Genomic DNA, 57,671 nt, shown 5'->3' on the forward strand with positions numbered 1-57,671 from the left:
TCATTCCTCGTTATGTGTCATGGTGTAGCGAAATCTGGGACAGGTGTTTTTTTGCATTTTGCAAAAATGAATTGTTTGCTGATTTTTGTCCCTATTTTCTTCACGCTGTTCCGATGTTTTGTGGCATGGAAAGGACGCGATGAAAAAAACGGGTTTACTGTTCCTGATGGGATGGATGGTGTCTCTGTCCTCGGGGGGCCAAAACGGTAGTGTACACTGACCGCCAGTACCCGCCGGTGAATCTGACACCGGACAGCCATGTGGTCTGGCTGGATGCGGCTGAACAGCATCAGAAAAAAACCTTCCCTCAACTTTCCGCTGATCCCCAGCAGGCAACCCTTCAGGCACAGGCCGTGCTGCAATCGCCCCAATGGCGTCAGCAGGAACAGCTGCTTATCAACGCCTACCGTGATGTTGTTGAAGCCTGGCAACGGGGTGTGCGTCAGTACCCGGCGGTGGTCTTTGATGATCGTGATGTGGTGTATGGCACCGCAGATGTGGCTAAAGCGGCGGCGCTCAGGGAGCAACACCGGCCATGAATCCGTCACATATTGCTTTTCCTGTGCTCATCACGCTGGTTGCGGCGTTTGCGCCGGCCACACAAGCCGCCATCAATACGGCCCAAATTGTGGCCGGCAGCCTCTCACCTGCCTGTATTCAGTGGCGGGTCAGCGGCATTTGTTACTGGCTGTTCTGTTCATGGCATGGCTGCACGGTAAAAACCTCGGTCAAAGTGACTCATTTCCTGCCGCAGACGGTGGTCTCCACCTATCATGCACCCGGCGGCAATCCGTGGTCTGAAATGGCGCAAATCAGCGCCTTATCCGGCGGGCTGGAAAATACGGTGACCAGCGCCTTATCTAACTTCACTACCGGCGGGGGCAATCATAATACTCAGGTTGCCGGAAAGCGCAGTACCCATCTGCGTTTCAAATACGCTGATGCTATCGGGCATCCCGCCACCACGCTGATAGGCGGGCAAATTCCGGGTTACTCCTGTAAAAGTGCAGCGACGCCACTGATGCCTTATTTCCTCAGCACGCTGGATACGGTGGCGTGGCGCAGCGGGTTGCCGGAGTCATTTTATCCAGAAGCTCTTATCCCTGGTCAGCGGGAACTGGGTAGCCAGATGCGTGGCAATATGTGGGGAAATCTCTACCCGCGTTCCGGTTTTGTTACGCAGGCGGATGAAGATAAAGCCTCGGCGGTGGTGGCGCAGCGGGTGGCCGACATCATGACCCGTACCGGGCAACCCCATGTCTATCAGCCGCTGACCAGGCAACGCCGTGACGGCTACTGGCCACCGCCGCCGGTGACGGAAAATACCGGCACGAAAAATCATCAGTGGCAGCGGTTATCGCCACAGTTAAGTCAGTCTTGTGCCGTGTTTCCTGACGGAACACATTCCGCTGCCATGAATGGCAATCAGGCCTATGCCTTGTGGCAACCCTACAGCTGTTGCAAACGGCGCGGGCAGCGTTTTCTCAGCAGTACGGATATTTGAATCAGGAGGTCGGATGACGACAAGAAACGCCTTATGGCTGGTCGTGGGTGCAATGATGCTGGGCCCGGTACAATCCCATGCCACCGGACTGTCCCTCACCTTACCGCAGGTGAATCGAAGTGCCCTGGGCTATGGTGCAGAGGCCAGCGGGGCGGTTTCTGATACGTTGTTTTACACGTTGGGGGGCGGCTCGGTGATTTCGGAGCCGGCGAGTCGCGGGGGTTCAATCACCCTGGCCGGTCTGGAGCTGGGCTGGCGTTCGGATTTGATGTGCGGCAATTTCGACCTGAAAACCACGATCAGCAATCAGCTTAATGGCATTACGGCGGGATTCAAGAACCTGATGAGTGATGTGGTTCAGGGGGCCACCGGAGCGGTTGCCAGCCTCCCCGCCATGATAATTCAGCGGGCCAATCCGGGGCTGTATGACATGCTGACCAACGGGGTATTGCAGGCCAATGTGGCGTTTGATAAAGCCCAGTTCAATTGTCAGAACATGGCGAAGAGAATGATGGATTTTGCGCAGAACAACAAATGGAGTCAATCAGCGGCTTTGCAGGAGTACAAAAATCAGGTCAACGGCGGGGATGGTGATGCTGTGCGTGTCAATAATGCCGGCACCAAAGCGACCGGAGCCAGCGGGCACCCGTGGATTGGCGGGCAACGACAGGGCGGAAAGGGGCAGAATGCCATTCGTCCGACCCGTGATTTAGCCAGCGCCGGGTTTAATATGATGAATCAGCTGCCGGTACTGAGCCAGTCATCGGTCAGCACCTTCAATTGCGAGGGCAGTGCCTGCCGTAAATTCAGCTCGGCGCGGGAAGCGGCCGAGGCGGTGGTTAGTGTACTGGGCGATCGGGCCATCCGGACCTGCGCGCAAGCCACAGAGTGCACCAGTGGGGGCGAGCAACACCAGCCGGGGACGACGGTCGCAGGAACGGGGTTTGCCCCGATGCTGGAAGCCCATACCAAAACGAACGCCGAACAACTGGTGAAACTGGTCAGCGGCACGGAGAAACCCACGCGGGTGAATCTCACCAAACTGAAAACCGGCAGTCTGGCCGTGACGCAAGGTGTCATTCAGGCGTTGCAGCGTGACCCCGATAAGGCCGCCCTGACTGCGCGTCTGGCGGGAGAACTGGCGATGAGTGAGACCATTGAAACCGCGTTACTGATGCGCCGAATGCTGATCACTGGCATGTCCGAACCCAATGCGGCAGCACAATCGGAAGCGCTGGCAGAAGGCGACCGCCGGATTGCCGCCCTGGATAGAGAAATCAATGCGCTGAAAAATGAAATGGAGCTGAAGCAGGCCCTCTCGCGTAACTCCATTCTGACCATTATTGAGCGAGATACGCAGCGTATTCACGCTCATCCGCAAAAACAGGTCGCGGACAGTCAGGATGCCCGTTTTTATCAGTTGGAAGCCCCCAACCGTGAGGTCAGGTAAGTTCGACGATGGCAAAAAAACGTGCAAGATTAAAACGAGGCATCGGATTATCACTGATTATCGCTTTGGCGATGGTGGTGACGTTAGCTACCGGCTGGGCAGGGATGAATTATCCCGAAACCCTGTCTGCCTTGAATCGCGGGATGAAAAGGCATCAATCGTTTTGGCTGTTATGGCGGTTAAGTCTTTACGGCGGGCTGCTCTGGGGCGGTTGGAAAATCTGGCAAAGAGTGAAATATCAGGCGGAATATCGAACAACGCTGAGGCGGATGATGGGGGGCAGCCTGTTGTTTATCCTGCTGGGTGAATACGCCCTGTCAGCCAGTCAGGGAAGTGTGTCATGACCACGAACAGTTATCTGGAATATTTCCTGACCCTGCTCGGCTGGGTGGTGAATAATGGCCTGTGGCATATTCTGATTGCCACGGGGTTGTTTACCCTGCCGTTAGTGGTCAAAGTGATTGCCATTTGGCTGAAAGTGCGGGAGTGCGGGGAGGAAGAAGGCCCTAATGGATTGCAGTCACTGGCCCGGATTGAAAATACGTTCTACAGTGCGTTTTTTGTCATGGTGTTTTGCTGCGTGCCGCTGGTCAATGTCAGCTTCAGCACCCTCCAGTATGATACCGCCCGAACCAAAAGCTGTGGCACCTGGACACCCGGTGCGCCGGAGAACAGCGGTTATGCGCCGGTGATATCCAGCCTGAACAATCAAACGGCGGCAGTGCCGATTTGGTGGGCCGTGGTGCATCGGTTATCCAAAGGGCTGACGCAGGCGGCGGTGGCCGCCATTCCCTGTCGGCCGGATTTACGGCAACTGCGTTTTGACGTGCAGCATACCCGTATCAAGAGCCCGGCACTGGCGGCCGAGTTGCAGGATTTTACCCACGATTGTTATGCGTTGGCATTGTACCAGTGGCAACAACGCGATCCGGAACACACCAGCGACCCGATTATCCTGCATGATATCGGCTGGCTGGGCAGCCGTACATTTTTAGCCGGCGATTACCGGACGCTGCAATCGCGCACGCCCCGGGCTGATTTCCCATGGCAGGAGAGTCGAGACAACGGCCGGCCGTATACCGGGCAGGGCGGCTATCCGAGCTGTCAGGTCTGGTGGTCAGCCGCCAACATCGGCCTGAAAGATCGGGTACTGGCGCAGGCCGACCCGGGGTTGTGGCTGCGTCTGTCTGCGACACTGAAAATGTTGGGTAAAAACACGCCCGCATATCAGGAAGCGGTGATCCGCCGTCTGGTCAGCCCGGTAAACCTGACAGTGTCTCAAGCCGGTCAGGTGTATGCCGGCTATGGGGGGAATGCCGATCCCACGCTGTGGGATGGCTCGACCCGGATAGGGGCCTCTGCCGGTGCGCTGTTGGGGGGCTTACTGGCTTATCCTATGTTCGATGCGGTACGGCAGGCCCTGCCAATGATGCAGGCGGTGATTTTGATGGCGTTGTATATCTTAATCCCGTTGCTGCTGTTGGTGGCCGTGTATGAGTTTAAGACCGTGTTTACCCTGACCTGTGTGATTTTTGCGTTGAATTTCCTGACCTTCTGGTGGGAACTGGCGCGCTGGCTGGACAGCCATTTGCTGGACGCCCTGTACGGCTCAGACACCCACAGCCTGTTTAATCTGGCGGGCATGCAGAACACCTCGGATGATTTAATCATGGGGCTGGTGATGGGGACGTTGTTTATTGTGCTGCCGATGATCTGGCTGGGGGCGCTGGCCTGGGCCGGCGTGCGGATGGGCGACGTCGGTGGCCTGATGAGTCAGGGCGTGGGACAGGTCAGGCAATCCGCCGGCATGTTTGGGCAGATGGTGATGCAAAAGATGATGTCGAAAGGAAAGTAGACAAACCCGTGTTTACAACGTCAGGGATACGCAGTTATCCCTGAATTGTCGTTTGGGTTTTAGGTCAATTTTCTATTTTTTTGCCTGTTTGATTTATTTATTATTGCCTCGTTCATGAAAAATAAAATAAAGATGTTTAACAAGATAGATAAATGAATCATTTAACGCCAATGCGTTATTGATTTAATTTATTCTATTTTATGATGCAGGTCGGTTTTATATTGGTTTTTGTGTCGTTATATTTCATATTGGGATTTTAATACGCAATATTCATGAGGTGACTCACAAAAAAGAGAATAAACCCATGCCATTTTATTTCATGTGAATTACACTGTAAACGCTATAATACTTAACATGTTCTATATCAATAATGCCATTTCATTGATAGTAGACGATTTATAGAAACCTCAATGGTTGAAGCCATTGAGGTTTCGCCGTTTAGTGTCATGAAATAAATCTGAATGCATTCGACTTACCGATTCAGTTTAATTTTTTCGCTATTGAATTCATGATAAAAAGGATTAAATTGGAACGCCTTGAATATCGTCTGAAAAGGCTCAGGGAAAGTCATGCGTGATATTGATAAAAATCACAAAAATAAAAAAGTCAAAAAACAATCCGATCATTTTATTCCTTACAAAACGACATATGATCTGCGGTTAACAAAAAGAGAGCCCAATTTAATTAACATACTGATGCAAGTTCAGGGGTATGAATATGGCTTTTTGACGGTGTTAGGTGTCCGCCCTTTATCACAACGGGGTAACCCGAAAAGTACCTCCATTTATGTCGTGCGGTGTCGGTGTGGTAAATATGCCGTCAGGTCACTCAGGGCCATCAGAAATCCGGCGAATATGAATGACATGTGTGAGCATTGTCGTCACCTGTACAACCTGAGACGCAGAGCCCGCTTTCTTACTGAAGGGAAGGATGTTGATTTGTCAGAATTAACCGGCATTACCGATAAAAAGTCCCTGGATATTAAAGAATAAAGGAAGGGTATTGCGCTTGAATCTGAACTACCTGAGCGCGTAAAAACCGTGGGGCAGAGATCATCGCACTGACATTGACCCGGTTTGATGCACACGCTACCATCGAAATGTAATTATCAGTGATCTGTTCGCCTGTGAGGATCACCCATGCGATGGCGAAACAAAGCTCCCGTAGCCTGCAAGGGAGCGCATTACCCTGTGGTACATCTGCGCACTTTTGGAAGCAGATATCGTCAGACAATAACCCGTCGTCCGACGATGAAAGTTATCCGGTGTGATTCACGACCGGCTTATCATGCAATACGAACAGCGCAGGCTTTGCGTTGTCCCGAATACCGACGATAAACGTCCTGAATGTTGTGCGGCGTCACTTGCGTAAAAGCAGCGCGATTACCAAGTGACGCCGCTAAGCGGCCAACGCCCAGAGCATATCCGGCCTGCCTTTACGACCCATTTGATCCCCGTATTACTCAAAGTCACCCGCTGTTACGGGCCTTTTTCTGTCTGAATCGACTTGCTTCGTTTGTTTTTTTAATCCACTGCCTGACAACAGGCTGATACCGAAAAAAGGAGAAATTACCCACGTCACGATAATGAGGCGTTCACCCTGATTGCATCAGGCACTGAACGGGGAGCATGTCATCGCTGTGCTGAGCACGTTGCGAGCTCCTGCAAAAACTCAACACAACCTCGCCCTTGCTACACATTGTCTGACGCACCACGGAACGGTGAACCTGAACCGACACGCAGGGATTTGTTTAAAAATGAATAAAATAAAAGCAAATGCTCAGGAGATGCGAGGATGGCGCAGAAATCGACACGTTCTAAAATCGAACGGTTCAGAAAAGAATTTATGACCCATGCCCGGCAAGCGGGCGGGAGTTTTGCGACGGTGGCGGATCGTGAGCGGATTGCCCGGCAGTTTCTTCACTTTCTGAAAGACAAGGGCATTAAGCTCCGGCAGATGGACAACCTCAAAACAAAATATATCGAGCACTACATTGCCCAGCGAAAGGCTGACCCTATCAGCCCCCGGACACTGCAAAATGAGATGGCGGCGCTAAGAACCATTTTAACGCAGGCCGGGAAACACAAGCTGGCAGCAGCCGATAATCCGCGTCTGAGCAACCGGGCACTGGGTATTGCTAATACGGATCGCCGGGGAACAAAAATGGCGTTAACCCCGGCAGAATTTCAGGCGGCTTTTCAGCAAGTCGAACAAAAAGATCGGGGCGTGGCCGCGGTAATGCAGCTGGCGTATGCATTGGGGCTGCGTACCAAAGAAGCGGTGGAAGCAGGTAAATCCTTAGCCACCTGGAAAAAAGCGCTGGAAAACGGTCATACCTCCGTGCGAATAGTGTTCGGCACCAAAGGCGGGCGGCCAAGGCAGACGGTCATACTGGATCGGCAAGCCTTGCAACAGGCTATTGCCTATGCTGAGCGCGAACAGGCAAGGCGCAGGGGCAGATTAATAGATAAACCCACGATCCATCAGGCGATAGATCGTTACCGTTACGTGGTCAGACGCGCCGGACTGGTGGGTAAGCTAGCGCCGCACAGCATGCGCTACCATTTTGCGCAGCAATCCGGGGCATATTACAAAGCACAGGGGTTCAGTGAGCAGGAAGTGCTGGCATTGGTATCAATGGATTTAGGGCATGGTGATGGGCGGGGGCGTTATATCCGGCAGGTGTATTACCAGAATGTTGAGGGTGAATACACGGAATTATTTACAGGGTCTGGAACATGTGACTCACAATATTTTAATTGACCTCAAAAATACCCGCTTCTCGCTCAAACCAGATCCCTGAGGCTTGCCTATGAGTATTTTCGTATCAAATCGGACGTTACATGTTCTGCCAGTATCCTTCCTGTTATAGACAATCTGGCATGTTCTCCATCACAATGGTTAAGTATATTAAAATTATTTATCCCTACACCGATTTTGTCTAATAAACTGTTGAACACATATTTAATGTGACATTTTTGCACTGATAAGTAGTATGTAGATAACATGCACTGAATTTGGCGCATATTTACTTTGTGCGAAGATAAACGCTATAAATTTTGTCAAGGGAGTGAATTCATGTTATTGGAGAATAGTCTTCAACAAGACGTTATTGCATCTGTGAAAAAATCATTAACTTTTGATCATTTTTACCAAAGAATCAAACCCGATATATCATCATTTATTAGTGTAACCTCAAAACTATCGCTAAAAAACCTCGATGATTGGGAGCGCTTAATTCGCTGGGAAATCTACTCATCGCTCCAGCAATATAACTCCCAAGCTACAGAAATTAAGAGTCAGTTAATTGGTTCTCTTAGATGGCTGGATTTATGCAATGCTGATGGCTTCAAGCGAGAGAGAGCACTCAAGATATTAGCAGGTGGAGCACCAAACAGCTTTCTACTTACTTTGGTATTCCGAAAACTGAATGACTGGGTACCACAGGTAAGAATTGCTGCACGTGATGTATTGCCATTAATTGTGGAACAATCAGATCCAGAGATTATCGTTGATGTCTTATTTATAATACTTCCCTATTGGAATTCATGGGGAAGAATGGGGGATGAAGAAAAACAAATCCTACTGAATATTATTGCAATGAATCAAGTTGCCGAGTCCCTTAAGAAGCGACTTATCTTATCTACTTCTGGGCCTGCCGCTACTATATTTTCACAGGCTGGTCGTATCGATGCACTGGATACCTTTCTGGCTGAAATTGCAGAGTTATCAGTTCAGCCTGCCTTGCGAGCCAAAGCATATCGCTGCCTGTTAGAAAGCAAATTTGTTTGGGCTGAAGGAAATACATGGCAGTGGGCAGACAAAGTATATGGCATACGGCGACGTATTCCTGTTTTAAATGAAAGGATAGTAAGCACAACAACCTCATTTATTGAGTACTTAAACATGGCAACAACTGACCGTTCCCCTATGGTTCGTCGTATTGCTGGAGAAATGCTAATTAAACAGTTAGAAAATATTGGAGAAGAAGCGTTTAAATTGGCACAATTGCTAGCATCAGACAAATCAACAGCAGTGGCAGAACGAGGAAGGTATGTATTAACTGTTTTAGCAAAGTTAGTTTGAGAAGATAGATAATGACAGCCACAAAATATAAGGTTAATTAATTTGTTTAAAGCACTCATCCAATATCATGTTTTTCCTGACTTTTCTTTGTGGTGTCTTGAAGGCATTTTGGGATAAGTATTCTTTCGCTTCTTCCAGACAAAAAATGATTTCTGACCAGGCCTTTTGAAGAACGCTGCTTAATATGGGGCGTAGCCAAATACAAGTATTATTAGCGGCTTTCAATAAGGATACTGTCGGCAGTAAACGTCTTGCTAGACTACGCCTGAACAGTAATCCTAATAAACTCAGCCAGATAAGATTTTCAACGATGGATTTGTGGCGGGTGGCATAGCTCCGCCAATTCGTATGTGATTTCAGTTCATTAAACAGTAATTCAACCTGCCAACGACAACGGTAAACGACCATAATATCATCAGCGGTAAATTCAGTTGCAGATAAATTCGTCAGCCACAGACAGTAACGACGCTCTTCGGCCACCCAGCGCCGAATAATACGAAACTCAAAACCGTCACGGCGGCAGGTCAAATCCAACACTTCCGAACGATTTTTTCGCCGTGTAATGTCTTTTAGCTTGAGAGCTCTCAGTTTAGGCAGCGATTTTCCCTGCCCATTTTTTGCGTCAATAATGAGTGGATTAAGTGACTTACCTCCCCGAACGATAAACGAACCACCGTACTGCGAGACCTGTTGGAAATAGGCGAAATCGGCATAACCTGCATCCGCCAAGAGCAACTGGTCTCGCAACATTTCCGGTGCAGGCAGGTAAGCGCGCTCAGAAGCGGTATCAGCGGTAATGGTCATTTCAGTCGGTACTTGTGTAAACAAATACAGGGTCATATGGCATTCAACAGCGGCCAGAGAAGGGCTGAACCGATAAGCAAATGTGCCTGATAATGCAGAATGCACTTTGAATGAACTGCCATCCTGCAAGAGCACATTTTTAATCCGTTGAAATTTTTTGGGCGGCGGTATGACGTGTTTTTCAACAAATTGAGCAATGGCAAATCTGACTAATATTTTGACAAAGTCAGTCAGGGCGGATTTTTTAAGATGATTGTAGAAAGGTCTGTATTGGATACGGTGTTTTTTCTCTGGCATCAACCCATTGATTTGTTGGTGTAAATGAGAAATTGAGGTGATATTTCCCGTACTGATTACTTGTATCAGGGCAAGAATAAACAGGCGGGGTTCAAGGCATCGGAGCCGTCGTGTAAAGCCACATCGGCGAGCCATTTTTTCTAAAAGAGCATCATTGAAGAATTGCATTAACTGGTGTTTTATAGCGATAATTGTCATAGGCTTCATGCGTATTTGGGTGGTTTGTTTGGCAACAATTATCCAATCACAAATGAGGCCTTTTTTCTATCTTAAATAAAGGGTTATCTCTTAAGATCCTGTATATGTGACAGGATTAAAGTTTTTAATTCTTGTTGAATGAAATGTGATGTAAGGTGATTTACAATCTTTTTTGTAGATTGCTCAGTGCTATTCTTCTGTAATAATTTTGGGGAGATATGTTTATATGAATTCTAATCTTCCTTGAATCAGTATTCATATAGCTACTGAATATTTAGTGAGACCTCATTTAATATCAGATGAATTTACCATCACATCAATTTATAATCACTTAACTTTCGAAGAATTAATTAAAGCTATTATGCGATCCATATCAAGGAAATTATAAAGATAAAGTATATTATGATGTTATCAAAAAATTAACACATTGTTAATGTGTTTACCTGAAGTAAATTGTTAATGTGTTTACCTGAAGTAACCTTAGCGAAAATAATTAATTATTGATAAATGGGCTGCTTATGAGTATTGCGTTTACATCTAGACTAAATATTGAAGTAGTGGTTAACGGTTTACCAACAGCTCCGGCTGATAGTAAGTTTCGTTTTTTATATCATAATGCACAGAGTAGTAATTGGAATCCAGATCTAGATATAGATTGGATTGAAGATATTGAGTATGGTTCAGCTATATCCAACATTAATCATACCGCTTTATTGGAATTCGCAAAATTCCAGAAAAAAGATACCAATATATTATTTTCCCAATTCCAATGGGAGTTACAATTTTGGTTAGTATGTCAATTTTTGTATGGAGAACAAGCAGCGCTAGTCGGAGCTTCAGCTCTGGCAATGATTTTATCAGATAGTGACCAAAAATTAGTCTGCTCAACACAAGTTGCTGATGAAGCAAGACATGTCTTAACTTTTAGCAGATATGTAGACCGCTATATTAAGGAACCATATGGGATGTCAGCTCCACTCAAGAGCTTGCTTAGCGATGCATTGAATGCGTTTAGCTGGGATATGAAAGTACTTGGAATGCAAATTATCGTTGAAGGATTGGCTGAAGCAACTTTTCGACTTGGTGCTGCGATGTTCCATGATCCGGTTATCAGGCGCATTGTTGATTTAGTTTCTATAGATGAAAGTCGGCACGTTACATTCGGTATTCTCTTATTGCGGAAACATTATCAAAATATTTCTTCTAGTGAAAAACGTATTAGAGAAGAGTTTGTACTTGATTGTGCGGAGGCAATTAAAAAAAGGTTTTTATTAACCGATATTTGGGAACGTTTAGATATTCCAAAATATCGAGGGATTGACTTTGTGAAGCAATCTTCAGTTATGATTGATTTTCGTCGCACTATATTTAGCAGAATCGGATTAGTATTGAGAAACTTAGATTTAATGAGTGACAAGATGAGAATGAAGTTACAAAAAATGCAGCTTTTACGGTGATAGGTATTTCATACATGAGCTTAGTTCAGAAAATAACAATAATAGCAACATATTATTTTTGAATGAAAAGGGATAACTGGTAGAAATATTATGGAAAAGAGTTCTTGATGTGTACCGTGATTTAGGCATGTTACATACAAAATAAAAGGGCTTGTAAACTGTGATTAATGTTGAAAAACTAACAAAATCTTTTGCAAAAAAGAAAGTGCTAGATGAAATCTCTTTTAATGTTACAGAAGGGGAGTTTTTCGCTATCCTCGCTCCTAATGGAGCTGGTAAAAGCACAGTTGTGAAAATACTTACGACCTGTCTTATACCTGATTCGGGAACTGTTAGAATTAATCGTTACGATTTGCGAACTCAAGCATCAAAAATTCGTAAATGCATTTCAGTAGTGAGTCAAAATACAGCTCTTGATGAACAGCTTACTGCTGAGGAGAACTTAACTTTCTTTGGTAGATTATTTGGTATAAAAAGTAAGAATCTCAAACAGATTGTTCATCAACAGTTAGTAAAATTTAACCTTGTTGATGAAGGTCATAAACGAGTAAGTAATTTTTCAGGTGGAATGAAACGTCGTTTAGATCTTGCTGTCGGACTAATTAATCAGCCTAAAATATTATTCTTAGATGAACCAACGACAGGGTTAGATCCAATCAGTCGTCATGATTTATGGGAAACGGTCAAGGCATTAAAATCGAATAATACTACCATCATATTAACTACCCAATACTTGGAAGAAGCAGATCAATTAGCTGACAATTTAATTTTGATCAATAATGGTAAAATTTGTGCAAGTGGTAATCCAGAAAAATTAAAACATCAGTATGGTAAGTTTTCCGTGTCTGTTTACTTTTATCGCTATGAGAGTTTACTGGTTGCTCAACAAATTATGACTAAATTTGGTATTTCCTCTATAGATGCTCAACAGTTTTGTATTAATATCGTTTTAACTCATGGAGTGGCTTCATTCATTGAGTTAATGAAAAATCTTGATAAAGCAGCTATTGAACTTTCTGATGTGAAATTTTTTCGCCCTTCTCTTGATGATCTTTTCTGTAAAATAACGAGCAATTATTAAGAAGAACTTCGATTAGTAGGTTATTCTATTATCGACAATTTTAAAGAAGTACGAGGAGCTTATGATGTTATTAAGAAAGGTTCCTAAGATTTTACATCAGTCAGGATTTATTTGTTTAGGTGCATTAACTGGTCGTATATTTAAACACTTACAAATAAATATCGGGCAATGGGTTAGCTCAATTATTTTTCCATTAGTCTTTTGGGGGTTATTTTCTTTAATTATGAGTAAGATCATGTTTCATGATGGATTTGATTATACTCAAATGTTACCTGCTTCTATTATTATTCAGGCTATCATATTCAGTGCCATGGCAAATGCTTCTTCGATAGCAAAAGATCACCAATCTGGCTTATATCAAAGATTTAAATCGATGCCAGTTAGCCCTATTTCTATAATATTTTCTCGGGTGTTTGGTGATATGATTAAAGGTATTGTTGCTATTATCGTGTTCACTTTTATTGGATGGGTAAGTGGTATGCATTTTTACTCAGGGTGGTGTTCAATATTGCTTTTTACTCTGATACCTCTTCTATTCCTGATCACAGTGAATCTTGGAATGGGAATTATTGGTCACTGGTTAAAGATACAGGAGCATACATCAGCTATCGTCTCTATGATATATGCTCCACTGATGATGATTTCAACTGCATTTGCCCCTCTTAAGTCTTTTCCTGAGTGGATACAACCGATAGTTTACTACTCTCCAGTAACATCTGTTTTATCTGTAATGCGGTCAGCATTAAATGGGGAATTCAGTGCAGAGTTATATCTAATACCATTGATAAATTTATTAGTGTTAGTTATTATTTTTTCTGCTTTTCAATATCATATATTGAGAAGGAATTTACAATGAATATATTATCTCTGTTATTCAATAACACATTAACTCAGGTATTACGTTATATACTGCGATTCCTACGCATACCACCTTTGTTTGTTTCCTCTATTATTTTCCCAGGTTTACTACTTGTATTTTTCTATATGATGTTTAGCGGAGCGGTTTTGCGATATGAACAACAAGAATATATCCAAAGGTTGTTACCTGGAATTTTGGTTTCCAGTGCTCTGCTTGGTTCAATACCTACTGCGGTGAGTTTACAAATTGAAATTAATACAGTGATGTTTCAGCGGATTAGGTCCATGCCTATTTTATGGATGAGTATACCCCTCGGGATTGTTTTTTACGAAGCTATTAGGGTGCTTATTTCATCAGTCTTTTTGATTCTTATAGGTTTAACATTAGGCTTCTCATTTAAGATAGCACCTTTGCCGCTCACTAGTTTTATGATTACGCTGATATTTGTTCCATTAACGTTAAGTTGGTTCAGTTTAATCATTGCAATGATTAATAATAGCACAGAGCTTCTTACTATCTTATTGAATATACTTTTTTTGTTGGTGATATTTGGATCTCAAAGTATGGCACCATTAAACGCATTTCCAGAATGGATACAACCACTGATATTCCATAATCCAGTATCTGTGTTTTCTGAAACAATGCGGCTTGCTGCATTAGGAAAAGAATATTCAGAGTCATTACTCACTGTAATTATTTATTCAGTCATACTTTTGAGCATTGTAGTACCAGTTACTTGTTATGTTTTTAGTCGCAAGTGCAAAGCTGCCTAGTTCATTTGGAATTTCAACAAATCATATTAAGTGGTAGAAAGTGATGAATAAATCGACACCTTGGTTTTTAGATGCTCAACTAGCAAGAGTTGCAAATATGATGCCGATCACAGATCTTGCTGATTATCAAAAAGCAAGAGCTATGATTGAAAAATTTAAACATTTCATCGGTAAAGCTGAAAAAGATGAGCGCGTTGTTATTTCAGAATATTTTATTGATAGGTTAAAAGAGGATTCCGCGTTACGTGTTAGAGTCTATTCACCAGCCGGAAAACCAAATGATAAAAAGCCATGTTTGGTCTATATGCATGGTGGAGGATTTGTACTTGGTGATCTGGAAGTGGAACATATGCGATGCCAGCGGATGTCGATAGAATGTGAATGCGTCGTCGTTTCAGTAGACTTTAGATTACCCCCTGAATATCCTTTTCCTCATGGGCTAAACGATTGTTACCTTGCGTTGACATGGGTAGCTAATTCTGCGCACAAAATTAATATCGACTCAACTCGTATCGCTGTAGGTGGATGTAGCACTGGTGCAACCTTAGCAGCGTCACTCGCTTTAATGGCACGGGATAATGATGGCCCCAACCTAATATTTCAATTCCTGCTTTATCCGGCCTTAGATGACCGTCTAAACACAGAATCTATGTCTGAATTTGAGAATATACCTGGAGGTGATCGAATTGCAGCAGAGAGAATGTGGAAATACTACCTAACTGATGTAGAAGGTGAGCCCTCTTACTTGGCCGTACCTAATCGAGCCGATGATTTAACTCGTCTGCCTCATACTTATTTAATGACGAATGATGTAGAAGTCTATCGTGATGAAGTCTTTTCCTATGCAAGCCGCTTACTAAAAGCTGGAGTACCTACTGAATTTCATTGTTATTCAGGTACATTTCATGCGTTTGAATATATGGTGCGTACCGCAGATATTTCAATAAAAGCTTTGGAACAGCAAATGTATGTTTTACGTCGAGCATTGCATTCACCACCTATGGCTAACATTAGAGAAAAGTAGCATGAATACTGTCGATATATCTTCTCTACCATTATCTGTAATTGTTATTGGTGCAGGCCCTGTGGGGTTGGTATCAGCATTGGCACTTAAATCCTATGGTTTGAGTGTTCTGGTAATTGAAGCTGATGCTGAAGAGAAAATAAGACCAGGAAGTAGGGCTTTATTTTTACACCACGATTCGCTGAAATTGTTGGAACGTTTTTACCAACCATTGGCACAACGTTTTTTTGAAAAAGGATTTGTATGGCAAGAACGGCAAACTTATTTTTCAGGAAAGCTTGTGTATTCACAAAAGATTTCAACTGAAAGATTAGGGACAGAAATTTTTCCTCCGTTTGTTAGTTTGCGCCAAAGCGAAACAGAAAAGTTGCTGCGTGAAGCGTGTAATGAAACTGGAATTAATATTCTTTGGGAAGAGCCTGTACAGTCAGTCAATGCTGATAAACAAGGTGTTCGAATCGTTACTAATAAAGCAACATATTATTCAAAATATGCTCTTGGTGCTGATGGTGCATCTTCAGAGACACGTAATTCATTAAATATTAAACTGGTTGGGGATTCATCACCAGGAACTCATATCGTTATTGATTTTATTTCGGAAAATTCTCCCTATCAGCAAAAACGAACATTTCACTATAAACACCCTCAATTAGAGGGGAGAAATGTATTAATTATCCCTTTTGCTGGAGGTTGGCAAGTAGATTTGCAATGTAAACCAGATGACGATGTTGATTGGATGATAAGCCAGAAGGGGCTAAGATCTTGGTTATCAAATTTGATTGAAGAACGTTTTTTATCGAATATAGATTGGGTATCCACTTATCGCTTTAATCAAGTCGTCGCTGAATGTTTTGTTGATGAATATAGACGTGTTTTGTTGGTTGGTGAGGCAGCGCACTTATTTCCACCTTATGGTGCCAGAGGGCTTAATAGCGGTATCGCAGATGCGGATGTGGCTGCTCAAGCTATTACATTAGCCACAGTCTCAACTTCTGAATCTCGGCGTAAAGGGTGTATTAACGATTTTGATCTATCTCGCAGGACGGCAGCTATAGAAAATTGTCGCGCAGCAAAACAAGCATTGAATGCAATTCGAACCCCTCGGTTAATTGATAAAGCAAAACTTATTGCTGCCTTACTCCTGAGTAATGTTTATAAACCATCAGCTCGTTGGCTTGATGCTGCACCATACGGACCCGCACTCACTCAAAAAAGATTTCCAACTCGTTATTGATGAAAGGTCAAATAAACATGAGTAAATATCGAGAGGCAGTTGTAGAAGAGTTATTAGAACGTCATGAAAGTGTGCTGCAAAACATCACCTTTTCATTGAACGGAATGACTTGGGATTTAATGCCTGGTGTGTATGCGCCACACTTAACGAGAGGTGCATTACTTTATCCGAATTGGCTGCAATTCAATCAAGAAACAAGATTTTGTGAGATAGGTTGTGGAATGGGATATCTTTCCGTTTTAGTAGCACTTACTGGTTGTAAGCATGTCCTAGCTACAGATATATCATCCGTTGCAGTTGAAAACACATTAAGCAATGTTAAGAGACACGGTGTTCAGGAACAAGTTGAGGTGATACAAAGCAATCTATTTAATGAAATTGAAACTGGTAGACAATTTGACATCATTTTTTGGAATTCCAGTTTTGTAGATGGGTTACCACAGCGACCAGAATCAGAATTAAATTCGGCTATTTACGATTATGGATATGAAACGCACAAACGTTTTTTAACTGAAGCGTTTAATTATTTATCTCCTATGGGAAAGGTTTTATTAGGATTTACTGATCTAGGGGACTTCAATAAATTATGTCGTGAAGCAGAACGTTTGAATCGGCATATTTCTATTTTACGTGCAGCTTATGTAGATACTAAACTAGGTGGCTTAACTTATCAATTACTTGAAATAACAAAAAAGTTGAAAGCAAAATAATAAATAAACAAGATCCCACCTATTTTTCAGTTAAATAGAATTTCATGTTTATAAGGAATTACTCTTAATTATTATTTTAATCAATTGTTTTTCTGAATCACAAGTCGTAAGCATTGTTTAAATAATTAACTTAATATTAGCTTAAAATGGAGATTTATATGGAAATCAATAGCATTGAACTTACAGAATCAATCAAAACATTGATTATTGAACTTAGCCCAATCGAAATTCATGATTTAAAGGGAGATGAACATTTAGTTGATCAACTAGGATACCAATCTTTATCCATGGCAGAGCTAGCGTTTGCATTAGAAGACAAGTTTAAATTAGCCCCCATTGATAGAGCGACTGCTCACAGAATTCAAACAGTAGACAACATCATTGCCTACATTGAAGAGCAAATAAAACGAGAAGGGAATATTTATTATGATTGATTTAACAGAAAAAAAAGCTATCAGTAAAATAGAAGCAATTAGTCGGTTTACTGAGCTTGCTGATTACATTATTCCTTTTACTATCAGGTCTATTTCTGAACTAAAAGTTGCTGACTGTCTTGTAGATGGAGCTAAATCAGTCGCAGAGATTGCTAAAGAAGTTGGTGCTAACGAATTTGCTCTTTATAGAGCAATGCTGGCATTAGCAAGCAAAGGAATTTTTGCAGAGACAGATGAACCTGGGATATTTGAACAAACGGCGATGTCTGAATTATTAAGCACCCGCTCTACGCTTTCGCTTCGAGATGGATACCGTATGCTTCATGCAGACATTAAAGCTTGGTCTCGTTTTGATTATAGTTTGCGTACAGGAAAAGCTTGCTTCGATATAGTCCACGATCAAGATTACTGGGACTTTTGTGCTTCTCATAAAGATTATAGTCTGATGTTTGACAACGCTATGGCGACGTTTACTCCACTGGAATATCGTGCAATTTTAGCCGCATATGATTTCTCTGGTATTGAAACTATTGTGGATATTGGTGGTGGAAATGGTAGATTATTATCTCTCCTCCTTAAATCTTTACCGCATGTAAAGGGTAAACTGTTTGATCAACCCCATGTTGTTGATAAAGCTCATTTGACTCTGGAAAATGCAGGTGTCCTTTCTCGATGCGAAATCCACGGCGGCAGCTTTTTTGATACAGTACCAGAAGATGGCGACCTCTATATTATTAAACGCGTGATTTACGATTGGGACGACGAACACGCTGGCAAAATCCTCTCAAATGTTGCTCAGGCTATGAACCCTAGCGGCAAAGTTGTTGTTATTGATCCTGTACTTATCCCTGGTAATAGTGCCGATCTAGGTACCACTTATTCTCGTATCTACGATTTATTAATGATGGCTATGGTTTCAGGCCATGCTCGTAGCGAAGAGCAGTCTGCAATGTTGTTTGATAAGGCTGGTCTGAAATTGACACGTGTAATCCCCACAATGTTATTCCCCATCGTGGAGGGGATTAAGAAGTAAAAATTTCCTTTTAATTACTTAACAATGCAATTACACCATTAGAAACTATTACTTGGTGGTTAAATAATGAACTATCTTGATGAAGTACATTTTAAGGATCAGGCAACGAGTCCATCAGGAGAAACAGCTATATTGCACAAATATAGTCAAGAATGGATATTAATGCGTAGAGCAATGAGTGATTTTGCTTTACGACTGCGACGTCAATTTTATTCACTTGAAGAACTAATAAGTGATCTAGCGAATATCTTAGGGATTGATACTGAAGATATAGATCCAAGTGATAGTCTTATTGAATGGGGGCTTGATTCAATCAGAACAATGGAATTGGCCAATATTTGGCAAACTAAAGGAATTACTGTCAAGTTTGCTGAACTTATGTCAAAACCATATCTTGATGCTTGGCTTTCTATACTGAATAACGCTCCAATCGCCCAGTTACCGAGTGAATTGCCCTCTTCAGGAACAGGGCCTTTTGCTTTGACACCTGTGCAACATGCATATTGGATTGGTCGAGAAAACCATTTCGCCTTGGGGGGTGTGAGCGCACATTTTTATGTGGAATTTCATATTCGTGATTTAGATATTACTAGGCTGAATATCGCCATTGCACATATGGTTGAACGGCATCCGATGCTATGTTGTCGTTTCTTAGAAGATGGCACACAACAGGTGATACAAAACTGGCAATGGAAAGGAATCTCTGTATGCGATTATGGTGATGTGTCAAGTCAGTCTGAAGAGGGAAAATATTTCCTTCAACAGCTCAGGAAAAAATGGTCACATCGTAAGCTTGCAATAGAAGAAGGGATTGTATTCGATTTTAATATTAGTCGTTTCTCTGAAGAAATGATTATCCATTTTGAAGTGGATTTATTAGTTGCGGATGTGCTGAGTATTAGAATAATGCTTAAGGATCTTGCATTGGCTTATCAAAAACAAACCACGTTACCTGCCATTCGAGCTACTTTCTCAGATTATCTATTGTGGAAACAAAAGTATGATCGACAGGAATATGAACAAGCCAGATTATACTGGTTGGATAGAATAGAACGAATACCATCACAGATTGTTTTACCACTACAGACCACTCCTGAATCAATTACCACTGTTCAATTTAAACGTCGTTCTCGTTGGTTATCTCATTATCATGTGCTTCAACTGAAACAAATGAGTATGCAGAATGGTATTACATTACCAATTTTGTTCACGACAATTTATGGTCTTGTACTATCCCGATGGTCCAACATGACACATTTTTTTATTAATGTGCCAATTTTTGATCGTCAAAATATTCTTCCAGATATCAACCAAATGGTTGCAGATTTTACAAATATTTTAGTACTGGAACTAGACCTCAGAAATGTACAGACATTGCAACAAGCATGTGCAAAACAGCAGCGTATTTTTCAGGAAATTATGGGATATCAAAGTTTTTCTGGTGTAGAGATCTTGAGAGAGATTGTTAAACGGAATGGTGGGGAGTTTATCACATCTGCTGTATTCACAAGTGGAATAGGCATGGGTGAATTAATTGATGAAGACGTCAAAGTAGTGTTAGGCAATCCTGATTATATGATTTCTCAAACTCCGCAAGTTTTGTTAGATCACCAGGTTGTAGAATATAACGGAGGGTTACTAATTAATTGGGACAGTGTCGATGAGCTATTTCCGGCAGGATTATTAGACGACATGTTCCACGCATTTGAACAATTGTTATTGCATGCATGCGAACAGTCTCATTGGGTGGAGCCCTTACCGGATATTTTACCTTCGCATCAACAGGCTGTTCGCCGGCAAGTAAATCATACCCAATACACCTTCCCGACCGCTTGTTTACATCATGGTTTTCTTGAACATGCCCGTATCCAACCTGAAGCCGTTGCACTGCAATGGGGGGATTCTGGCCGCTGGAGTTATGGTGAGTTACTCACACATGTTCAAGGTATCGCGGAAGCATTACAAGTCAATGGTGTATCAAGCGGTGCATGTGTCGCAGTGTCATTACCCAAAAGCCCGGCACAAGTGGCCGCTGTTTTAGCTGTCTTGTCACTGGGGGCTGCCTATGTTCCGGTGGGAGTGGAACAGCCAACAGAACGCAGAAACAGAATCTATCGCAATGCGGGGTTGAGCGCAATACTCACGGAGCAGAAGCAAGTGGCGAGTCTCCAGAGAGTGAATGATTGTCCCGTTATCGCTGTGATGGATGAAGCAGGCACTTGTCTGCGTAGTGAGGTGCTCTTACCGAAGGTGACAGTAAATGAGCTGGCATTGGCCTATGTTATCTATACCTCAGGGTCAACGGGGGAGCCGAAAGGTGTTGAGATGACACATCAGGCAGCGTGGAATACGGTGGTGGGTATTAATGCCCGTTTTTCAGTGAATGCATCAGATAAAATCCTGGCTCTTTCGGCGTTGGACTTTGATTTATCTGTTTATGATATTTTCGGACTGTTAAGTGTCGGGGGCTCTCTCGTGTTACCGGCAGAATCGGAGCGCAGAGATCCCTATCGCTGGCAGGCAGACATTGCACGTTATGGGATCACCATCTGGAACAGCGTGCCGGCGTTACTGGAAATGTTACTCACCGTGGAAGAGGGCTCGCTGGCTACACTACGTTTAGCTCTGCTCTCCGGTGACTGGATTGGTCTGGATTTAGCCGAGCGGCTGAGATACCGCAGCCCCTCAAGTTGTTTTATTGCGTTGGGGGGTGCGACTGAAGCGGCTATATGGTCGAATTGGTACGAAGTCAAAGAGGCATCACCCGACTGGCTTAAAGTGCCTTATGGATACCCTCTGAGTAACCAACAATACCGAGTTGTGGATAGCCAGGGGCGGGATTGTCCAGATTGGGTGAGTGGTGAATTATGGATTGGCGGTACAGGTATTGGTATAGGTTATCGTGGTGATGCGGCCCGGACATCTGAGCAATTTATCATATCCAATGGGGTTCGGTGGTATCGTACCGGGGACTTAGGACGCTATTGGCCGGATGGTTGTATAGAGTTTTTAGGACGTAATGATTTCCAGATAAAAATCCGTGGACATCGTCTGGAGCTGGGGGAAATAGAATCTGCATTATGCCGGCATCCATGGGTCCGGGAAGCAGTTGTTTTAGTCATTGGTGAACGAAATAAACGTCTGGCGGCGGTGCTGTCATGTCAAGACGGTATTGAACACTCAGTATTACAGGATTGCATTGGTGAATATCTCGTTAAGCATTTGGCGAGTTATGCATTACCGAGTCAATACATCGTGGTGGATAGTTTCCCGTTGACAAGTAATGGCAAGATTGATCGCAATGCCTTGATGTTGTTATGCCAACAACAGGTTGTCGGGCAGGCAATACCACCGGAAGGGGAGCTGGAACAACGAATTGCTTTGATATGGCAGGAGTTATTGGGGATTGAAGCGGTTAATCGGGATGACCACTTTATGAGCTTAGGGGGGAATAGCTTATTAGCCACCCAGTTTATTGAGATATTGAAGCGAAATGGTATTACAGGTGGAACGTTAACAAATTTTTTACGTCACCCAATACTCAAAGATTTTACTAAGACATTAAGATTATTAGATTCAACGAAAAATGCCTCCCGTAGTTATGTGATAGACCACGATTCAGTGAATCGTTTTCTGGACTTTGAAACCACTCCGGTACAAAGAGCATATTGGCTTGGGCGTTTGCCGCATTTTGACTTGGGGGGGATTTGTTGTCACTACTATATGGAATTCATTGCTGACGATATTGATATTCATAAATTGCAATCAACACTTAATCAGTTGATCAAACGCCATGATGCCTTACGAACAATATTTCCATCAGAAAGTCATCAACGTATCTTAGCAGAAGTTCCTGAATATATCGTAAAAGAAACCTATTTTAATGAATCATTAGAATCTCAGATAGAGAATGTCAGGAATTTTTTATCTCATTATGTTTTTGATCCGACTCATTGGCCGCTATTTAATGTTCAGGTTGTAAGAACGCAACATCAAACACGAGTGATGCTCGGTATTGATAATATCATTATGGACGCATTGAGTATCAATGTAATGTTGAACGAATGGAGTAAGTTATACGCAAGTCAGCCTATTGATAAATCACCAGCGATTAATTTTCGAGATGTTTTGCGTAATCGGAAAGAAGATCATCAACAAATACAGGCTGCATGGCAATATTGGTCGGAGCGGTTTGATCGGTTATCGCCAGCATTATTACCACTTGCCAAATCACCAGAAACCCTAACGCACCCCCAATTTATACGTCGTTCTCGTTATTTGAAAAGTGAAAACTGGCAACAGCTTAAGTTATTATCTCGATATTATGGGGTTACGCCATCCGTATTATTAGCGACTGCGTTCTCTGAAATTTTAATCAGGTGGTCAGGACAGCCCGCCGTTACCTTATGCATGACGACATTTGAGCGTCCATATCATCATCCTGATATTCAACGTTTATTAGGTGATTTTACCTCACTTATACTCCTTCCATATACACCTAACGCTGAAGATAACTGGTTGCAACGTCTGCAACAGGTGCAAGAAGACCTTTGGGGTGCACTTGCACATAATAGTGTTTCAGCCATGGATATCACCAGAGAGTTGAGCCGTAGACGAGGTGAAACAATGTTAATGCCAATTGTCTTCACTAGTACTTTGGGCATCGATATCACTGCACCTTTTGAATTGAGTTTTGGCCATTATGACTGGGGAATCTCTCAAACTCCGCAAGTTTTGTTAGATCACCAGGTTGTAGAATATAACGGAGGGTTACTAATTAATTGGGACAGTGTCGATGAGCTATTTCCGGCAGGATTATTAGACGACATGTTCCACGCATTTGAACAATTGTTATTGCATGCATGTGAACAGTCTCATTGGGTGGAGCCCTTACCGGATATTTTACCTTCGCATCAACAGGCTGTTCGCCGGCAAGTAAATCATACCCAATACACCTTCCCGACCGCTTGTTTACATCATGGTTTTCTTGAACATGCCCGTATCCAACCTGAAGCCGTTGCACTGCAATGGGGGGATTCTGGCCGCTGGAGTTATGGTGAGTTACTCACACACGTTCAAGGTATCGCGGAAGCATTACAAGTCAATGGTGTATCAAGCGGTGCATGTGTCGCAGTGTCATTACCCAAAAGCCCGGCACAAGTGGCCGCTGTTTTAGCTGTCTTGTCACTGGGGGCTGCCTATGTTCCGGTGGGAGTGGAACAGCCAACAGAACGCAGAAACAGAATCTATCGCAATGCGGGGTTGAGCGCAATACTCACGGAGCAGAAGCAAGTGGCGAGTCTCCAGAGAGTGAATGATTGTCCCGTTATCGCTGTGATGGATGAAGCAGGCACTTGTCTGCGTAGTGAGGTGCTCTTACCGAAGGTGACAGTAAATGAGCTGGCATTGGCCTATGTTATCTATACCTCAGGGTCAACGGGGGAGCCGAAAGGTGTTGAGATGACACATCAGGCAGCGTGGAATACGGTGGTGGGTATTAATGCCCGTTTTTCAGTGAATGCATCAGATAAAATCCTGGCTCTTTCGGCGTTGGACTTTGATTTATCTGTTTATGATATTTTCGGACTGTTAAGTGTCGGGGGCTCTCTCGTGTTACCGGCAGAATCGGAGCGCAGAGATCCCTATCGCTGGCAGGCAGACATTGCACGTTATGGGATCACCATCTGGAACAGCGTGCCGGCGTTACTGGAAATGTTACTCACCGTGGAAGAGGGCTCGCTGGCTACACTACGTTTAGCTCTGCTCTCCGGTGACTGGATTGGTCTGGATTTAGCCGAGCGGCTGAGATACCGCAGCCCCTCAAGTTGTTTTATTGCGTTGGGGGGTGCGACTGAAGCGGCTATATGGTCGAATTGGTACGAAGTCAAAGAGGCATCACCCGACTGGCTTAAAGTGCCTTATGGATACCCTCTGAGTAACCAACAATACCGAGTTGTGGATAGCCAGGGGCGGGATTGTCCAGATTGGGTGAGTGGTGAATTATGGATTGGCGGTACAGGTATTGGTATAGGTTATCGTGGTGATGCGGCCCGGACATCTGAGCAATTTATCATATCCAATGGGGTTCGGTGGTATCGTACCGGGGACTTAGGACGCTATTGGCCGGATGGTTGTATAGAGTTTTTAGGACGTAATGATTTCCAGATAAAAATCCGTGGACATCGTCTGGAGCTGGGGGAAATAGAATCTGCATTATGCCGGCATCCATGGGTCCGGGAAGCAGTTGTTTTAGTCATTGGTGAACGAAATAAACGTCTGGCGGCGGTGCTGTCATGTCAAGACGGTATTGAACACTCAGTATTACAGGATTGCATTGGTGAATATCTCGTTAAGCATTTGGCGAGTTATGCATTACCGAGTCAATACATCGTGGTGGATAGTTTCCCGTTGACAAGTAATGGCAAGATTGATCGCAATGCCTTGATGTTGTTATGCCAACAACAGGTTGTCGGGCAGGCAATACCACCGGAAGGGGAGCTGGAACAACGAATTGCTTTGATATGGCAGGAGTTATTGGGGATTGAAGCGGTTAATCGGGATGACCACTTTATGAGCTTAGGGGGGAATAGCTTATTAGCCACCCAGTTTATTGAGATATTACGTCGACAAACAAATATTGCCATTAAGCTTGAAGATTTCTTGCGTTCTCCTTCTATTGCTAGCTTAGCGGAAAATTTGATGCGGCAACAGCAAGCCATATTAGATGAGGGGATCATATGATGGTTGAAAATATCATTGTGACTTTAAGAAATTTTGGCATTGAACTTTGGGTTGATGGTGAGCAATTAAGATTTAAGGCTCCGCCGGGTGTTTTTACCGATGTATTGAAGCAGCAAGTTAGAACACAAAAAACAGCTATCATTGAATTGTTGAAAGCGGAAGTTGATAATTCAATTGTTGTCGATTCTAAAGCATTATTTGAACCATTCCCATTGACTCCAATTCAAGAGGCCTATTTGCTCGGACGCAGCCGCGGTATGCTATATGGCGGTTTACCATGTCAGGCATATTTAGAGATAGATGTATCACACTTACTTTGTGATAGATTTGAACAATCGTTGAATGAAGCCATTAAGCAATATGCTGTTTTGAGAACACGTATCAGTGAAGATGGTTATCAGCAGGTATTGACAGAATTTGATTATCAAACAGTGCAGATAACACCAGACGTACCAATAAACATATCGGAAGACATTCTCACTCAGCATTGTTTAAAGATTCGCGAACAGATGCTTACTGCAAGTCTTAAACGACAAATCAATAGTTGGCCCTTATATCAGATGGTGTTGACGCCACGAACTGACAAATCTGTAATCATTCATTTATTAATGGATTTAATGGTTATGGATTTTGTCAGTGTGAACATGCTATTAGAGTTTTTAATCGCAAGAACAAATGGCGATATAAACTCGTTACCTATCAGCGATGTCAATTTTCGTGATATTGTCATTCATCAACAACGCCTCAAAACATTCCCCAATTACTATCAAGCTCGTCAATATTGGCGAGATAGAATCAATGATCTGGGTACTGCTCCCAATTTACCGATGAATAAAAATGCCGATCCTTACGCGATAACGCACATTAATAGCTTTAAGCGTATGTTTTCTAAGCTTAGTCAAAAAGTACTTCAAGGATTACGAGAACAAGCTCAACAGCAGAGGCTGACCTTAACAGCTCTTCTATTAACAGTTTTTATCGAGGTCATTCGGCGTTGGAGTAAGAATACTGATTTTGTATTAAACCTAACGATGATGAATCGTCCTAGATTACATGAAGATGTTCAGAGTATTCTCGGTGATTTTACAGAAATTATCTTATTTCAATGTAGTTATTCTGCCAATCTAAGTTTTGCACAACGAGCTCAAAACATACAAACACAACTATGGAAAGAAATGCAGCATAGCATTTATTCTGGTGTAGAGGTATTACGCGAAATAGCTAAAGAAAAAGGAAGGGATGCAGCGTTCTTACCTATTGTATTTACCAGCACTGTTGGAACCACGGAAGAAAATCGTTCAATAGAGTTGCGCTTACGCGATGGTATCACATGGACACCACAAGTATGGCTTGATTGCCAATTACTTGAAGCAGATGGGCAAATATACATGAACTGGGATTATCGAGCCGACGTGATAGAACGTCGTGCCTTAGAAGATATGTTTGCGGCTTACAAGCAAATATTAGATGACATTGCATCCCAAGATTTTGATTGGCAACGTGTGAATAGTGTCGTGCGCGATTCACGGAGCATTGGGACAAATATTCCAACTTCTAGTCCCTATCAAGGGCATCTATTACACCAACCGTGGCTACAATCTTTACATCGATTTAAGCAGCGTACAGCTGTTGTCGATAGCGGTCAGCAATTGACTTACCAGCAACTCTATAATGCGGTTTGCCACTTGGCTCACAAAATTGATCAGTGTGCGCCCGGGCAATTAGTTGCTATCGTGATGGATAAAGGCGTTGAACAGGTTATTAGTGTTCTAGCCATATTAATCAGTGGACGTGCCTATGTGCCTATCGATGCTTCACAGCCAGAGGCTAGAAGAGAACTCATTCTCGAAGATGCTGATGTTGATTTGATACTGACTCAACCACAGCTTGCCATTCAAATGACCTTTAAAAAAGGCAAGGTTATTGTCGTTGAGCCTTATTTGTCTGAGGGACAACCTTATGACGTGAAAGATATTACACCTGAATCTTTAGCTTATATTATATACACATCGGGAACAACAGGTCAGCCGAAAGGGGTTGCGATGAGTCATGAGGCATCCATGAATACAATTCTGGATGTTAACCACAGGGTATCATTATCAGAAGAAGATGTAGTCTTTGGTTTAGCAAATTTGAGTTTTGATTTATCAGTATATGATATTTTTGGTCCCTTATCTTGTGGTGCAAAATTAATACTCCCAGATCCTACATTACGTTCCAGTCCTCGATATTGGTGTGAACTTTTAGTGCAACATCAAATAACTTTGTGGAACAGTGTGCCTGCTCAAGCTGTCATGCTCTATAACTACCTGATAGCAACATCCGATATCTCTATTGATTCTCTACGAATTATGTTACTGAGTGGAGATTGGATTCCGGTTACACTGGCTGATAATTTTCATAAAATTATTCCTGATTTAGACATTGTGAGTTTAGGAGGAGCAACCGAAGCTGCAATTTGGTCTATTTGGCATCAGATTGAAGCTCAGGACAATCAACTTGAACGTATCCCATATGGCAGAGCCTTAACGGGGCAACAAGTGCAAGTGTTTGATCACCAGTTTGAACTGTGTCCTATTGGTGTAGTAGGAGACATATATATTTCTGGGTTAGGGTTAGCAATAGGTTATTTTAATGATGAGGAAAAAACTAAGGCAAATTTCATTTATCACCCTCAATCAAGCCAACGAATTTATAAAACAGGTGATCTAGGACTTTATCTTGATAATGGAGAGATAGAATTTTTAGGGCGCAATGATCAGCAAGTCAAAATCCGTGGTCATCGAATTGAATTGGATGAAATTAGTTCAATTTTAGAAAAACATTCTGATATTGTTTCAGCCGTCGTTATTCATGATAAACAGGAAAATTTTGAACAATTGGTTGCATTTGTTGTTCCTAACATGCTTTCAAAATACCTCATTCAGCAGCGTAAAGAATGGCTACATAATTTATCGAATCAATTAAATGTGGTACAGAAATCAAGTGCTTTATTTAATCAAGAAGCGTTAATTATGATGACGTCCCGTCTACGTCAAGTCATGACATTATATATTATGCGATTATTGCAAGAGTTGAACCTTCCACAACAATGGTCTATTGAGTGTTTAGTTGATAATTTATGCTTATCAATACAATACGAACGGTTAATCAAACGCTGGATCATTTTATTGGCACAAGAGGGATATATATCGCAATCTCAGCATCATCTTTATTCTATTAATATATTGGATAATGATGGACTTGATGAAAAATGGTGGAAGATATATGAATTAGGTTTTCAGTGTAATTACCCCTCCGCGTTATTGGATTATTTTCGTAGCAGTGCTAATCAATTATTGGACCAGTTACAAGGCAAAACACATCCGACACATTTGTTTTTTCCAAAGGGTAGTAAACATATTGCTAAAGCAACTTTTAGAGATAATCCTTCTGCAAGTCTATGCAATATGATTAGTACGAAAGCGGTTCAACTACTTATTGAACAACATACCAAATCAAAGTCATCAACTTGTACTATCTTGGAAGTTGGGGCAGGTATTGGGGGATTAACAGAAAGTATTATAGAAGTTGTTTTAGAACAAAATGTACACTACATAATTACGGATATCTCTGCATATTATTTGAATGATCTCGCTGAGCAATATTGTCATAGAGACAATATTACTATTAAGTACTTTGATCTGCTTAAAGAACCAACTACGCAAGGAATACCTGCTAATAGCGTTGATATTGTTATCTGTGGTGATGTCTTACATGCATTACCTGATATCCCAAAAGCATTGAAAACGCTATCCAAAGTCCTCAAAGCAGGAGGGTGGTTAGTTATGTTGGAAGCAACTGATGAACATCCAGAAGCTCTTGCTTCACTTGAGCTTATGTTGGGCAGTAAGGATCATAACGAGGTACTTACGGACTTTCGAGCACCGTCTGGCCGCGCCTTTTTGACAGTGAGTGAATGGCAACAATTGCTGGAAGCTATGGGATGGGTTGTCATCACACCATTACCCAATGGTGCTCTAGCCAATATTGGCTTGCAAACTTTCATTGCGCAATATCAATTGGAAAAAAAATCTGTCGATAAAGATGATCTTTTCCAGTACTTAGCAGAAAGGTTGCCGAACTACATGTTACCAAATCGTATTGAGTTACTTGAACAACTCCCATTATCAGATAACGGTAAAGTTAATCGTAAGCAACTTTATTCTTTCATTGCACCTTATGAAAACAACCTACACCCATCGTCATCATATGTTCAATCTCTAACCAACGAAGTAGAAGAGCAGATGGCTGCTTTATGGGCATCTATTTTGAATACAGAGGTGACTGATAGAAACACTGGTTTTTTTAATTATGGTGGTGACTCACTTCTTGCCGCTAGACTTGCCGCAAAAATTGTTGAACAACAGCAGTATGAGCAACATCATTTTGACGACATACTTCGATTGTTAATGGAAGGTGGAACCATCGCTCATATAACCCAAGTATTGCAGCAACACTCCATCGTATTAGCAGACAATGACAATCAAGATGCACTAATCCTATACGACGAAGAGGTTATCCAGAATGTCTCTCGTCTTTCCACCAGAGTAGGTTATCCTGACAGTAATGTTGTTTATATAATTATTAATTTTCAACAGGATACTGATTTTGAACTGATTTCTCAAGAACTCAGTGTGTTAGGTAAGGTCATTGAGATCGGATGTAACCCAGCATTATGCGAAAGCATAGAACAAGATAAATTATTCGAAGAATGGTTACAGAGTACGCTCTCACAATTACCTGATATACGGCAAATGTATGTCAATCTTATAGCTAAAGGTGATGATGCGTTAGTGGCGCTATCGCTAGGGAGGAGACTTAACTCCGATCACTTTGCTCAGCATCTTCAGTGTTGGTTGTTATATCCAGATTTGGATAGAAATAATCCTTATGTACAGGCAGATGAAGACACTATTAAGTATTTTGTGACGTTTGATATCACTATTGTGGCTGACTCAGATCCTTCGTTGCTGTCACAAGTGAACGAACTGAGTCAATACTGCCTAGGAAATTGGGAACAGAGAATAATCTCTAAGGGTGAATTAATAGAGAAAATACTTGATCTATTCGAATATCAGCCAGAGGTGAGCAAATGAGTTATCCAATTATTGCTATCGTTGGTGCACAAGGCAGTATTGGGCAAGCATTGGCGGCAATACTTCATTTCCATGGTATGTACACATTGAGATTGGGGTCACGTCATAGCCAAAACGAATTGCCTTTTTCAAAGCCACCTTTCTTATGGAGGCTGGTAGATGGAAGTAATATCGAATCAATAAATGCATTTATTCATGGCTGTGATCTCGTCGTAAATTGTAGCGGACCATTCCATAATGTTGGTCTTAATGTTGTGAAAGCTGCAATTGAGCAACGTATTGATGTCATTGATGTCAATGCGGGTTATCCAGAACTTGTCAAACTACGTCAGCAGTTTTCTGAGATGATAGAACGACATCACATGCATGCTGTGGTTGGTTGTGGAATAATGCCAGGTTTGACAGAAGCTTTACCACTATGGGCATGCAGGCAGGTTCAAGGCATGCAACACCTGCGATTCGTATTGGTTGGTCATGATAAGTTCACCCATGCAGCTGCAAGCGATGTCATCGTCGCTGCAAAACAACGTTTGATAAGTCAATCCTCCCTTAATATGACTCACCATGCTTTACCGGCGAATTTTGCCTCCATTTTGCCAAAAGTTACTGAATTTATTGCCTATCAAGATGATGAGTTGGATTTTATTAAAAAGGTAACAGGTGTAAGAACCATTGAAGCCTGGATTGGATATCTAGGGGTACGAATACAATCTGCTTTAAAGCGTGCATTAGCTATGAATGAAGTGGCACAAGCTGCAACAGTTGTGGTTAATGCAAGTATAGCTGATCTAGCTGAGAGTCTTCCTTTTCAACATTTTCATTGCGAATTACTGGGGGAGCACAAGCAAACGTTAGCTAGCTTACAAATGCGGGGGCAGAGTGCGAGCGAATTGTGTGCGGCAGCCATTGCAACGGTTATTGAAGGGATGCTGACTCAAAAGATAACCCCAGGCGTATATCTCGGTAGCCAAGTGTTAAGTGAATCTTGGGCGATACAATCGCTCCGTAGCCATCCAAGTGTTTCTTTTCTGCATTTAGCAAAAGGCACTTTATATACAGCACCAGAGGAAGGAGTTATTTAACTATGGGAGAACAACTTCGGGCTATCGTATGCGGGGCTACATTTGGTGCTTTATATGCACAAGCCCTTTTACGTGAGGAAACGCCTTATAAGCTCGCTGGCATTATTGGGCGGGGGAATCATCAAAGTGAAAGTTTGGCAAAAAAATTAGGGGTAAAAAGACTAGTCCAAAATGAATGTATCAAAGGTACTGCGGAATTGGCATGTGTAGTAGTTCGTTCTGGATTACTTGGGGGTAATGGTTCTGATATCGCTCAGTATATGTTGAGTTGTGGTATGGATGTAATACAAGAACACCCTCTTCATGAGCGAGAACTGGTTGAGAATATCCTCTGCGCTAGAAAATATGGACAGTGTTACTATCTTAATACTTTTTACGATCAATTAGCTTCTGTCAGACAAACTTTATCTGAAATTCGAAAACTCATGGCATTGGATTCATTAGGCCACGTAGAAATAACCTGTGCTTATCAAGTTGCGTTTGCCGCACTAGATCTTTTATTTGGTTTAGGGGAACCATACTGTAAGGTAACTGATTATGAATCAAATAATAAAGTCTCTCCTGAATTTACACGTATTACCGGAAAGATTAATTCTAATATCAGTTTTGGTTTGCGCATAGATATGACGATGGATGCAAATGATCCCGATGATTCCACTCGTTTATTATTACGTATAGATGCTACAGCAGATACAGGGACTCTCATATTAATTGATACACAAGGACCTCTGCTCTGGGTGCCAAGTCCCAGGGTTCCAAAGCAAGATGTTGTGGAACAACATTTGATGAAACAACTCATTTCACTACCAAATAAGAGTTTCTCCGATGTGGTGTACCAAGATTGGCCTACAGCGATCGCACAATTAATTTGTCAAGTTCATCAACAGCGCCAATCGTCACAATGGTTAGTCAGAGCACAGCGTCATCTAGAGGTATGTCGTTTGTGGTCTACCATATCCAGTCAAATTGGCCTACCGCACAATCCGGTGCGTAAAAATGTGATTGCTCATGTAAAAGATTAAAGGTGTCAATATGCTTAATATCCATTCGCAAATGACTCATTCGGTAATCCAAATCAGTCCACCTCGTCATTATGAGAGAGTACAACCGAATAGAGGATTAGTGTGTCTGCCTCATGCAGGAGGAAATGCGAGTTTTTTTCGTGCCTGGGGTATGAAGACACCACCACAACTAGGCTTATATGCAATTCAATACCCCGGGCGAGAGGAACGTATGGGGGATAAATGCTATACATCAATGGATCAATTGATGCGTGAATTAGTACCAGTATTTTTACATCGGTTCCATTATATGCCTTATGTTTTATTAGGGCATAGTATGGGGTCGGCGGTTGCATTTGAATTGTGTCATCGGTTAGAAAAAATCAATATGGCTCCCGTTGCTATCATACTTTCCAGCCACCCACCTTTAAATAAAATTGTTTCCTCAAAATTTCATCAAAAAACAGCTCTTGAGTTGTGGCAGGAAATGGTTCGTATTGGTGGAACCCATATTGATATTCTTCAGCAGAAAGAGTTGATGAATATATTGACCCCACCCTTACGATTCGATTACCAACTGATAGAACAATATAAACCTGATTTATCAATCAAACTGACAACTCAAATAATTGTGTGTGGGGGAGATAATGATCCTGATATTGATATTGAATGTTTACAAGGATGGCAAAGTTTTAGTTCAACCCCGATAGAAGTATTGACCTATTCTGGCGATCATTTCTATTTAGTAGAGCATGCTCAAGCATTAATAGAAAAAGCCGAACAGCTCTTACGACAAAATTGCATACCATTAATTAGGGAGTCTTTGCCATGAAGAATAAGCCCCTTATTCAATTAGAATTACCTGTATCAGTTGGTCAACGCATGATGTGGTTGATGGATCATTATCAAGGCAGGTATGGAGCACTGAATTGTCCAATTATCATTGGACTAAAAGGAAAGCTTGATAAAGAGAGATTAATTCAGGCCTGGCAACTTATTATTGATCAAGTTGAGGTATATCGGACTCGTTTCATTGGTAAAGGGCAAAAGATAAGACGATATATTGTTGATAAGGAAATAGCATATATAAAAGAGATTACACTCGACATAAGTAATTCTCAAGAAACAGATCTGAACTTAATTCCTGAATTAAATTCAGCATTACGGGAAGAATTAAGACATCATTTTGAACTCAACCAATTACCTTATCGTGTAACTTTATGGCGTTTGGCCGATGAGTTAAATGTGTTATGTATTAATCAACACCATTTAATCACTGATGCAGTATCTTGTGGGTTGGTCAGCCAAATGTTAGGTCAGGCTTACGAGCAGAAGGTTTTACCGAAAATTTCCCACCAATTCAGTGAGTTCGTGGAGTGGGAACAAACGTATTTAAATAGTCAAGAATACCGCAACAGCATAGAGTTTTGGCAACAATCGTTGAAAAATGTGCAGTTTCCTAAATTGCCAAGACGAAATCGGGAAGTATCTGTTCCTTTGGCGCAGGATACTATCACTTTATACCGAGGGCATATTGATAGTAACACAGAGCATCAACTAAAGAATTTGGCGAAAGCCAACAATACGAGCCTTTATAGCGTCTTACTTTCTGCTTTCATGATGTATCTATATCGACTTACTGGGCAGTCTGATTTGGCGGTTGCTACACTGCTAACCAATCGAACTTACTATCAAGACGTGATTGGATTTTTATCCAATATGGTGATCTTACGAACTCGTATCAATCAAAATTCATCGATACATGATGTAATTTCTGAGTTACGAACAATGATCTCAGGGGCGATTGCACATCAGTCTTTACCATATCAGTTGTTGCCTACTGGGACTGTTTCCTTAGATTCAATCAGAGATGTTGTATTTCAGTTGTTTCTAACAGATATAGTGCAGTTGAAATCTTTTACGAGCTTACAGGCTTTAGCCATTGATCCTCCAAATGGTTTAGCGAGACGTTTTGATCTTGATCTGGCTTTGATACCTTCTCAAGAAGGAATGCGAGTCATTATGGCGGCTTCAGATTTACGATTTCGTCCACATTGGGCAGCCCGTTTCTTGGAGGGATATATTGCTCTATTACTGAATATAGCACGGATAATATAGAGGGTTATCACGATGAATATCGCTAATGAAATCGAAGTACTTAGTGAACTAAATCATTGGAATGAAAAGATCGCCTTTATGAACCCACATGGTAATTACACACATGCAGAGTTGCATCGTATGGCACGTTGTATTGCGAATTTGTTAAGTGAGCATCACATTACCAATGGGTGCCGAGTCGTCATTGGCTTAGATGACAGTGTCTATTATGTTGCTTTGTTCCTCGCCTGTGCTCGCTTAGGTGCAACCGCCTTGCTCGTTAATCCCTATTTGCCACCAAAAAATCATGAAGATATTGTTAACGAATTAAAACCAAATTTGGCTGTTGTTCGAAAAAATATTGCGAATCACTATCATGGTATAAGTCTATTGACGGAAGAATCATTGCTGAATTCGGTAAATTGTGGTCAGCAACTGTTTTTCTTTGAACCGTCACCAATAGCTCCCTTATATGTACAATTTACTTCAGGTACAACTGGTAAGCAGAAAGCAGTACCACATCAACATCAAGATTTTTTAATTTACCGTGATGCTGTGGCGTTCAGTATGCTGAACATTACAGAAGGCGATATATTATTTTCTCTAAGCAAACTATTTTTTGCTTATGGATTTGGTAATAACCTTGTCTTTCCACTTATGACAGGATGTGCTGCGTTATTGACGCAACATCGCCCAAGTGCTTATGAAATCAATGATCTTATCTTTCAATTTGGTGTCACTTGTATGTTTTGGGTACCATCAGGTTATGCTGCCTGGCTCAAATATCGTGATAATCAGTACCTAAAGACGTTACGTTGTTTAATTTCTGCCGGAGAAGCATTGCAACCATCTCTAAGGGATCAAATAACTCAAAAATTAGGAGTTACTTTGCTGAATCAGCTTGGTTCAACAGAAGTAGGTCATGCTTATTGCGGTACACGTGGAAATTACAATCCTGATAACTCACTAGGCCATGCTTTGCCTAATTACGAATTGTCAGTACGAAACTTTCAAGGAGAAAAGCTGCTTGATGGTGATGAAGGCGAACTTTGGGTCAAAGGTCCAACCATTCCACAAAGTTATTTGAATTGTGAAAATAAAAACCTAAAAGATCTTCAGGATGGTTGGTTTAAATCAGGAGATTTAGTTATTCGACAAAATGATGGTTCTTTTCAATATATTGGGCGAGTAGACGATATGGAAATGGTTGGTGGAATTAAAATATCTCCTTTAGCTATAGAAAATGTGCTTCGACAGCACGAAGAAATTATTGATGTGGGTGTGGCGACATCTATCATTGAGGATCAAAGTAGACTTAATGCATATGTTGTCAGCTCCATACATACCCAGACGTTGGCTGAAGAACTCAAGCAATTAGCAAGAACTCAGTTAGCCCCTTACATGGTTCCTAAACAGATTATTTTTGTCAGCTCATTACCTAGAACGACTAGCGGTAAGTTGCAGCGACATATTCTTCGTTCCGCTGATTGGACTGAGAAAATACTCTCATTAATTTGCTGATATAGGATTAAGTATTATGAAGACTTTGATAATTGATAATTATGATTCTTTTACTTATAACCTGGTTCATTTATTCACTTCTGTAACAAAACACGAACCAACAGTGATCAAGAACGACTGTCCTGATTGGCGTAATTCTTGGCTACAGGATTTCGATCTTGTTGTAATTTCACCTGGCCCAGGTCATCCGGGTAATGCTGTTGATATGGGAATATCTCGAGAGGTCTTACAACAAAGAGAATTCATCAAGCCGTTGCTAGGTGTCTGTTTAGGTCACCAGGGATTATGTTTGGAAGCTGGGGCTAGAGTTTCTCATGCACCTGAGCCTATGCATGGTCGAATCTGCTCAGTTAATCATATTGGTGATGATCTCTTTCAAGGCATTCCGCAGAGATTTAAGATTGTCCGCTATCATTCACTTGCTGTTTACGATCTTCCTGAAATACTACATCCACTAGCTTGGACAGATGATAATATTCTTATGGCAGTCGCGCACCAAGAGTTGCCATTTTGGGGATGTCAGTTTCACCCTGAATCGGTGAGTAGCGAGTATGGTTTCAAGTTGATTGAAAACTTTTGCTTATTGAGCCATCAATATGATTATAAACGTACTTCTCACTTCATCTCCAATCCTGTTTCTTACCCATATCAATCTATTGATGTAGATAAAAAAACTGTTAAAGAACATAAAGTTTATTATCAGATGATGGTTGAAGAGGATGAATTGAAGGTAGGTACAGAAACCTTATTTCAACAAATTTTTACAGAAAGTGAATATGCCTTTTGGTTAGACTCAAATGATCTCAGCACAGAGCGAGGTCGTTTCTCTATAATGGGTGATGCCAGCTCAGAAGAAAGTCTATTTGTTACAGCAGATACTAGGCGGAACATACTGACGGTTAATTCCAATCAGGATAAACAATCGATTGAAAAAACAGGAATATTTGATTGGCTTCATAGGCAACTAGAGGAAGCCGAGATCGTGAATGACAATGAATATAGCTTTCCTTTTGATGTGAGGCCGGGTTGGTTTGGCTATTTGGGGTATGAGTTAAAAAAAGAAGTCGTTAGCGGTTTTATTCATCAATCTAGTATGCCTGATGCGGCTATGATATTTACAAATCGCATTATTGTTTGCGATCACAAAAAAAATCGTTGGTATGCAATAGCGATAGTTATAAAAGATAATATTTATCAATACGAACAAGCTAGAATATGGTTGACAGAGATAAAAACTAAGATTGCGAAAATAAAGATTGATACCAATTTGGATGATTTCATTTTCCCTCGCGCCGAGAATTTGAAACTACGTCATAGTGCGAGTGAATATATTAAGTTAGTAGAAGCATGTCAGGAGGAGATTCGTAATGGTGAGAGTTATGAAATATGTTTAACGAATGAAATTACTTTTGATTTAAAAGAAAATATTGATCACTTATCCTTATATTGTGCACTCAGAAAAGAAAACCCTACTCCATTTTCCGCTTTTATTCGTTGTTTAAAGCAGTGGTCAGTGCTAAGTTTTTCTCCTGAGCGTTTCATGAAAGTAGGTTGTAATGGTATTGCCGAAAGCAGACCAATAAAAGGGACACGAAAGCGTATCTCAGATGGTCAACAGGATGCTTTGATGATCAAAGACTTGTCTAGTAATGAAAAAGATAGAGCGGAAAATTTGATGATTGTCGATTTGGTTCGCAATGATCTTGGACGAGTCGCAAAAGCATGCAAAGTTACATCAGGCCCTTTATTTGAAGTCGAAAGTTTTGCCACAGTTCATCAATTAGTAAGTACCATTCGGGCTGAGTTGAGAGAAGATAAAAATGCAGTCGATTGCATAAAATATGCGTTTCCTGGTGGGTCAATGACTGGAGCTCCAAAAATCAGAGCAATGGAATTAATTGATAAATTTGAGTCGGCTGCTCGTGGTGTTTACTCTGGAGCAATAGGTTATTTTTCAGCGAATGGCTCAGCAGATTTTAGCATCGTTATTCGAACATTAATTATAAATCAACAGCATGTATCAATTGGGACGGGTGGTGCAATTATTAGTTTATCTAACCCTCGAGATGAGTTGGAAGAAATTGTGATCAAATCCAGCGCATTACTTAAGCCATTTGACTTATATTTTCCACTTGGTGAATTAGAAGATAATAGGCAGGATAAAAAATGAGTCATTTTAATGAATTCAGTTCAAATTTATACCATATCTTAGATAAAGAAATTGAAGATATTATTGATAGATTTAATCTAGCACAGACAGAACAAAGTTTAACTGCAACATTGATGATACTTGACCAGAGCACTTTATCATTATCGAAGATGTGTAAAGTGGAATTGATTGGGATCCGTAATGGTTTGGTTCTGAATTTGTTAGTCCCTTGTTGCCAATTAGAAAATGCAAAATCATCCACTATATCTTTGTTTATCAGTAATGGTAGAATTGATGTTTTAATTCATGGCAAAATCGAAATTGTATCGTGTTTAGAGGCAGATGCTATTTTTTCCATGATGCTAAGAGAGCAACAGTTGCGTTGTGCTGCATTGGCATATTATACAGACAATGCAGAATCACATATGCAACAGATAACTCAGCAATATGCTCATCAGTCTATACCGCGTCCTATAAGCACAAGCACAAAATTTTACCGTATTATTCCATTAAACTGGCAACTAATTGAGGTAAATTATAATGATCAAACTTGTATATCATCACATAACCAAATAAGAAATCAGCAGATAGTAAGTAAACAACAACATTCAGAGATTGTTAATGTTCACGTGTAGTAAAATATCCATACTTTATCAATAAGGTAAACTTACATTAATTTTATTCTATTCTATTATTTAATAACGATAGCTAAAAGTGACAATAGCTTGTCCGCAGTTAAAAGGAACCATAGAGTGAATAATCCATATAAAACAAGAATTGGTATAGGTCCTGACACATTAGATCCTATCCCCATCCAGATTCAAAATGTCAAATAACATAGCCTAATGAGGTAACTTCCTAAAAAAGGAAACGCATATGCTAACTAACATTCTTACTGATAATTTAATAAGTACACGTAATTTGTTTGTCAACCTATTGAATTTTAATGTTGAATACGAATCTAACTGGTTTATCTCGATGTCTTCTGAAAAACATGGACAAGTTTCTGCCTTTTTAAGAACGAGTGAGTTTATTCCAAACGTATATCAGAAATCTTGTCAGGGGATTATCATAACTTGTATTGTAGAAGATGTTGAATCTTATTATTTGAAGGCAAAGAAATTTGGATTCAATATTATTGAACCACCACGTGATTTGCCCTATGGTCAACGTCGCCTTCTTATTAAGGATGAAAGTGGAGCTTTGCTAGATATATCAGCACCAACTGCATCACTAGATCCCAGTTATAGATGATCCAGATCGTTTTACTCTGAAGTCTTAATAAAATAAGGTTATTAACGATGAAAGATTTTAGTCAATATAGAAAATTAGGTTGTTTGGGATCCAAATCAATGACGGACTGGTTTGCAGAGCTAGTAAATAAATATCGTACACGCATTGCATTAGTTTCTGAAACAAGAGAATTTACCTATGACCAGCTTTGGCTGGAATCTCGTTGTTTAGCTTCAACTTTTCGAAATTTTGGCCTTAAACATAATGATGTTTGTGTTTTGCAAACTGATAATAATGATGAATTTGTGTTAAGCCTGCTGGCACTATTGATAATTGGGGTAAAACCCGTGTTGGCTTTACCTACCAATCGGCATGCTGAAATCATTCATTTTGTGAATATCAGTAGAGCAACTTCGGTTATATTTTCGACGTCAATTGGAGGGAAAGAACATTCAGGCGTGATTAGAAATGTATTATCTTCTGAGTCTAATATCAGTCAGGTATTTACTTTTGGTAAATGTGATGGTGCAGTTGATATTAGCCATTTTTCCTCTCAACCATATGAACTTGGGCAGTTTAATCCTGACGTCACAGTATTTTACTTATTATCAGGTGGAACAACCGGACTTCCTAAATTGATTCCTCGACATCATACGGAATATATTTACAATATTCAATTGGCTGCAAATAATGCTGAAATGACTCAAAATTCCACTTATTTAGTCACACTGCCGATGGCACATAACTATGCACTTGGCTGTCCTGGTATTTTCGGGATTTTTTCTAAAGGAGGAAAAGTTATTCTGTCGAAAGATCCCAGTCCTGATACAAGTTTTGATTTGATTTCACAATATACTGTAACTCATGTCGCTTTAGTACCGCCATTAGCACATAGCTGGGTCAATGCTGTTAGTAGATATACAGGCAATCTAACGAGCTTAGAAGTTGTTCAGGTAGGAGGAGCTAAAGTAAGTTTGGAATTGGCTCAAGCTATTATGCAGCGTTTTCCAAACACTCTTCAGCAATCTTATGGTATGGGAGAAGGATTCTTATCACAAACCCACCGTAAAGATCCTGAGAACGTAAAACTTCAAACTCAAGGTAAGCCCTTATCCATGTATGATCAATATCGTGTTGTAGATAAAAATGGGCAAATCATCCATACACGACCTGCTCAAGGTATCCTTGAGGTGAATGGACCTTATACTATAGGAGCCTATTTTAATGCGCCTGAAGCAAATAGAGAGTCTTTTACTGGCGATGGATTCTATCGTACGGGTGATGTAGCTCAAATAAATCTTGATGGTACTTTAACAGTGATTGGCCGATCTAATGATATTATTAATAAAGGGGGAGAAAAGGTTGCGCCAGATGAATTAGAAGAACTACTAATTCGTTTTTCCAGGAGCTAAAGAAGTTGCTGTTTTTGCAATTGAAGATCATATCATGGGACATAGAATTGGTGTAGTGATGATTGCTGAAGGAAAAGTTAATCTGCCAAAAATTAAAGCATTTTTAAGAGAGCAAGGAATTGCAGAATACAAATTACCGGACAAATTTAAGTTAGTAAATGAGCTACCAAAAACCCCTGTCGGTAAACTTGATCGGAAAACAATAAAACAAAATTATCTAAATTAACCCGAATAGTTCTGTCTGTAGTGGTCAACTAAAACTGGCCACCGCTTTAGAGTTTTTCCGGTATCGATTTTCCGATTCGTTTGGTGGTAACCCGCCGTTATATTCGTGCGGCCTGAGTGCGCTGTAATACCCGACAATATATTCCGTTATCGCATGAGCAGCATCGCTGAAGCTCATGTAGCCAGTCACTGGCACCCATTCGTTTTTCAGGCTCCTGAAGAAGCGCTCCATTGGGCTATTATCCCAGCAGTTTCGGTAATCCCCCCGAAAAATCAGTGTATGCATAAGTAGAATTTTCTCCTAACCTGAAGACAGGAGGATTTCTATGAAACGATCACGTTTTACTGACAGTCAGATCATCGCCATTCTCAAGCAGGCTGAGGCAGGGACACCGGTTCCTGAACTGTGCCGGGAGCATGGCATCAGCAGTGCCAGTTTTTATAAATGGCGTTCAAAGTTTGGTGGTATGGATGCAGCATTAATGGGTCGCCTGAAAGAACTCGAGGAAGAGAACCGCCGACTGAAAAAAATGTATGCTGAAGAGCGGCTTAAGGCTGAAATTATTCAGGAGGCGATGACAAAAAAGTGGTGAAGCCATCAGACCGGAAGCGGATGGCACAGCATGCAGTTAAACACCGGGGGATCAGTATCCGTCTAGCCTGCCAGCTCTTTGTCGTCAGCGAATGTTGCTACCGGTACCGACGCGCACTGAGTCAGGAAAATCAGCGCATTGCTGACTGGCTGATTCGTATTACAGACAGCCAGCGAAACTGGGGCTTTGGCCTGTGCTATCTGTACCTGCGTAACGTGAAAGGCTTTACCTGGAACCACAAAAGGATTTACCGGATTTACTGCGAACTGTCGCTGAATATGAGGATAAAACCGAAAAAGCGACTGAAACGCGACAAACCTGAGTCCCTGAGCGTCCCTGCTGGCAGTAACGAGAGCTGGTCAATGGATTTTATGTACGATCAGTTGTCAGGCGGTCGCTCAGTGCGCCTGCTGAATATTATCGACGATTTCAATCGTGAGGCTCTGGCGATAGAGGTTGATTTTTCCCTTCCGGCCAGCCGGGTAGTCAGAACCCTTGAGCAACTGATTGAATGGAAAGGCAAACCGGCATCAATTCGTTGTGACAATGGGCCCGAATATTCAGGTAATACATTGATAATGTGGGCGGAGAGACAAAATATCATCCTCAATTTTATTCAGCCGGGGAAACCGCAACAGAATGCGTATATTGAGCGTTATAACCGGACAGTACGTTATGACTGGTTGGGTCACTATCTGTTTTATTCGCTGAGTGAGTTACAGGAATATGCGACCCAATGGCAATGGTTCTATAATCATGAACGACCTAATATGGCACTGAATGGCTTTACTCCGATGCAGTATATTCAGCGCTTATCCGATTCTACTTATCTGCCCGATTAAAAATGGGGGGATTACCTTTCCGCGCCTGCTCATAACTGACTGCTGCGTATTATCATCAAAGCAAATCATTCTAATCCCATCCTGTCCCCAACCTTATTTTTTATCCCCAAAAATGAATTACCCATTGACCTGATGATGTCCGTTGATTAGCGTAGTCAAACTTATCAATGATCCGGTCGCTTGTGAGGATCACCTTCGGGCAGCGACAGCAACACTCCTGTAGCCTGCAAGGGAGTACACCATCGTGTGGTACATCTGCGCCCCTTTGGAAGCAGATATCGTCAGTCTGATGACGATGAAGGTTGTTTTATCTACTCTTTTCCATCATGGCCAACCGGCCAGTCACCCAACGGGGAACACGTTTCCCATTGGGTCGGTGTTCTCCGTTTTTTATTCAGGAGAATACCATGCAACAAAATATACCCCCGACCACGGTGCACACTGCGCTCGTGTCTGAACATTCCTCTTTTGCTGACCTTTTTCCGCAAACCCGTTCACTGGAGCGGATGCTGTTGGAGCACACGTTCGTTAAAGCTACCGCTGTGCTATGTGAAAACTACCGGCGTGATCGGTGGCAGTGCCGAAAGGTGTCAGATACCGTTGCTTATGTCGTACCAACACGGTCGGATGCCTATGTTGTCAACGTCAAGACGACGGGCTTTAACGGCAAAGTCTCCGCTGATATGTTCGGGTTGATGGTGACCCTGACCGTATTCGGTTATCTGGCCGCACTCATGAAGCAAGGCGAGTATGCTGAGCCGTTCTGTAATCTGCGGGAATATGCGCTGCAACATCCTCAGGCTCAGTGCATTCGGGCGGCTTTGGGCTTAAAGGGAGGCGGTGATGCCAAATAATGAACTGATTATGCTGGACAGTCTTGCGCTGTTGGCCGTGTTTCCCGACAAGAGCCCGCTGGAACGGTTGTTTTTAGGATTCCTGCTGGCCAATACCGCATCAACGTTATGCGGCGATTATCAGCCGGAACAGTGGACAAGCCGACACGTGTTTGAATCACTGGTTTATCTGGTGCCGACGCGGGCGGAAACCTATTCCGTTTACCTGCCGGATACACAACTGACGGTGACGCTCTCCGCTGATGCCTTCGGACTGGCGGTTACCTCAATCGTATTGGCACGTGTTGCGGTGCTGGATGAACCGAATGAGGAAGCGTATCGGTTCTGTGCATTGCAGGAGTACGCGCAGCAGCACCCGGAAAATGACCTGATAAGAACGGTCATGACACTGAAGCCTAAAGAAGCGCTTGTCAGTCCGTCATTTCTCCATAACAACAATAATCATCACTGACGTTATCAGCCCATGAGGCTGTTAACGCTTTTCTTAAGCGCCTGACCAGGGAAGCCAAAACACCTTCCCGGTTCCGGGCGGGTGTTTTCTTTATTTAACGTGAAATCAAGGAACACCATCATGAACCCTATTTTTTTACCGGCGCCGGATGATGCCGGCACTGTATTACATGAGGCATTGTTTACCGCTCAGGTCACCGGCCTGAGACAACATCTGACAGCGCCACAGTCCTTGCTGACGGAAACCTTGATGGTCTGTGAAGCCGCCACCATGACAGAGGTAGTGCAACGTCTGAAGGTCATTCATCTGTTGGGGGATTGGCCGGTGCCGGCGCAGTTATCCGGTCAGCGGGGAGGTACTTTTTTCCCTCAGACGGTGATGATTGTTGACGCGCAGGACAGAAACGTGCTCGGCGGCCGGTTTGAGGAAGAGATTGTCTGGGCGCAGCCGGCCACGCTTACGTCGGAACGTCTGTCACTGGAACGACAACAGCAGCGGTTATGCCAGGCCGCGATGCTTGAACAAAGCTGGCAGAATACGCTGGCAGCACGTGCGTTATGGCATCAGGCGCATTTATTGTCACTGCACTTAGTGTCATCCCGTTATGAGCAGTGTGGTGACGTGCGGGATATTCTCCGGCACGGCGTATCGGTCAGTATTCCGGTGGCCGCATGATGGACACATTACGTTTAACGGTCTGGCAGGTCATTGCGGCGGCGTTGCTGAAACGGCATTTCGGTCTGAATCTGACGGATACGGCGCTGTGTGAAACCGACACGGTGGTAGCACTGATAGCCAGCGGAGTCCGGCCGTCAGAAGCCATTAACGAACTGGTGGATAAATACGACTTAACCCGGCTGAACACGCAGGTTATCCCGCGTAGTACACCTTATCTGGATATCCACGATGAGCTGACGGTGATTTTTGACAGTGGTCTGGCTGACAGGGTGTTCAGGCAGACCGGGCAGTAATCCTTTTTGTTCAATCTACCCACCGGGGGAACTGCGCCCCGACCGGGTGGTTCCTCCGGTTTATTTTTATCATTCAAGTGAGGAACTTAACCATGGCAGAATGGTGCACCAATCAACTGGAAATCACCGGCAAATCCGTCTGTATCGATGTGATGCAACAGTGGGTCTGCGGGGAAGAAGTCCCCCGTTATCGTCAGGCGGTGTTGCAAAGCTTACGCCTGTTTCTGGCCGGTTGTGCGGGGATACTCAAACCCACCAAACCGCAAACGTACACCCCATACCCGGCGCTGGTGCGCGGCACGGCGGCACCCACGGCGCAGCATCTGGCCTTTGAGCAGTGGTTGTTGCTGTTGCAGCAGAATGTGCCGTTGAATACGGACAATATTAAACGCATCGATAACCTGTACCGGCAATCTGGTCTCAGCCTGATGTCCTGGGACAACGTGCCGGAAGCGGCACGGGATGTTATCGCCCGTCTGCTGACCCGCCAGTATACCGACTGGTTTGGTCTGGTGGGCTGGTCGGAGACACCGGATATCGGCGCCTGCTGGGATAAACTGAATGCGTATCCGCAGGCGGCTCAGCCTTGTGACATGCTGATGATGATGGCAACGAATCTGGCTACCGAAATCAACGGCAACAGTGGCTTACTGAAAGGCATTCCCACCACGGCGCAGTTTTACGCAGCGCAATACGGGCTGGAATGGCCATTTGGTCACCATGTCCGCTGGGAGCGCCGCAATGTCAGCAGCTTAACGGTGCGGTTTGATTCGCCCTGGGCACCGCCTTCGGCGGAGCTGATGGGGGAACTGTCCGCGATATTTGACTGTGAAATCCGCCACTGGTACAGCGACGCGTCAGGCAGCCTCAAAGGCTACGACTGTTATGACCAGGGCGAGCATGTGGACAGCGGCTACGGGCAATCAGGCCAACACCGGCCAGCACTGTATCTGGTCACCAATGAGCAGGCGGAAACGGCGCCGGCCTTGCCGGCGATTGCCGTCGGGCAGTAACCGGTTATTTCACTGATTCACTTTATACGCATTGACCACGTCAACCGAAAGGGGAACTGTTTCCCTTTTCGGGGCGTGTTTTCCTTTTTTCACTTTTTGTTCTGCAAGGAAAACACGCAATGGCATCCCGTACGGATCATCAGAAAGCCTTTATTTCACTGTTTAAGCAAACAGCACGTCATCATTCCCGCTATCAGGTCTTCCGGGATTTTTGCAACTGCGCCATGGCGGCGATCCACAATCAGTATTGTTTCAGTGAAGAGCTGGAGCAGTATTACCTGAAAACCATTAACCGGTACGAGCGGGCCGATATGAACCGGATCGTACAGCTATTTTCCCATGTGGTACTCGGACTGGCGCAGGAACCCAATGATTTTCTCGGCAGTGTGTTTATGCAGCTGGAATTGGGTGATAAAGATCTTCAGCAATTCTTCACGCCCTGGAGTGTGGCCAGCATGATGGCAAAACTGGAGATGGCGGATATTTCTGCCTTATTGCAGGAAAAACCGTTTGTCACATTACAGGAACCGTGCTGCGGTGCGGGCTGTATGACACTGGCGGTGGCTGAAGAGCTGAGAGCGCAGGGGCATGATCCGTTGTGCAGCCTGTGGGTTCACGTCATTGATATTGACCCGCTGGCAGCGGTGATGGCCTACATCCAGCTCTCGCTGACCGGCATTCCGGCCAGAGTCACTATCGGGGATGTCCTGAGAGAGCCGGACAGTGCGCGTCACCGTTATACCCCCGCCCATTATCTGGGTAACTGGTTTCAGCGCTTGCGGGAAGCGGAGCTTATCGCCGCCTGAACGTCTTTTTTCAACCATCACGCCTTTCGGGGCGTTTTTTATTTTTAAATGACGGTAAACCCGATGGTGATGATGAAAATTAAGCAGAGGGGTTAAGTGGATCAGGGGATGAATCGAATCCGCTTAATTTTCATTTCCGTAAAAAGAGTTGAGCCTTGTTTCCGACCGGGATTCACCGACACTGAGCCACCTTTGAACCGAAAGAGGAAGCATCATGTTTCAGCGTTTTAAATCCCGTTTTATCCGACAGACACGCCCACAGCCCAAATCATTTTCGTCGGAAGATTGTCGGGGGTATTTTCAACCCCAATCAGCGGACGAATTGTTAGCAACGCCCCTGCGCCGGCAATATCTTCAGCAATTATGGCAAAACAGTGCACTCCCTGATGGGCTGTATCAGCGTTTTTACCTTGCACCGGTGAAGCAATTGCTGGGCAGTGTCCAACAGGTGCCGGCAACACCGGCAGGGAAGTGGTCAGCGTTGGGGGGCTTTGCTGACCTGACGTTGGCATTCACCACTTGTGCGATACGGCTGGCGAAAGGACATATGCTGCCTCCGGGGGCTCCGCCGGAAACCCAGGCAGCGCAAAGTCTGCTGTGGCAGGCAGTGGTGTTCTGGGCCGCGTTGTTTTACCACCTGCCGCTGTTGCGGCAACTGGAAGGGGCGCTGGAAGACGGGCATCATTGGCAACCGGGGGTCTGTGTGCCTGATAAACCCTTTCGTTTCCGCTTTCATCTCCCGGGAAACATACCATCTGCCCCTCAGGAAGTGTTTCTGGCAGCCAGTCTGTTACCGGAAAAAGCCATGACGTGGCTGGTTTCCGTACCGGAAGTCTGGTACTGCCTGATGCAGCATCTTAATGGCCGTCCGTCCACGGTGCCGCTGATTGATGCGCTGCTTCAGGAAGCAGCCGGACAGGTTCATTCACCCTTGGATAAACAGATTACTCCATCCACCGAGACAGAGGCGACTGTTGTTTCTGAAACCGGATCAGCCATTACCCCAGAAACAGCAACGATCCTCCCCGCCGGTGAAATGACCCGTTCATCTCCGCCCATGACGGACGATACTCAGACATTGTTGTCATTATTTCAATCAAATGATTGATTTCGAGAGGCAGTCTGACGGAAAAAATCACCATCATGATGTAAAACTGATCAAACGATCGGAATGGGCGACAGAAGTATTGTCACCTGTAGTTACCTAACATCATCATTTAAAAGAAAATAATTCAAAGGGTTATTTGTATTTTTGACACCTTCATGGGGTTTATGAACAGAAATCCCATGAAGGTGTGATAACAGAGGGAAAAAGAAGATGTTGCACACAGCAGAAACGTTCAATTGGGAAGAGCTATTAGAAGAGTACTTTTTTTCACACATCCTGAGACCGGATACCGAGTGGAGTTACCGGAAGGTCGTACGGGGTTTTATACAATTTATGGGGGATACAACTTCACCGGCGCAGGTGACTCACCGAGAGGTGCTCCGGTGGCGGCGTCATCTTTTGCTGGAGAAAAAACAGTCGAGCCATACCTGGAATAATAAGGTGGCGCACTTACGGGCCATCTTTAATTTTGGCATGGAACGAAAATTGCTGCCTCATACAGAGAACCCATTTAATAACGCGGTGGTGAAAAAAGCGAAGAAAAAGAAGAAAATTCTGAGTGAATCGCAGGTAAACCGTATTAATTTGTTGATGGGAAAGTTCGCGGAGGAAGAAAGGATCCAGGCAACGCCAAAGGGTGGGCGTTGTGCCCTGTATCCGACCTGGTACTGGTCAACGGTGTTGGCGACTCTACGTTTTACAGGGATGCGCCAGAACCAGTTGTTGCACCTGCGGGTGCGGGATATCAATCTGGAAGGAAATTCGATTGAACTGGGTCTGGCAGGCAGCAAGAATCACAGTGAATGGGAGATACCGATTGTCCAGCCTCTCAAGCCCCGGCTGGCACATTTGATTGAACGGGCGGTGGCCGCCGGCGCGAAAGCGGATGATCCGATTTTTGACCTCAGCCGGTTAAGTGTGCCGCACCCAAGCCGGCTTTCCCGTTACAAATACGATATTAACCGGGAAAAACAACAGCTCCGCTCTTTTTTCCGCCGGTTATCCAGAGAGTGTGATTTTGCCGTCTCCCCGCACCGGTATCGTCACACGGTGGCTTCAACGCTGATGAAATCGCCGGATCGCAACCTGCCGCTGGTGAAACGATTACTGGGGCATCGTAATGTCGCAACGACGATGGAATACATTGATCTCGACATGGAAGTGACAGGGAAAACACTGGAGCGGGAACTGGGGTTATACACCGACCGCTTTGATGCGTGTTCCGATGAGCATGAATAAAATGGATTAAAAAAAACAGGGCGGGACTCAGGCGGAATTTAGGCGGTAGCTTGTGTGAGCCACCCTGTAATCTTGTCTAAACCTTTTTTAAACACCACAATAGCGTGCAAATTGTCATTTAACATCTTATTAACTATTGTTTGTTTTTAACGCATTTGTCAGGAAATTTAACAAACTCTGACAAACCCGCATCAAATCTTGGTGCCCGGAGGCGGAATCGAACCACCGACACGGGGATTTTCAATCCCCTGCTCTACCGACTGAGCTATCCGGGCTAACGGGGACGCATTAAACCGTATTCACTCCAATCCGTCAACGACTTTCTGCATAAATTTATTTAAGTGCTTGCAATTCACTCAAGTAGTTATAAATATAAACAAAAGGTGGAAAGACAAATTCCTTTCCACCCTTTGTTTGTGGTGATTAATTAACGACGATAGCTTTTCTGTGCATTATTTACTTTCATCAGATAACGGCGTGATTCAGCCGATGGGTGTTTACTTGTCAGTGTCTCATAAACATCGCCCGGAGCCATTGAATTGATTATCTGAGCAGCTTTCTTCTTATCACTGGAAAATACCCTTAACACACTGCCCGCACCACCATTATATGCTGTGATAACCGCATAGCGACGAGAGGTTGCATTTTGGATTTCACCTAAATAGATACTCTGTAATATCGCCAAATAAGCGGTGCCTGCATCAATGTTATTTGCCGGGTCAAAAAGATAATTGCGGCTTGGTTGACCAGATTTGCCCTGCATCTTGAACACATCCTTTCCGGCAGTATGTTGAACGACCTGCATTAATCCCAGAGCATCGGCATGGCTGACGGCGTAAGGGTTAAAACTGGACTCTGTTTGCATAATGGCAAGGATTAGCGATTCATCAACACCATATTTAATAGACGCTTTGCGAACCATTGGCAGATATTTATGAGCTCGTTTATCCAGATGGTTAGGAATTAACTGTATGGTGACAGACCAAATTACATGTAGCCCTGATTGACGTTTCTGTAATTTATTCTGGAGCAGGTAATTGGCAAAATGGTTTGCTCTCCATTCCCAGCGAATTGGTTCACCCGTGTTATCCAAAACTTGTCCATATAGAAATGGTTCTTTGCTAATCTCGATATCATTAGAATCAGAATAAAGATCGATAGACCCTGGATCATCACCCATCAATAACGTTGTTACAATCGCCTTGCGTAAATGTTCAGTAGGATCAATAGGAGATATTGTTTCAATGGTGATCGTCCCCGCTTCAAAATTGATATGGCTGCGGGTTTTATATTGATCTGTATATTTTACGTAATCTTTAGGACCGGCGATTAAAACTTCTTGTAATCCCCAGATATTTTCAATGTCATGAGCGAATTGCCCTATTAAGATATCAAAGCCATTAGTGTCTTTTATATATTCTTCTTTGTATTCAAAATCTTGTTTACTAGAGCAGGAAATTAGAAATGGGGTAAGCAGAAGTAGTGCCAGCAGTCTTTTCATTTTATGATGCCGTTGGGTATATAGGGTAAATTCTCATTTATTGGGTGATTTTTAGATCCTGGTTTCACCCAATAAATAATAGATGTTAAAAATTATTTTTCTGGCGGAGTGTAACCGTCAATTTGAATATCTTTCCCTTCAAACAGGAATTTCACCATTTCTTGTTCAAGTAATTTGCGATCTTCTGGCTTCATAGTGTTTAATTTCTTTTCATTAATCAGCATGGTTTGTTTGCTCATCCATTGTTGCCATGCCTCTTTAGAAATTTCATTGAAAATACGTTTACCCAGTTCCCCTGGATATAACTGAAAGTCTTGGCCTTCGGCTTCTCGTTGCAAAAAAGTACAAAAAATAGTTCTGCTCATGCTAGATCCTCTAAATCCTCAAAATAATGGAATGGAGCAAAAAATAGTGGGACAAAGTTTAGCCCAACTGCTGCAAAAGATATTCAACGGGCGCAGCCAATCCAATTGCTGCTGGCTGGCGTAAGTTATACCAAAGTCCTTTACTTTCATCCATGCAGGAATCGAAAGATAAGATATCGATTTTAATGGGGACGATATCCAGATGAAAATGGCTGAATGTGTGGCGAAATGCTGTTAGCTGTTCAGGCTTGTTATGAGAAATACCCGATGCTTTCAGCCACAGTTCCAGTGAAGTTGCATCAGTAAATTGCGGGAATGCAAATAGTCCGCCCCAGATGCCGGATAGTGGACGTTGTTCTAACCAAACTGTATCGCCATGCTGCATCAATAAAAAGTAAGCTGTTTTTTCAGGAATACTCTGTTTCGGTTTTTTCCCGGGATAGTTTGCCCAGCTATGGTTGGCATAAGCGATGCAACCTGCATTGAGAGGGCAAATTTCACATTTGGGTTTACTGCGGGTGCATACCATCGCTCCCAAGTCCATCATCGCCTGATTAAAATATTCAACACCCAGTTTGGGTGTAACACGGGTACTGATATCCCATAATTGGTTTTCCACCTCTTTTTTCCCCGGCCAACCATCAACGGCATAGCAGCGAGCCAGAACGCGTTTCACATTGCCATCAAGGATAGGAAAGTGTTTTCCTTGAGAAAGTGAAAGGATGGCACCTGCGGTAGAGCGGCCGACACCGGGCAAAGCAACGACGTCATCAAAAGTAGTCGGGAATTTTCCATGATGCCGTTCAACAATTTGTTGAGCCGCTTTGTGCAAATTACGGGCTCGTGCGTAGTACCCCAAGCCAGTCCATAAATGCAGAACTTCATCCAATGGCGCTGCTGCCAGTGATGCCACATCAGGGAAACGTGAAATAAACTTCTGGAAATAAGGTATAACTGTCGCGACCTGTGTTTGTTGCAGCATCACTTCTGAGAGCCAGACGTGATAGGATGTTTTTTCTAACTGCCACGGCAGGGTCTTGCGACCATAACGGTGATACCATTCAAGTACTGCTTGTGAAAATTGCTCTGCTTCCATCATTAGAATAATTGTCTTTATATCTGATAATAGTTTCGTGAACAGGATTGCAACATAGTGTAACCTCAGTGTAAACCCGAACTTTGTTTCGAAGCGCCACACAATTTAACATTAAAGTTGTGCTTACAGGCATCGAACTTGATAAACTCAGCCGTCTTTGCATAATTGCGCTCTCTTTAGGCAATTCTGCGGTACATAACGCCTCGGATGCCTGAGCAAATGCCTTTAAAACTGATAGAAAGTACCAATAGACAGTACCATGATAAATAACGTAATTTCACCGGAATATGATGAAAATGGCAGGGCTTTGCGCCGTGTCCGCAGTTTTGTGCGTCGACAGGGACGGTTAAGCACTCGTCAGCAGCAAGCACTTGATAATGTGTGGCCGAAGATGGGAGTGGATTATCAGCCAGAATTGCACGATCTGGCAGTAGTGTTTGGTCGTGCTGCCCCTGTTGTGTTGGAAATTGGTTTTGGTATGGGGGCTTCTCTGGTCACGATGGCAAGTCAGAACCCAGAGAAAAACTTTTTCGGGATAGAGGTTCACGCTCCGGGAGTCGGTGCGTGTCTGGCTTCCGCACAAGATGAAAATCTCAGCAATCTGCGTGTGATGTGTCACGATGCTGTTGAAGTGCTGGAAAATATGGTCCCGGAACAGAGTCTGGAAATGGTTCAGTTGTTTTTCCCTGATCCATGGCATAAAGCCCGCCATAACAAACGTCGAATTGTGCAGCCTGATTTTGCTCAACTGATCAGAAGCAAACTGAAAATTGGCGGTGTATTCCATATGGCGACGGACTGGCAGCCATATGCTGAACATATGTTAGAAGTTATGAGCGAAGCCGAAGGGTATCGCAATATATCGGAAAATGGTGATTATGTACCACGCCCTGATTCACGCCCTGTTACGAAATTCGAGATGCGTGGTCATCGTTTAGGGCATGGTGTATGGGATCTAATGTTCGAGAGGGTAAAATAATGGCTAAAAATCGTAGTCGTCGTCTGCGTAAAAAACTGCGCATTGATGAATTTCAGGAATTGGGTTTTTCAATAAAGTGGAACTTCCCGGCCAATACCTCAGTTGAGGTTGTAGATAGCACAGTTGATACTTTGATTGAAGAGTTAATAGAGCCAAATGGCCTTGCTCTGGATGCCAGCGGTTATTTGCAGTGGGAAGGTATTATCTGCTTGCAGAAAATCGGCAAATGTACCGAAGAGCATCGTCAGTTGGTTACTAACTGGTTGAAAGATCGTGGTATGGAAGAAGTTGTTACATCAGAATTATTTGATGTGTGGTGGGATTGATTCGCTGTTGTATTAAAAGTTGCGTTTTAAACAACAATAACGCTGTATGCAGGGGCTCCTTGTGAGTCCTTTTTTGTCTGGGGAAAAAGTGGTGAAGGTAAGGTTCTCTAATTCATTATTGGCAGATATCTTAGATGAAGTACGCCCTTTGATTGGCCAAGGAAAAGTAGCAGATTACATTCCCGCTCTGGCAGAAGTTCCAGTAAATAATTTTGGGATGGCTATCTGTACGGTTGATGGACAGGTTTTTAAAGCAGGAGATGCAGAAAAACGTTTCTCCATTCAATCCATTTCCAAGGTGTTAAGCCTGACATTGGCAATGACACGCTATAAGGAAGAAGACATCTGGCAACGGGTGGGTACAGAGCCTTCGGGACAACCATTTAACTCATTAGTGCAGTTGGAATTGGAAAAAGGTATTCCCCGCAATCCCTTTATTAATGCAGGAGCATTAGTTATCTGTGACATGCTGCAATCACGTTTGAGTGCGCCTAAGCATAGAATGCTGGAGTTTGTACGCAGCCTCACAGGGCAAAAAGCTATTGGCTATGATGATATTGTTGCCCGCTCAGAGATGGAACATTCCAGCCGTAATGCCGCAATTGCTTACTTGATGAAGTCATTCGGTAATTTTGAAAATGATGTGCTCACAGTACTGAAAACTTATTTTCAGTACTGCGCCCTGAAAATGAATTGTGTTGAGTTATCTCAGTGTTTTATTTACTTGGCTAACCAAGGGCGAATGATAGATTCCGGTCAGCAAATTTTAAGTCTCCGACAAACTAGACAGATTAATGCCCTTATGTTGACGTGCGGTATGTATGATGGTTCAGGTGAATTTGCTTTCAGGATTGGTATGCCCGGGAAATCGGGTGTTGGCGGAGGAATTGTCTGTGTGGTTCCGGGGGAATTCACTGTCACGGTGTGGGCTCCTGAACTGGATCGTTCGGGCAACTCTTTGGCAGGTTGCGCAGCACTGGAAAAATTAGCCGGACGTATCGGACGCTCTATTTTTTAATTTGAAACCTTAGCAGATAGTTGCAGAAGCCCTATGATGATGAGTAAGGGATCGCAAAGCCGAGGATACCAGGAGAAAGTATGTTACAAAAAATTGTGATTACTGCATTGCTGTTCTTTGTTACTCAGGCACAAGCGGGTTCAGAATGCCAGACAACACTTAAAGATGACATTATTGTTACACCAGAATCTGTCCAGATTATTGGTGAAAATGGCAATCTGAAAATTCTGCCTGATGGCTTTGTGTTCCGCAACGGTAAGGCATTGTCGCTGAATGTTGATCAACGTAGTAAAGCGAAACAGTATCAGCAGCTTGTCCGTCAGGATTTACCCTGGGTGAAGAAAGAGGCTTTAAGTCATTTAGCAGGCGCGCGTCAGGCACTGGATAAAGTTGTTGCTGAAACAATGGGAAAAGATAGCAATATTCGTGTCCGCTTGACCCAATTGGAATCTGGCTTGAATAAGCAAATTGATAAGGTACTGGAAACCCGCCCCAATGGTATTACCTTCAATTATCAGGCAATCAAACAGGCAGAAACAGAAGGGCAGAACCTTGTCCAACAGAGCTTGGGCGGTATTTTGCAGGACAGCATTAATGAAATGAGCCGTAAGACGGGTAATCAGAATGGTGACGGCAAACAGATGCTAATGTCTCTCCTCGGTGGACTGGGAGGCGCGCAAAATGGCTTTGATGCAGAATGGAAAAAGCAGGAAAAAGAGCTGAAACGCTTTAGAGGAGAGGTGTGTAATAAAGCTGATAAGCTGGAACAGTTACGTACCAACCTTTTGAATTCCATCAATTAATCACAATATGGTTTATATCAAATAAGAATCAATATGAAATTGATTCTTATTTGATTGACATCTTATGTTTGGCCCCTAGAATGCAAATCACTTCTTTATTCACATGATTAATTCAGGTGCCACAATGAAAAAGATCCTGCCGGTTGTTTTAGCCTCATTGTTTTCTGTCACTAGCCATTCCGCATTTAGCCAGCAATCCATAACATTTACGCCAAATTCAGTAATAGCTCAGTCTGGTGAGTATGTCACAATAAAACATCTTTCCGGTGAAACTAAGGCCAAAAAAAGCCCTGGAAAAGTGGTCTTATTTGATTTTGGTGCTTACGATTCCATGGCAAAGTTAGGGTTAGCTGAACGTGTTATTGCATTGCCTGAGGAAAGCTTGCCCGAATATGTGCGCAGTAACGTATCTGAAAATGTGCATGATGCCGGAGGAATGAAATCACCAGATTTAGAAAAATTGGCTGAAATCAAGCCGGATTTGATTGTGATCACCGGGCGTCAGAGATCTTTTTATGATCGTTTATCGCAAATTGCACCAACTGTAGATTTAAGTACGGACAGTAAAAACTACCTGCCATCTGTGGAAAGTAACATTAAGTTATTGGGTGAATTATTTAATAAACAGGATGCAGTGAAAACTCATTTGGCTGATTTGGAGAAAACCATTGCGGTAGCGCAGGAAAAAGCAAAATCGTCAAATAGTAAGGCACTGGTTTTATTGCATAATGCTGGTGAATTATATCCGAATAATCAAGCAATTGTTTACAATGTGGTAAAAACAAAACGTGCAGAATTGCCGCCTAAATCAGATAACGATAAGAGCCGCGTTGTTACACCAGAAATGATTGCGCAGGCAAATCCTGATGTGATTTTTATTATCGATCGCAGTAAAGCGATTGGGGCAGGGGAACTGACAAAAGCCCAGTTTGAAACTGAACAGGTAAAATCAACTAATGCTTATAAGAATGGCAAAATAGTTTATCTGCAATCTGATTTATGGTATCTGTCTGGCGGTGGGTTAGATAGTTTGACACGTCAGGTTAATGCCGTTGCTGATGCGTTGTAATCATATACATTAGTCTATATTTTCTCTCACATGATCAAATAAGGCTGCTCCTTTGGTTTCAGGTGCAGCCTTATTTTTATAAGAACGATTTTTACCAGAATGGTTTTCCACAAGAACTGCTTTCTACAGGAACAATTCCAACAGTGAATTCAGGAATAGTTTACCGTGCTTAGTAATTTGCCAATGTGTATCGCTTTCAGTGATATAGCCTTTCGCCAGCGCCATATCGATTTGTGGGCGGATAGCGTTTTCTGGTAATCCAGTAAAGTGGCTGAAATCTTGCTGTGGCATTGCTTCCAGCAGACGAAAACGGTTCATGAAAAATTCAAATGGACGATCTGCATTATCCACCTGATTTTGTTGATCCAAATAACGCCCCTGCATATAGCCACGCGGGTGTTTGGTTTTCACTGTACGCAGGATACGCCCATCTGCAAACGAGATCTTTCCATGCGCACCACAGCCGATTCCCAGGTAATCACCAAAACGCCAGTAGTTGAGGTTATGCTGACATTGATAGCCCGGTTTGGCGTATGCTGATGTTTCATACTGCTGATAGCCTGCCGATGTTAATAATTGATGACCTTGAGAGAAGATATCCCATAGTGCATCATCATCTGGCAGAATTGGTGGGCGGGAGCCGAAACTAGTATTGGGTTCAATCGTCAACTGATACCAGGACAGATGAGGGGGAGAAAGTTCAATGGCCTGGCGCAAATCGTTCAGCGCTTCATCCAGTGTCTGGTTAGGCAAACCGTGCATCAAGTCCAGATTAAAACTACGTAATCCAAGTCCATCCGCTAATCGTGCCGCCCGTTTAGCTTCTTCCGGGCCGTGGATACGCCCTAAGCGGATCAGTTTATCAGAGCCGAAGCTTTGTACCCCTATTGAAATCCGGTTAATACCCGCTTGTTGATAGGCACTGAAACGATCAGCTTCAATAGTTCCCGGATTAGCTTCCATTGTAATTTCTGCTTGTGGGGAAAGTGGCAGTGAATCCCTGACCCCATCAAGCAATCGTTGCATTCCTTCAGCGCTTAGTAAGCTAGGTGTACCACCGCCGATAAAGATCGTCGATACCTCACGACCATCAACCATGGGCAGGTCATTACGTAAATCAGCCAGCAGATGTTCGACATATTCCTGATGTGGTACATCCCCCTTTAACGCATGTGAATTGAAATCACAATAAGGGCACTTCTGTACACACCAGGGAATATGAATATAGAGACTAAGAGG

At 43.0% G+C, this 57,671-nt stretch carries 51 protein-coding genes, 1 tRNA gene and 1 pseudogene (2 of these 53 only partly in view); 46 read left to right on the plus strand and 7 right to left on the minus strand.

Annotated elements, in window-relative coordinates:
• The 10 genes from BDD26_RS20780 to BDD26_RS05470 all read left to right on the plus strand — a co-directional run.
• Positions 1 to 210 carry the 3' portion of a hypothetical protein gene (locus BDD26_RS20780; RefSeq protein WP_425330421.1) on the plus strand. Its footprint begins 87 nt before the window's first position, so 210 of the gene's 297 nt are visible here — the last part of the coding sequence; its start codon lies off the left edge, out of view; it ends in the stop codon at positions 208 to 210.
• Positions 210 to 539 (plus strand): TIGR03757 family integrating conjugative element protein, encoded by a 330-nt coding sequence (locus tag BDD26_RS05435; RefSeq protein WP_425330422.1) that lies wholly within the window; start codon positions 210 to 212, stop codon positions 537 to 539. Before BDD26_RS20780 ends, BDD26_RS05435 begins: the two co-directional genes overlap by 1 nt.
• Entirely contained in the window at positions 536 to 1,504 is a 969-nt protein-coding gene (locus BDD26_RS05440) for a TIGR03756 family integrating conjugative element protein (RefSeq protein ID WP_115825767.1), read from the plus strand. Before BDD26_RS05435 ends, BDD26_RS05440 begins: the two co-directional genes overlap by 4 nt.
• 52 nt (positions 1,505 to 1,556) lie before the next feature.
• Entirely contained in the window at positions 1,557 to 2,954 is a 1,398-nt protein-coding gene (locus BDD26_RS05445; RefSeq protein ID WP_244922797.1) for an integrating conjugative element protein, read from the plus strand.
• Positions 2,955 to 2,962: 8 nt separating this feature from the next.
• Positions 2,963 to 3,298 (plus strand): hypothetical protein, encoded by a 336-nt coding sequence (locus BDD26_RS05450; protein WP_115825769.1) that lies wholly within the window; start codon positions 2,963 to 2,965, stop codon positions 3,296 to 3,298.
• The gene (locus BDD26_RS05455) at positions 3,295 to 4,809 is read left to right on the plus strand and encodes a conjugal transfer protein TraG N-terminal domain-containing protein (protein WP_115825770.1); all 1,515 of its coding nucleotides are present in this window, start codon (positions 3,295 to 3,297) and stop codon (positions 4,807 to 4,809) included. Before BDD26_RS05450 ends, BDD26_RS05455 begins: the two co-directional genes overlap by 4 nt.
• A 569-nt stretch (positions 4,810 to 5,378) precedes the next feature.
• Complete coding sequence (locus BDD26_RS05460; protein WP_115825771.1) at positions 5,379 to 5,801, plus strand: hypothetical protein; 423 nt, start codon at positions 5,379 to 5,381, stop codon at positions 5,799 to 5,801.
• Between the two features lie 147 nt (positions 5,802 to 5,948).
• Positions 5,949 to 6,146: a hypothetical protein gene (locus BDD26_RS19365; RefSeq protein ID WP_147299001.1), complete on the plus strand. Its 198-nt coding sequence runs from the start codon at positions 5,949 to 5,951 to the stop codon at positions 6,144 to 6,146.
• Between the two features lie 457 nt (positions 6,147 to 6,603).
• Positions 6,604 to 7,572, plus strand: a complete 969-nt coding sequence (locus BDD26_RS05465) for an integrase domain-containing protein (protein WP_115825772.1) — start codon at positions 6,604 to 6,606, stop codon at positions 7,570 to 7,572.
• Between the two features lie 315 nt (positions 7,573 to 7,887).
• Positions 7,888 to 8,895, plus strand: coding sequence for a hypothetical protein (locus BDD26_RS05470; RefSeq protein WP_115825773.1), 1,008 nt, complete (start codon positions 7,888 to 7,890; stop codon positions 8,893 to 8,895).
• A gap of 33 nt (positions 8,896 to 8,928) precedes the next feature.
• Here the strand turns inward: BDD26_RS05470 and BDD26_RS05475 are convergent, their stop codons facing one another.
• Positions 8,929 to 10,194 carry an IS4 family transposase gene (locus tag BDD26_RS05475; RefSeq protein WP_115825774.1) on the minus strand — a complete coding sequence of 422 codons (1,266 nt, stop codon included), beginning with the start codon at positions 10,192 to 10,194 and terminating at the stop codon, positions 8,929 to 8,931.
• A 518-nt stretch (positions 10,195 to 10,712) separates the two neighbouring features.
• Between BDD26_RS05475 and BDD26_RS05480 the strand changes: the two genes are divergently transcribed.
• The 21 genes from BDD26_RS05480 (at position 10,713) to BDD26_RS05580 (ending at position 41,399) form a co-directional block, all read left to right on the plus strand.
• Positions 10,713 to 11,651, plus strand: a complete 939-nt coding sequence (locus tag BDD26_RS05480) for a ferritin-like domain-containing protein (protein ID WP_115825775.1) — start codon at positions 10,713 to 10,715, stop codon at positions 11,649 to 11,651.
• A gap of 160 nt (positions 11,652 to 11,811) precedes the next feature.
• Positions 11,812 to 12,732: an ABC transporter ATP-binding protein gene (locus tag BDD26_RS05485; protein WP_115825776.1), complete on the plus strand. Its 921-nt coding sequence runs from the start codon at positions 11,812 to 11,814 to the stop codon at positions 12,730 to 12,732.
• 64 nt (positions 12,733 to 12,796) lie between these two features.
• The gene (locus BDD26_RS05490) at positions 12,797 to 13,588 is read left to right on the plus strand and encodes an ABC transporter permease (RefSeq protein WP_170140375.1); all 792 of its coding nucleotides are present in this window, start codon (positions 12,797 to 12,799) and stop codon (positions 13,586 to 13,588) included.
• Positions 13,585 to 14,364, plus strand: a complete 780-nt coding sequence (locus BDD26_RS05495) for an ABC transporter permease (RefSeq protein WP_115825778.1) — start codon at positions 13,585 to 13,587, stop codon at positions 14,362 to 14,364. Before BDD26_RS05490 ends, BDD26_RS05495 begins: the two co-directional genes overlap by 4 nt.
• Positions 14,365 to 14,407: 43 nt before the next feature.
• Positions 14,408 to 15,388 carry an alpha/beta hydrolase gene (locus tag BDD26_RS05500; RefSeq protein ID WP_115825779.1) on the plus strand — a complete coding sequence of 327 codons (981 nt, stop codon included), beginning with the start codon at positions 14,408 to 14,410 and terminating at the stop codon, positions 15,386 to 15,388.
• A gap of 1 nt (position 15,389) precedes the next feature.
• Positions 15,390 to 16,622 carry an FAD-dependent oxidoreductase gene (locus BDD26_RS05505; RefSeq protein ID WP_170140376.1) on the plus strand — a complete coding sequence of 411 codons (1,233 nt, stop codon included), beginning with the start codon at positions 15,390 to 15,392 and terminating at the stop codon, positions 16,620 to 16,622.
• A 17-nt stretch (positions 16,623 to 16,639) separates the two neighbouring features.
• Entirely contained in the window at positions 16,640 to 17,332 is a 693-nt protein-coding gene (locus tag BDD26_RS05510; RefSeq protein ID WP_170140377.1) for a methyltransferase, read from the plus strand.
• 158 nt (positions 17,333 to 17,490) lie between these two features.
• Positions 17,491 to 17,766, plus strand: a complete 276-nt coding sequence (locus BDD26_RS05515; RefSeq protein WP_170140378.1) for an acyl carrier protein — start codon at positions 17,491 to 17,493, stop codon at positions 17,764 to 17,766.
• Positions 17,759 to 18,799: a methyltransferase gene (locus tag BDD26_RS05520; RefSeq protein ID WP_115825783.1), complete on the plus strand. Its 1,041-nt coding sequence runs from the start codon at positions 17,759 to 17,761 to the stop codon at positions 18,797 to 18,799. The genes BDD26_RS05515 and BDD26_RS05520 overlap by 8 nt, the downstream gene beginning before the upstream one ends.
• Positions 18,800 to 18,865: 66 nt before the next feature.
• On the plus strand, positions 18,866 to 25,540 hold the full coding sequence (locus BDD26_RS05525) for a non-ribosomal peptide synthetase (protein WP_115825784.1): 6,675 nt from the start codon (positions 18,866 to 18,868) through the stop codon (positions 25,538 to 25,540).
• Positions 25,537 to 30,678, plus strand: a complete 5,142-nt coding sequence (locus tag BDD26_RS05530; RefSeq protein WP_115825785.1) for a non-ribosomal peptide synthetase — start codon at positions 25,537 to 25,539, stop codon at positions 30,676 to 30,678. The genes BDD26_RS05525 and BDD26_RS05530 overlap by 4 nt, the downstream gene beginning before the upstream one ends.
• Positions 30,675 to 31,760, plus strand: coding sequence for a saccharopine dehydrogenase NADP-binding domain-containing protein (locus BDD26_RS05535; RefSeq protein ID WP_115825786.1), 1,086 nt, complete (start codon positions 30,675 to 30,677; stop codon positions 31,758 to 31,760). Before BDD26_RS05530 ends, BDD26_RS05535 begins: the two co-directional genes overlap by 4 nt.
• A 2-nt stretch (positions 31,761 to 31,762) precedes the next feature.
• A complete protein-coding gene (locus BDD26_RS05540; protein WP_115825787.1) occupies positions 31,763 to 32,782 on the plus strand; it encodes a Gfo/Idh/MocA family oxidoreductase in 1,020 nt (339 codons plus the stop codon).
• 10 nt (positions 32,783 to 32,792) lie between these two features.
• Entirely contained in the window at positions 32,793 to 33,593 is an 801-nt protein-coding gene (locus BDD26_RS05545) for a thioesterase II family protein (RefSeq protein WP_115825788.1), read from the plus strand.
• Complete coding sequence (locus BDD26_RS05550; RefSeq protein ID WP_115825789.1) at positions 33,590 to 34,879, plus strand: condensation domain-containing protein; 1,290 nt, start codon at positions 33,590 to 33,592, stop codon at positions 34,877 to 34,879. Before BDD26_RS05545 ends, BDD26_RS05550 begins: the two co-directional genes overlap by 4 nt.
• A 12-nt stretch (positions 34,880 to 34,891) precedes the next feature.
• Positions 34,892 to 36,379 (plus strand): AMP-binding protein, encoded by a 1,488-nt coding sequence (locus tag BDD26_RS05555; RefSeq protein WP_115825790.1) that lies wholly within the window; start codon positions 34,892 to 34,894, stop codon positions 36,377 to 36,379.
• A gap of 16 nt (positions 36,380 to 36,395) precedes the next feature.
• Positions 36,396 to 38,549, plus strand: coding sequence for an aminodeoxychorismate synthase (pabB, locus tag BDD26_RS05560; protein WP_115825791.1), 2,154 nt, complete (start codon positions 36,396 to 36,398; stop codon positions 38,547 to 38,549).
• Complete coding sequence (locus BDD26_RS05565) at positions 38,546 to 39,163, plus strand: hypothetical protein (protein WP_115825792.1); 618 nt, start codon at positions 38,546 to 38,548, stop codon at positions 39,161 to 39,163. The genes pabB and BDD26_RS05565 overlap by 4 nt, the downstream gene beginning before the upstream one ends.
• Before the next feature lie 241 nt (positions 39,164 to 39,404).
• Positions 39,405 to 39,782: a VOC family protein gene (locus tag BDD26_RS05570; protein WP_115825793.1), complete on the plus strand. Its 378-nt coding sequence runs from the start codon at positions 39,405 to 39,407 to the stop codon at positions 39,780 to 39,782.
• Positions 39,783 to 39,829: 47 nt separating this feature from the next.
• Entirely contained in the window at positions 39,830 to 41,173 is a 1,344-nt protein-coding gene (locus BDD26_RS05575) for an AMP-binding protein (RefSeq protein WP_115825794.1), read from the plus strand.
• 34 nt (positions 41,174 to 41,207) lie between these two features.
• Positions 41,208 to 41,399 (plus strand): hypothetical protein, encoded by a 192-nt coding sequence (locus BDD26_RS05580; RefSeq protein WP_115825795.1) that lies wholly within the window; start codon positions 41,208 to 41,210, stop codon positions 41,397 to 41,399.
• A gap of 24 nt (positions 41,400 to 41,423) precedes the next feature.
• On the opposite strand, the pseudogene BDD26_RS05585 reads toward BDD26_RS05580, so the two are convergent.
• Positions 41,424 to 41,651: pseudogene (locus BDD26_RS05585) on the minus strand (integrase core domain-containing protein); the annotation flags it as partial.
• Between the two features lie 73 nt (positions 41,652 to 41,724).
• Here BDD26_RS05585 and BDD26_RS05590 point away from each other — a divergent pair.
• From BDD26_RS05590 to BDD26_RS05630, 10 genes are all read left to right on the plus strand, one after another.
• Positions 41,725 to 42,833 (plus strand): IS3 family transposase gene (locus BDD26_RS05590; RefSeq protein WP_115825796.1). Its coding sequence is split into 2 segments (ribosomal slippage): positions 41,725 to 41,977 and positions 41,977 to 42,833, totalling 1,110 coding nucleotides; the frame shifts between segments, so codons are not numbered across the junction.
• A gap of 244 nt (positions 42,834 to 43,077) precedes the next feature.
• Positions 43,078 to 43,290 carry a hypothetical protein gene (locus BDD26_RS19470; protein WP_170140346.1) on the plus strand — a complete coding sequence of 71 codons (213 nt, stop codon included), beginning with the start codon at positions 43,078 to 43,080 and terminating at the stop codon, positions 43,288 to 43,290.
• On the plus strand, positions 43,241 to 43,687 hold the full coding sequence (locus tag BDD26_RS05595) for an antirestriction protein (protein WP_115825797.1): 447 nt from the start codon (positions 43,241 to 43,243) through the stop codon (positions 43,685 to 43,687). The genes BDD26_RS19470 and BDD26_RS05595 overlap by 50 nt, the downstream gene beginning before the upstream one ends.
• A complete protein-coding gene (locus tag BDD26_RS05600) occupies positions 43,677 to 44,138 on the plus strand; it encodes an antirestriction protein (RefSeq protein WP_115825798.1) in 462 nt (153 codons plus the stop codon). The genes BDD26_RS05595 and BDD26_RS05600 overlap by 11 nt, the downstream gene beginning before the upstream one ends.
• Positions 44,139 to 44,258: 120 nt before the next feature.
• Positions 44,259 to 44,813 carry a hypothetical protein gene (locus tag BDD26_RS05605; RefSeq protein WP_115825799.1) on the plus strand — a complete coding sequence of 185 codons (555 nt, stop codon included), beginning with the start codon at positions 44,259 to 44,261 and terminating at the stop codon, positions 44,811 to 44,813.
• On the plus strand, positions 44,810 to 45,109 hold the full coding sequence (locus BDD26_RS05610; RefSeq protein ID WP_425330423.1) for a TA system toxin CbtA family protein: 300 nt from the start codon (positions 44,810 to 44,812) through the stop codon (positions 45,107 to 45,109). The genes BDD26_RS05605 and BDD26_RS05610 overlap by 4 nt, the downstream gene beginning before the upstream one ends.
• 92 nt (positions 45,110 to 45,201) lie before the next feature.
• Positions 45,202 to 46,122: a DUF1281 domain-containing protein gene (locus BDD26_RS05615; protein WP_115825800.1), complete on the plus strand. Its 921-nt coding sequence runs from the start codon at positions 45,202 to 45,204 to the stop codon at positions 46,120 to 46,122.
• A gap of 119 nt (positions 46,123 to 46,241) precedes the next feature.
• Positions 46,242 to 46,928: an N-6 DNA methylase gene (locus tag BDD26_RS05620; RefSeq protein WP_115825801.1), complete on the plus strand. Its 687-nt coding sequence runs from the start codon at positions 46,242 to 46,244 to the stop codon at positions 46,926 to 46,928.
• Positions 46,929 to 47,142: 214 nt separating this feature from the next.
• Positions 47,143 to 48,036 (plus strand): TraI domain-containing protein, encoded by an 894-nt coding sequence (locus BDD26_RS05625; protein WP_115825802.1) that lies wholly within the window; start codon positions 47,143 to 47,145, stop codon positions 48,034 to 48,036.
• A gap of 210 nt (positions 48,037 to 48,246) precedes the next feature.
• A complete protein-coding gene (locus BDD26_RS05630; protein ID WP_115825803.1) occupies positions 48,247 to 49,275 on the plus strand; it encodes a tyrosine-type recombinase/integrase in 1,029 nt (342 codons plus the stop codon).
• A gap of 199 nt (positions 49,276 to 49,474) precedes the next feature.
• On the opposite strand, the gene BDD26_RS05635 is transcribed toward BDD26_RS05630, so the two are convergent.
• From BDD26_RS05635 to mutY, 4 genes are all read right to left on the minus strand, one after another.
• Positions 49,475 to 49,550, minus strand: a tRNA-Phe gene (locus BDD26_RS05635).
• 152 nt (positions 49,551 to 49,702) lie between these two features.
• Complete coding sequence (gene mltC, locus BDD26_RS05640) at positions 49,703 to 50,776, minus strand: membrane-bound lytic murein transglycosylase MltC (RefSeq protein WP_038263347.1); 1,074 nt, start codon at positions 50,774 to 50,776, stop codon at positions 49,703 to 49,705.
• 92 nt (positions 50,777 to 50,868) lie between these two features.
• Positions 50,869 to 51,141, minus strand: coding sequence for an oxidative damage protection protein (locus BDD26_RS05645; RefSeq protein ID WP_038263344.1), 273 nt, complete (start codon positions 51,139 to 51,141; stop codon positions 50,869 to 50,871).
• A gap of 58 nt (positions 51,142 to 51,199) precedes the next feature.
• Positions 51,200 to 52,240, minus strand: coding sequence for an A/G-specific adenine glycosylase (gene mutY, locus BDD26_RS05650; protein WP_038263341.1), 1,041 nt, complete (start codon positions 52,238 to 52,240; stop codon positions 51,200 to 51,202).
• Positions 52,241 to 52,496: 256 nt separating this feature from the next.
• Between mutY and trmB the strand changes: the two genes are divergently transcribed.
• From trmB to BDD26_RS05675, 5 genes are all read left to right on the plus strand, one after another.
• Positions 52,497 to 53,216, plus strand: a complete 720-nt coding sequence (trmB, locus tag BDD26_RS05655; protein ID WP_115825804.1) for a tRNA (guanosine(46)-N7)-methyltransferase TrmB — start codon at positions 52,497 to 52,499, stop codon at positions 53,214 to 53,216.
• Positions 53,216 to 53,542: a YggL family protein gene (locus BDD26_RS05660; RefSeq protein WP_038263336.1), complete on the plus strand. Its 327-nt coding sequence runs from the start codon at positions 53,216 to 53,218 to the stop codon at positions 53,540 to 53,542. Before trmB ends, BDD26_RS05660 begins: the two co-directional genes overlap by 1 nt.
• Positions 53,543 to 53,588: 46 nt before the next feature.
• Positions 53,589 to 54,560, plus strand: a complete 972-nt coding sequence (gene glsB / locus BDD26_RS05665; protein WP_115825805.1) for a glutaminase B — start codon at positions 53,589 to 53,591, stop codon at positions 54,558 to 54,560.
• A gap of 80 nt (positions 54,561 to 54,640) precedes the next feature.
• A complete protein-coding gene (locus BDD26_RS05670; protein WP_115825806.1) occupies positions 54,641 to 55,363 on the plus strand; it encodes a DUF2884 family protein in 723 nt (240 codons plus the stop codon).
• Positions 55,364 to 55,487: 124 nt separating this feature from the next.
• On the plus strand, positions 55,488 to 56,432 hold the full coding sequence (locus BDD26_RS05675) for a siderophore ABC transporter substrate-binding protein (RefSeq protein ID WP_115825807.1): 945 nt from the start codon (positions 55,488 to 55,490) through the stop codon (positions 56,430 to 56,432).
• 123 nt (positions 56,433 to 56,555) lie between these two features.
• Here BDD26_RS05675 and hemW read toward each other — a convergent pair whose 3' ends face one another.
• On the minus strand, positions 56,556 to 57,671 hold the 3' portion of the coding sequence (hemW, locus tag BDD26_RS05680; protein ID WP_115825808.1) for a radical SAM family heme chaperone HemW. Its footprint extends 15 nt past the window's final position; 1,116 of the gene's 1,131 nt are visible here — the last part of the coding sequence; its start codon lies beyond the right edge, outside the window; it ends in the stop codon at positions 56,556 to 56,558.

It is taken from the genome of Xenorhabdus cabanillasii, from assembly GCF_003386665.1.
GTDB lineage: Bacteria > Pseudomonadota > Gammaproteobacteria > Enterobacterales > Enterobacteriaceae > Xenorhabdus > Xenorhabdus cabanillasii.

Coding starts and splice junctions, on each gene's coding strand:
- BDD26_RS05510 (WP_170140377.1), top strand. CDS start 16,640: ATGAGTAAATATCGAGAGGCAGTTGTAGAAGAGTTATTAGAACGTCAT.
- BDD26_RS05460 (WP_115825771.1), top strand. CDS start 5,379: ATGCGTGATATTGATAAAAATCACAAAAATAAAAAAGTCAAAAAACAA.
- BDD26_RS05625 (WP_115825802.1), top strand. CDS start 47,143: ATGTTTCAGCGTTTTAAATCCCGTTTTATCCGACAGACACGCCCACAG.
- BDD26_RS05595 (WP_115825797.1), top strand. CDS start 43,241: ATGCAACAAAATATACCCCCGACCACGGTGCACACTGCGCTCGTGTCT.
- BDD26_RS05570 (WP_115825793.1), top strand. CDS start 39,405: ATGCTAACTAACATTCTTACTGATAATTTAATAAGTACACGTAATTTG.
- BDD26_RS05535 (WP_115825786.1), top strand. CDS start 30,675: ATGAGTTATCCAATTATTGCTATCGTTGGTGCACAAGGCAGTATTGGG.
- mutY (WP_038263341.1), bottom strand. CDS start 52,240: ATGATGGAAGCAGAGCAATTTTCACAAGCAGTACTTGAATGGTATCAC.
- BDD26_RS05450 (WP_115825769.1), top strand. CDS start 2,963: ATGGCAAAAAAACGTGCAAGATTAAAACGAGGCATCGGATTATCACTG.
- BDD26_RS05565 (WP_115825792.1), top strand. CDS start 38,546: ATGAGTCATTTTAATGAATTCAGTTCAAATTTATACCATATCTTAGAT.
- pabB (WP_115825791.1), top strand. CDS start 36,396: ATGAAGACTTTGATAATTGATAATTATGATTCTTTTACTTATAACCTG.
- BDD26_RS05505 (WP_170140376.1), top strand. CDS start 15,390: ATGAATACTGTCGATATATCTTCTCTACCATTATCTGTAATTGTTATT.
- BDD26_RS05675 (WP_115825807.1), top strand. CDS start 55,488: ATGAAAAAGATCCTGCCGGTTGTTTTAGCCTCATTGTTTTCTGTCACT.
- BDD26_RS05670 (WP_115825806.1), top strand. CDS start 54,641: ATGTTACAAAAAATTGTGATTACTGCATTGCTGTTCTTTGTTACTCAG.
- BDD26_RS05520 (WP_115825783.1), top strand. CDS start 17,759: ATGATTGATTTAACAGAAAAAAAAGCTATCAGTAAAATAGAAGCAATT.
- mltC (WP_038263347.1), bottom strand. CDS start 50,776: ATGAAAAGACTGCTGGCACTACTTCTGCTTACCCCATTTCTAATTTCC.
- BDD26_RS05530 (WP_115825785.1), top strand. CDS start 25,537: ATGATGGTTGAAAATATCATTGTGACTTTAAGAAATTTTGGCATTGAA.
- BDD26_RS05550 (WP_115825789.1), top strand. CDS start 33,590: ATGAAGAATAAGCCCCTTATTCAATTAGAATTACCTGTATCAGTTGGT.
- BDD26_RS05630 (WP_115825803.1), top strand. CDS start 48,247: ATGTTGCACACAGCAGAAACGTTCAATTGGGAAGAGCTATTAGAAGAG.
- BDD26_RS05475 (WP_115825774.1), bottom strand. CDS start 10,194: ATGACAATTATCGCTATAAAACACCAGTTAATGCAATTCTTCAATGAT.
- BDD26_RS05470 (WP_115825773.1), top strand. CDS start 7,888: ATGTTATTGGAGAATAGTCTTCAACAAGACGTTATTGCATCTGTGAAA.
- BDD26_RS05615 (WP_115825800.1), top strand. CDS start 45,202: ATGGCAGAATGGTGCACCAATCAACTGGAAATCACCGGCAAATCCGTC.
- BDD26_RS05455 (WP_115825770.1), top strand. CDS start 3,295: ATGACCACGAACAGTTATCTGGAATATTTCCTGACCCTGCTCGGCTGG.
- BDD26_RS05480 (WP_115825775.1), top strand. CDS start 10,713: ATGAGTATTGCGTTTACATCTAGACTAAATATTGAAGTAGTGGTTAAC.
- BDD26_RS05610 (WP_425330423.1), top strand. CDS start 44,810: ATGATGGACACATTACGTTTAACGGTCTGGCAGGTCATTGCGGCGGCG.
- BDD26_RS05490 (WP_170140375.1), top strand. CDS start 12,797: ATGTTATTAAGAAAGGTTCCTAAGATTTTACATCAGTCAGGATTTATT.
- BDD26_RS05465 (WP_115825772.1), top strand. CDS start 6,604: ATGGCGCAGAAATCGACACGTTCTAAAATCGAACGGTTCAGAAAAGAA.
- BDD26_RS05495 (WP_115825778.1), top strand. CDS start 13,585: ATGAATATATTATCTCTGTTATTCAATAACACATTAACTCAGGTATTA.
- glsB (WP_115825805.1), top strand. CDS start 53,589: ATGCAGGGGCTCCTTGTGAGTCCTTTTTTGTCTGGGGAAAAAGTGGTG.
- BDD26_RS05440 (WP_115825767.1), top strand. CDS start 536: ATGAATCCGTCACATATTGCTTTTCCTGTGCTCATCACGCTGGTTGCG.
- BDD26_RS19365 (WP_147299001.1), top strand. CDS start 5,949: ATGCGATGGCGAAACAAAGCTCCCGTAGCCTGCAAGGGAGCGCATTAC.
- BDD26_RS05515 (WP_170140378.1), top strand. CDS start 17,491: ATGGAAATCAATAGCATTGAACTTACAGAATCAATCAAAACATTGATT.
- BDD26_RS05555 (WP_115825790.1), top strand. CDS start 34,892: ATGAATATCGCTAATGAAATCGAAGTACTTAGTGAACTAAATCATTGG.
- BDD26_RS05580 (WP_115825795.1), top strand. CDS start 41,208: ATGGGACATAGAATTGGTGTAGTGATGATTGCTGAAGGAAAAGTTAAT.
- BDD26_RS05540 (WP_115825787.1), top strand. CDS start 31,763: ATGGGAGAACAACTTCGGGCTATCGTATGCGGGGCTACATTTGGTGCT.
- BDD26_RS05600 (WP_115825798.1), top strand. CDS start 43,677: ATGCCAAATAATGAACTGATTATGCTGGACAGTCTTGCGCTGTTGGCC.
- BDD26_RS05660 (WP_038263336.1), top strand. CDS start 53,216: ATGGCTAAAAATCGTAGTCGTCGTCTGCGTAAAAAACTGCGCATTGAT.
- BDD26_RS05575 (WP_115825794.1), top strand. CDS start 39,830: ATGAAAGATTTTAGTCAATATAGAAAATTAGGTTGTTTGGGATCCAAA.
- BDD26_RS05605 (WP_115825799.1), top strand. CDS start 44,259: ATGAACCCTATTTTTTTACCGGCGCCGGATGATGCCGGCACTGTATTA.
- BDD26_RS05620 (WP_115825801.1), top strand. CDS start 46,242: ATGGCATCCCGTACGGATCATCAGAAAGCCTTTATTTCACTGTTTAAG.
- BDD26_RS05545 (WP_115825788.1), top strand. CDS start 32,793: ATGCTTAATATCCATTCGCAAATGACTCATTCGGTAATCCAAATCAGT.
- BDD26_RS05445 (WP_244922797.1), top strand. CDS start 1,557: ATGATGCTGGGCCCGGTACAATCCCATGCCACCGGACTGTCCCTCACC.
- BDD26_RS05645 (WP_038263344.1), bottom strand. CDS start 51,141: ATGAGCAGAACTATTTTTTGTACTTTTTTGCAACGAGAAGCCGAAGGC.
- BDD26_RS05500 (WP_115825779.1), top strand. CDS start 14,408: ATGAATAAATCGACACCTTGGTTTTTAGATGCTCAACTAGCAAGAGTT.
- trmB (WP_115825804.1), top strand. CDS start 52,497: ATGATAAATAACGTAATTTCACCGGAATATGATGAAAATGGCAGGGCT.
- BDD26_RS05525 (WP_115825784.1), top strand. CDS start 18,866: ATGAACTATCTTGATGAAGTACATTTTAAGGATCAGGCAACGAGTCCA.